Below are 57,671 nucleotides of genomic sequence, written 5' to 3' on the forward strand. Positions count from 1 at the left end.
TAACCCAACATCAACACATTCTTTGTTGTGGCATCTTGAATAATGGCAGGAATTAATTTCCCCTCTAGCTCCCCCCAAGAGGGAGAAATGATCTGAGTATTTTTTTTATTTGACATATTCTAATTCTTAATTTATTTTCCCCTTTGGGGTTAGGGGATTAAAGTCGTACCTCTATATCGTGTTTTTTTAATTCTTTTTTTAATTCCGGAATAGGTATTTCACCAAAATGAAACACACTTGCCGCTAAAGCAGCATCTGCTTTCCCTTCTTTAAAGGTATCGACAAAGTGTTGCACAGTACCGGCACCACCCGATGCTATTATTGGAATATTTAACAATTCCGACAGTTTAGCTAACGCTTCATTGGCAAATCCGTTTTTTGTGCCATCATGGTCCATAGAGGTAAATAAAATTTCACCTGCACCACGTTGCTCAACTTCTTTTGCCCATTCAAACAAATCGATTTCTGTTGGGATACTACCTCCAGCTAAATGCACTTTCCAATTGCCATCAATTTGTTTAGCATCAATGGCGACAACGACACATTGGCTACCGAATTTATTGGCAAGTTCGTTTACCAAGTCTGGACGCTTCACCGCCGATGAATTGATGGATACTTTGTCGGCACCACATTTTAATAAGGCATCTACATGTTCTACAGACGAAATGCCTCCACCAACTGTAAATGGAATATTGACTTGTTCTGCTACATGCATGACCATATCTAAAGTCGTTGCACGCGCTTCTAAGGTTGCTGAAATATCCAAAAACACCAATTCGTCTGCACCCACATTGGCATATTGCTTAGCAAGCTCTACAGGGTCGCCAGCATCGCGTAAATCGACAAAGTTCACACCTTTAACAGTGCGTCCGTTCTTAATATCTAAGCACGGTATAATTCGTTTTGTAAGCATCTTTTTTAAGTTAGAAGTTAAATATTAAAGGTTAGAAGTAAATTTTATTCTCAACTTTTTACTTCTACTATTTAATATTGTACTTATAATTTATACAAATTTTTCTAATTGCTTTAGTGTTATTCTATTTTCATAAATAGCCTTTCCTATAATAACACCTTCACAGCCTATGTCTTTTAAAATCGGCAATTCATCAATAGTTGAAAGACCTCCAGAGGCAATTAGTTTTATGGATTGTCCATTACTACTATTGGTACATTCAGAAATGATTTGCTTGTACAAATCTATTGAAGGCCCTTCAAGCATACCATCTTTTGAAATATCGGTACATATCACGTACTGGATACTTTTCTTTTGATATGCTTTTATAAATGGGATCACATCTTCCTTACTTTGTTCCATCCATCCACTTATAGACACTTTTCCGTTATCGCTATCGGCTCCTAAAATAATTTTAGCAGCGCCATATTTAGAAATCCACCCTTCAAATGTATGTGGGTCTTTAATGGCAATACTTCCACCAGTTATTTGTTTGGCACCAGAATTGAATGCAATATGTAAATCTTCATTGGTTTTTAAACCGCCACCAAAGTCAATTTTAAGATTGGTTTTTGATGAGATTTGCTCCAGTACTTTATAGTTTACAATGTGTTGTGCTTTGGCACCATCCAAATCGACTAAATGTAGATACTGAATTCCTGCATCTTCAAACATTTTAGCCACTTCAAGTGGGTTTTCATTATATACTTTTTTGGTATCGTAATCACCTTTGGTCAGTCTTACACATTTTCCGTCTATAATATCTATGGCTGGTATAATTCTCATGTATAATATTAAATATTAAAAGTTAAATATTAGAAGTTAGATTTTAAAAGTTAAAAATATTAAGCATATTGGCTATCAATTTATTAATATTAGAAGTTTGAAATGCAAAGTAATTGTACTTACTAACTTATTTATTACTATTTCTTTTTGCTGTATTAATAGAAGCGACTGTTATGGCTAATAACTCTCTTTCTTCTTTTTGAAGGTTTGAAATTTCCTCGGGATTACCTGAAAGAACTTCTTCAAAAATTTCCAACCAATATACACTCTCATCTACTTCTTCTTCAACTATTTTTAATTTATTTATAAAATCAGCTGTTGATTTGGCGCGTTGGGAAGCTCTATAATTTGCTCCTACAGAACTAGAACTTCTTATTAATTGATTGACAAAAGCATTATATTCTCTAGATTTAGGAACTTTAAAACAGAAATGCCAGCGGTCTATTCCAAATCGTTTTGTTCTTTCAATTAATTCGTTTTTCATTAAAAACTTTTAATATTTAATATCTAACTTTTAATATTTAATATCTAACTCCAAAAAGTTCTCCAATATTTTTTCTCCTGCTAAACTACTCTTTTCTGGGTGAAATTGTACGCCATAAAAGTTATTATGTCTTAGTGCAGAAGCATAATTAATCCCATAATCGGTTGTTGCAATGGTCTCCGCACAATGCTCGGCATAGTAACTATGTACCAAATACATGTACTCGTTTTCTTTGATGCCTTTAAACAATTCCGATTTCAAATCTTTAATAACATTCCAGCCCATTTGAGGTACTTTTACGTTATTATCGAAACGTTTTACTGTGGTTTTAAAAACACCCAAGCCTTTGGTATTCCCTTCTTCGGTAAATTCACAAAGCAATTGCATCCCTAAACAAATACCCAAAACGGGTTGTTTTAATTTTGGAATGAGTGTATCCAAACCTGTTTCTTTAAGCATGGCCATAGCAGAGCTCGCTTCGCCTACCCCTGGAAAAATAATTTTATCGGCTGCTAGGATTTCCTCTGGGCTATTTGATAAAACCGCATCAACACCCAAACGCTTAAAAGCAAATTGGATGCTTTTAATGTTTCCTGCGCCGTAATTTATAATAACTAATTTTCCTCCTCCAGCTCCTCCTAAGGAGGAGGGTTTAATTTCCGATATATTGTTGTCTTCTAATTTCATTACGATATAGTATCTCCTTCCCTTTGGGAAGGTTGGGATGGGATTATAACATGCCTTTTGTTGAAGGCAAAAACATCTTGTTTGAGTCTCTTTTTACCGCCATTTTCATGGCTTTTGCAAAGGCTTTAAAAATACCCTCTATTTTATGGTGTTCATTTACCCCTTCGGCCTTTATATTTAAATTACATTTAGCACCATCGGTAAAGGATTTAAATAAATGGTAAAACATTTCGGTAGGCATATCCCCTATTTTTTCACGTTTAAATTCAGCATCCCATTCCAACCAATTTCTACCACCAAAATCGACAGCTACCTGAGCCAAACAATCATCCATTGGTAAACAAAACCCATAGCGTTCTATACCCAATTTATTGCCTAATGCTTTGTGGAATAATTCCCCAAAGGCAATCATGGTATCTTCAATGGTGTGGTGTTCATCAACCTCTAAATCGCCATTTACTTTGATGGTTAAATCCATAGCACCATGACGACCAATTTGATCTAACATGTGGTCGAAAAACGATAAGCCGGTACTGATGTCGTTTTTACCAGATCCATCCAAATTTAACTTGATGTAGATTTGGGTTTCATTGGTATTACGGGTAATTTCAGCGACACGGTCTTCTAATTTCAAAAACTCATAGATTTCTTTCCAGTCGGTTGTTGTTAAAGCTATGACGTCTAAAATATCTTGTTTGGACGTTTCGATTTCGTCTGCACCTAAATTTGGATTTTCGGAAAGATAAATACCTTTAGCTCCTAGGTTTTTAGCCAGTTCCATATCGGTAATTCTATCACCTAATACAAACGAATTTTCTAAATCGTAGGCTTCTGAAAAATACTTTGTCAACAAACCGGTTCTAGGTTTACGGGTTGGCGCATTTTCATGTGGAAAGGTTTTGTCAATGTGAATGTCTGCAAACTCGACCCCTTCTTTGGCAAAGGCACTGATGATTTTATTCTGTGCTGGCCAAAACGTGTCTTCAGGAAAAGCATCCGTACCCAAACCATCTTGATTTGTAACCATCACCAATTCGTAATCTAGCTCATTTGCTATTTTAGCCATGTATTGAAACACTTTTGGATAAAACTCCAATTTTTCCAAACTGTCTAATTGGAAATCAATGGGTGGTTCCAAAACCAAAGTGCCGTCGCGGTCTATAAATAATACTTTTTTCATGCTTAATTTATTAAGCAACCCTGAATTTATTTCAGGGTCTAATTAATTTCTAAGGTTATTAAATTTGGATTTGATTTTTTTATCAAGTTCCATTTCCATTCTTTATGCCAATTCTTTAATTGACTTTCTCTTTTTTTAGCTTCCTTTTTATTGTCAAATGTTTCAAAATAAACTAAATCTGTTGCCTTGTACATTTTTGTAAATACAGCCCCAATTCCTTTTGAATGTTCAACTAATCTTCGTTTTAAGTTATCTGTATAACCAATATATAATACTGTTCTATTTTTATTTGATGTTATATAGCAATAATACATCAACATAATTTAAAAGTTCCTGAAACAAGTTCAGGATTTCGATATTGATAAAAGTGTTTTTATCAATATCTCATTCTCTTCAGGTGTTCCAACGGTTAATCGCAATGTGTTTTCACAACCTGCCTGTGTTGTTCTATTTCTAATTACAATACCTTTCTCAATAAGTTGATTGTAACGTTTATTGGCATCATCGACTTTTACCAATACAAAATTAGCATCTGATGGATATATTTTTGAAACATAACCGATAGACTTTAATTCTGAAATTAAAGCGCTGCGTTCTTTTAATATGTCGGCAATTTGATTGTTAGCCAAATCTTTGATACCTAATAATTCAATAGCTTTATTTTGTGTTAATGCATTGATGTTATAAGGAGGTTTTATAGTGTTTAAAACCGTAATGATTTCAGTTGAAGCATAACAAATCCCCAATCGAATACCTGCCATGGCATACGCTTTAGACAAGGTTTGCGTCACAATTAAATTAGGGAATTCATTTAATCTTGTCAACCAGCTGGTTTCGTTGGAAAAATCGATATAAGCCTCATCAATAACCACAATGCCTTTAAACTTACTAACCAATGCTTCAATGGCTTTTGAAGAAAAACTATTCCCCGAAGGATTGTTTGGTGAACATATAAATAGTAACTTGCTATTAGCATCCGCTGTATTTAAAACAGCGTCAACTTTTGGCTGAAAATCTGCATCTAAATTCACTTTTTTAATACCAATTGCATTCAAGTTTGCCAACACTTCATACATGCCATACGTAGGAGGTAAAATAATGACATTATCTTGATTGGGTTCACAAAAAGCCCTGTAAATCAAGTCTAGCACTTCATCACTACCATTTCCTAAAAGGATTTGCTTGGTTGAAATCCCTTTAATCCCAGATAAAACCGCCTTTAATTTTCCCTGCTGTGGGTCTGGGTAACGGTTTACACCATTCTCAAACGGATTTTCATTGGCATCTAAAAACACCATATCGTCGGTCACCCCTTGAAATTCATCACGTGCAGATGAATACGGTTTTAGTGCTTTTATAGTCGGACGTATTAAATCTTGTATGTTCATTTGTGTTCGTCATGCTGAATTTATTTCAGCATCTCATTATTTTAAATTGACGTGTAACTATTTTAAATCCTTTAATCGAATGGAAACGGCATTTTTATGTGCCTGTAAACCTTCTGCTTCTGCCATAAGTTCTATGGTTTCACCAATATTCAAAATACCTGCTTTCGATATCTTTTGAAAGGTCATGCTTTTGTAAAAACTATCTAAATTCACACCTGAATAGGCTTTCGAAAATCCGTTAGTAGGTAATGTATGGTTGGTTCCAGAAGCATAATCGCCTGCGCTTTCCGGTGTATAGTCGCCAATAAACACAGAGCCTGCGTTTTCAATGTTATCTACATAAAAATCTTCATTTTTTGTGCAGATAATAAAATGCTCTGGTCCGTACTCGTTTATTAATTCCAACGCCAAATCATCATTTTCTAAATAAATGAGTTTTGAATTTGCTATGGCTTTTTCAGCAATCGCTTTACGCGGAAGCACACGAAGCTGTTTTTCAATTTCCTCCGAAACTTTATTAATTAAAGCATTCGAAGTTGAAACCAAAATAACCTGGCTATCCGTACCATGTTCCGCTTGACTTAATAAATCGGATGCGATGTATGAAGCATTTGCGGATGCATCGGCAACCACCAACAATTCACTGGGACCTGCAGGCATATCGATAGCTACACCAAATTTGGTTGCTAATTGTTTTGCCACGGTTACAAACTGGTTACCGGGTCCGAATATTTTATACACCTGTGGTATGGTTTCCGTTCCAAAAGTTAATCCTGCAATGGCTTGGATACCTCCTACTTTTATAATTTTAGTAACCCCACAAAGTTGTGCTGCAAACAAAATTTCTGGTGCCAGTTCCCCTTGTTTATTTGGTGGCGAACAAAGCACAATTTCTTTACAACCTGCAATTTGAGCAGGAATTGCCAACATTAAAACTGTTGAAAATAAAGGTGCGGTACCGCCTGGAATATATAGTCCCACTTTTTGAATGGGGCGTTTTTCTTGCCAACATTTTACACCATGAGTGGTTTCAACTTCGACCCTGTTTGTTTTTTGTGCAGCATGAAAAGCTTCAATATTTTGTTTTGCCTTTTTTATGGCATTTTGAAGTGCTTCTGGCACATGGGCTATGGCTTTTTGAATGTCCTCTATGGTTACCAGATTTGATTCTAAAGCGATACCATCAAACTGTTGAGTGTATTTAGTAATGGCAGCATCGCCATTTAAACGAATAGCATCAAAAATTTGATTTACAACCGTTTCAATATCGCTAACGGTTTGAGTTGGTCTTTTTAATAGTTGGGACCATTCGCCTCTATTTGGGTTATTAATTGTTTGCATCTTTTTAATCTGTAAGCTATAAGCAAAAAAGCTTAAAGCCACTGTCATTGTTAATTGTTAACTTTTCTTTATTAATTGATTACAGTACCATTTTCTCAATAGGACAAACTAAAATACCTTGGGCACCTTTTGCTTTTAAATCGTCAATAACGTCCCAAAATTCGTTTTTGCTTATTACCGAGTGTATGGAACTCCAACCCGCTTCTGCCAAAGGCAATACCGTCGGGCTCTTCATGCCCGGTAACACATCAATGATATCTTGAACTTTATCATTTGGTGCATTAAGTAAAACGTATTTAGATTCCCTTCCTTTTAAAACCGATTTGATTCTGAATTGAATTTTATCTAAAATAGCTTGTTTTTCAGCATCTAAAATAGGCGAAACTGCTAAAACCGCTTCCGATTTTAAAATCATTTCAACCTCTTTCAAATTGTTTTTAAATAACGTACTTCCACTTGAAACAATATCAACAATGGCATCTGCCAACCCGATGTTGGGTGCTATTTCAACAGATCCGTTAATAATATGGAGGTTTGCTGTAATACCTTGTGCATCCAAATAATTTTGAACCGTATTTGGATAAGATGTTGCAATGCGTTTGCCATCTAAGTCTTTAATACTCGTATAATTCATTGTCTTTGGCACTGCAATACAAACGCGGCATGAAGAAAACCCCAGTTTTTCGGCTATATTAATACCACTACCTTTTTCTATCAACACATTTTCGCCAATAATAGCTGCATCAACAACACCATCTTTTAAATATTGGGGAATGTCGCCATTTCTTAGGTAGAAAACTTCAACAGGAAAATTTCTTGCCGATGCTTTTAATTGGTCAATGCCATTATCAATAGAAATACCTATATCCTTAAGTAGTTCCATAGATTCGTCGTGTAAACGACCTGATTTTTGTACTGCAATTCTTAATGTACTCATTTTCTTGTTTTTATGAGTTTGAAACAATCTAGTTGGACTTAAAATTAAAAACCCGCTTGATTGTCTCAAACGGGTTTATAAAAATATGTTGATTTTATTCAATACATCTTCACTTCGCTTGAGAGCAAATTTGAAAATGGTGATGATGTGATTGAATAAAGTTCATTTTTATGTTTTTATTTTTGCAAATATCTATAATTAAAGTTAATTATTCCAAAAAATAGTAATAAAACTTACCACTATTAAGTATTCCTTATTTATAGCGAATATTAATTATTTAATATTCAAAATATTCCAAAAAAAGTTGAATTATTTTGTTCAATTCTCTATTGGTTTCCTAAAATAATAGGTAAACCACTGTCACCAGAACCAATAACAATGACTTTGCTATTTGGCGATTCTGCTAATTTTATAGTGGCGTCTATACCTTTGTCTTGTAAAATTTTATCGGTTAACGAGGCACTTAAAATTCTGTTTGATTCTGCTTTACCTTCGGCCTCTATAATTACTTTTTCAGCTTCTTTAGCTGCGGTAACCAATCTAAACTCGTACTCTAAGGATTCTTGTTCTTGTTTTAATTTGCGCTCAATAGCGTCTTTAATTGTTTCAGGCAAAGTAACATCGCGCACTAAAAATTCATTGAGTTGTATATATTGCTTTTCTAGTATTTTTTTAGTTTCAACAAATATTTCATCTTGAATCGCATCACGTTTGCTAGAATATAATTGTTCGGGTGTATAGCGGCCAACAACACTACGAGCAGCACTTCTAATTGCTGGCTGGATAACACGTTGTAAATAATTTTCTCCTAAAGATTGATGAAGATTTCCTAGGTCATTATAAACAGGTTCATACCATGCAGACCCATCTATTTGAATTTCTAGCCCATTAGAAGATAGTACTTTCATTTTTTCAAAAAGTTCTTGCTGACGCACTTCATAAATAATAACTTTATTCCAAGGTGCTACAATATGAAACCCTTCTCCTAAAGGAGGTTCATCGGTTACGACACCATTATCAAACGTTTTATAAAGTACGCCTGCTTCTCCAGAACCTATAGTTACTGCAGATTTAGTTAGTAATACAATTAAAATGATTGCTCCAATAATTATAGGCAATGCGATTTTTGGTAATTTTTCCATTTTTATTTTTATTTAAATTAATCCGTTATATTTTCTTAAAAACCACTCTAGAGACAAACTTAAAGCGATTATGATGAGTAGATATTTCCAATCTATCAAAGGTAAGCTATTTTTATTGTTTTTTTGGATACTAACAAACCTCGTATCGTTTAAAAGGGTTTCTGCTAGGTTTTCCGCAGTGTTTACAAAAAAACTTTTGCCTTGACTGTTAGTAGCTAATTGTTGGAGTTTTGTTACATCGGCATTTAAAAATTGTTGCTCAACGTTGTATTCTAAAATTTTAAAGCTTCCCGACTTAGAGATGTTTTCTTTTGAAGCCTTTATTGTAAATTCATAATCGGATGCAGGCAAACTACTTAAATCTACTTGATAATTGGTATTGTTTAAAATAAGCGGAAAGGTTTTGGTTTCATTAGTAGCCACATTCTTCACAGTAATATGAAGTGTTTCACGCGTATCGAACACATAGTTTTTATCGAAAAACTCAGCTTTAATAATAACATTTGTATTGCCATTATAAAAGGATTCGTATGCAACATTCAATCTGTTTTTTTGTTTATTCGAAGCCGTATATTGAATAAGCTTCCCTACAAAATCATCAAAAGAATTAAACGATTTACTGTTTAGGTAACTTTGTGCACGCCATTGCCATATATTTTCACCAAACAAAACCGCTTCTCGCCTACCATTTGTTTCAAAAGTAGCAAGCAATGGCTCTTTTTTTGAAATGCCATGAATGGTTTTATTTAAAATAGTCTCAAAAGAAAGTGAAAATGATACAGCACCGTAATGCGTGTTTAGCGGAGGAAATGATTCAAAATCAATATCTTCAATAATAAATGGTGTGTAGTTTTTGTTTAATTCGGCTTGATAAGTTTCTGTTTGTTGTGTTATTTCGTGAGTAAACGTTTTATTGATTTTGTTTAGAAAATTTAAATCGGTTTTAGTGCCAATTACCGTGAATCTGTTTTTATTTTCTGAATTTAAAACTTCATATAGTTTGTTAAACTTATTATTTGGTTGGTATAAAATAACTAATTGAAAATCATTTATTTGATTTAAAACACTATTTGAATTTAAAAACGAAACCGAACGTTGTTCATTACTTTCAATACTCTTTTTTAAAGCGCCCAAATCGGGATGAATAAAATCGCTCACCAATGCAATTTTAGTCTTTTGGTCTATAACCTCAATGGCGAAATTTTTTAAATTATTGGTGGTGTTTTTTTCGTTTTTCAAAGGTTCCAACAACGCTTTGTATGCATGTACACCAACACTATTTGCTGGAAGTTTGAAGTTAATAACCTTAGAGTTATTCTGTTTTGTAAAGTTTACAATTTCAGAATATACTACGGAATTTCCACTTGTAACAATAAATTTAGAATTGATGGCAGTATCTCCATTATATACCAAAATAGTTTCGACTGGAAACTGATTTTTTAAATAGGCATACTTGTTTACGTTTAATTGCTGAATCTTTAAATCGGTATATCTAACTGTATCGCCTAAAATAACGGGATATATGTGTTGTTTGTAATTACTATAAGCAAATTCATAGCTGTTTCCGTAGGTTTGGTTGCCATCGGTAATTAAAATGGTTGGTGAAATTGTTTGCTTATAAATTTGGGACAGTTGGTTGAATGCAGCATCTATATTGGTTTGCTTTTCGTCGAATTCAATAACATTTGAAGCTCTTAACTTTTCACCAAACGTATAGGTTTCAATATGAAATTTATCGGTTAATCTTTTATCGGTTATCAATTTTTCAACTAAACTGTTGACATTCGCATCTTGTTTTAAATACTTTATGGAACTTGAATTATCGACAGCAATAACCAAATTAGGTTTTATGGTAGAAAGCGTTATTTGCTCGAACTTAGGATTGATAAGTAACAATAACACAGAGAAAATCGTAAGAAATCTTAAAAACAAAAAAAGCATGTTCCGTCTAGACATGCTTTTTTTATTGAATTTATACTGAAATCCTGCTATAAGCAAAGCAATAATTCCAGAAAATATGATGTATAATAGAGTTTCTGTTTGCATTTACGATTGACGATTTTTGTTTAGTACATGACAAAAATTGCAGAGTGTTACATTGAGCGCAGTCGAAATGCTATTAAAAACACTATTTCCAATGTCTTCGACTTTAGTTTATCTTGAGCGAAGCCGAAAGGCTCAGACTGACATCTGAATATATTTGATTTTTGTCAAGTACTAGAGATTTCTTGAATTACGATTTTAAATTCTAAAATCGTAATTCGTAAATCTTAATTAAGTTAACATGCCTCCGTCAACATGAAGCGTTTGTCCTGTAACATAGGCACTCATGTCACTTGCTAAAAACACACAAACATTGGCAACATCTTCCGGTGTACCACCGCGTTTTAATGGGATTCCTGCACGCCATCCTTTCACGATTTCCTCATCAAGTTTTGCTGTCATTTCGGTTTCAATAAAACCTGGAGCAACCACATTGCTTCTTATGTTTCTAGATCCTAATTCTAAGGCTACTGATTTTGAAAACCCGATAATGCCCGCTTTAGACGCTGCATAATTGGTTTGTCCTGCATTTCCTTTCACACCAACAACCGAACTCATGTTAATAATAGAGCCTTTACGCTGTTTTAGCATGGTTTTTTGTACTGCTTTGGTCATATTGAAAACCGATTTTAAGTTGACTTCAATAACAGTATCAAAATCTTCTTCGGTAATACGCATTAATAAGTTGTCTTTTGTAATACCAGCGTTGTTGACCAATACATCAATACTACCAAATTCAGCCACCACATCATCTGCTAATTTTTGAGCTTCATCAAAGCTAGCAGCATTGCTTTTATAGCCTTTAGCTTTTACACCTTGTGCTATTAATTCTTTTTCAAGTTCGTTAGCAGCCTCAACAGAACTACTATATGTAAACGCAATATTAGCGCCTTGGGCAGCAAATACTTGTGCAATACCCCTACCAATACCTCTACTGGCCCCTGTGATGATGGCTGTTTTTCCTTCTAATAATTTCATCTATAACTTATTTAATTTTTTAATAAACACTTATACAACATGTTATATAAATAGTTGGTTATTTCTTAAATTCAAATATAACAAATACATCTTGAACTCATCTTGACTTTTTCTGTTTCCTAAAAAATAAAAAGTCAAATGAGTTTATTGCAACAAATAAAAAACCTCACAAATTATTGCGAGGTTTTTTAAATATTTTAAAATATTTTAAGCTAAAACTTCAGCTGCTTTTTTACCTATTTCAGCAGGAGAATCTACAACGTGAATACCACAAGCTCTCATAATTTTCTTTTTTGCTTGTGCCGTATCGTCGCTTCCACCAACAATAGCACCGGCGTGCCCCATGGTACGTCCTGCAGGAGCTGTTTCACCAGCAATAAACCCTACAATTGGTTTTTTACTACCGCTCGCTTTGTACCAGTTTGCAGCATCTGCTTCTAACTGACCTCCTATTTCACCTATCATAACAACCACTTCTGTTTCTGGGTCGTTAATTAACAGCTCTACAGCTTCTTTAGTCGTCGTTCCGATTATTGGATCACCACCAATACCAATGGCCGTTGTAATCCCTAAACCTTGTTTTACAACTTGGTCTGCCGCTTCATAAGTTAACGTTCCAGATTTAGAAACGATACCTACTTTGCCTTTTTTGAAAACAAACCCCGGCATAATACCAACTTTGGCTTCACCTGGCGTGATAACTCCTGGACAGTTTGGCCCAATTAAGCGACACTCTTTATTTTTTATATAATTTGAAGCTGTTATCATGTCGGCAACTGGAATCCCTTCAGTAATAGTAATGATCACTTTAATACCTGCATCAGCAGCTTCCATAATAGCATCGGCAGCAAAAGCTGGTGGTACAAATATAATGCTTGTATCTGCCCCAACTTGTTCTACGGCATCTTTTACCGTATCAAACACAGGCTTATCTAAATGTGTTTGACCACCTTTTCCCGGTGTAACGCCGCCTACAACATTAGTTCCGTATTCAATCATTTGACTTGCATGAAACGTTCCTTCACTACCTGTAAAACCTTGAACTATTATTTTTGAATTTTTGTTTACTAAAACACTCATTTTTATTTTTTATTTTGAATAAAGCTGCGCAAAAATACTTTTTTTGCTTATACTTTTAGCAGCATTTTATATTTATTTTTTAGATTTTATAAACTGTAATATGTCGGGTATTTGTTTGATGTTTGCCATCTCTTTCATTTCTGCTCTAGCCTCTTGCGCTGGTGTTCCCCAATACGTTTTATTCCCCTCTAATGATTTACTTATACCCGTTTGCGCATGAACTACCGCTTTTTTGCCAATGGTTACACCACTTGTGCAGCCTACTTGCCCCCAAATAGTTACCTCGTCTTCTATTACAACACAACCAGCAATACCAACTTGTGACGCGATTAAACACTTTTTACCTATAACGGTATCGTGTCCGATTTGTATTTGATTGTCTAACTTAGAGCCTTCTTTTATGGTCGTGTCGCCTGTAACGCCTCTATCAATAGTACAATTAGCACCAATGTCCACATGGTCTTCAATGACTACACGTCCACAGGATTTTAATCGATCAAAACCTTCTGGTCTTTTTTTGTAATAAAAAGCATTGGCCCCTAAAACGGTTCCTGAATGGATGGTCACATGATTGCCAATAACAACATCATCGTAAATACTCACGTTGGAATGTATGGTGCACCCCTCTCCAATGACCACATGATGTCCAATAAAGCAATTAGGTTGTATGACTGAATTAGCCCCAATAATAGCAGAATCGGAAATATTGCTCGTAGCAATATTGAACGGTTTAAAATGATCGGTAAGTTTATTGAAATCCCTAAAAGGATCATCGCTAATTAATAACGCTTTGCCATCAGGACAATCAACTTCTTTATTAATTAAGACAATGGTAGCTGCAGAATTCAACGCTTTATCGTAATACTTGGGATGATCTACAAATACAATGTCACCTGGTTCTACAACATGGATTTCGTTCATTCCCAATACAGGGAAGTTATCGCTACCAACAAAACTGCAATCAATTAATTGAGCAATCTGTTTTAAAGTATATGAGTTTGGAAACTTCATTTGTTCGATTAGTCGTCTAGCCGTTGAGTTGTTTAAACAAATAAACGAATCAACAAATAAACTTCATTACTCTTTTACGCGTTCTTTGTAAGTTCCTTTTTCAGTTTCCACCTTAATTTTATCACCTTCGTTAATAAATAAAGGCACGTTAACAATAGCACCTGTTTCAACCGTTGCAGGTTTTGTAGCATTGGTAGCTGTATTACCTTTAATACCAGGTTCGGTAGCTGTCACTTCCAAAATAACACTTGCGGGCATTTCTACAGAAAGTGGCATATTGTCTTCTGCATTTATTATTACGGTAACTATCTCACCTTCTTTCATTAATCCCGGACTATCTAAAGCAGATTCTCGAAGTTGGATTTGTGTGTAATCCTCCGTATTCATAAAATGATAATATTCACCATCATTATATAAAAATTGAAACTTGTGGGTTTCAACACGTACATCCTCTAATTTATGTCCTGCAGAAAAGGTATTGTCCAACACTTTTCCATTGGTAACACTTTTCATTTTTGTTCTCACAAACGCAGGGCCCTTACCTGGTTTTACATGTAAAAACTCTATGATTTTATAGATGTCGTTATTATACCTAATACATAATCCGTTTCTAATATCACTTGTATTTGCCATTATATTGTTTGTTATTAATGTATGTTGTAAAGCCGTTTGTTGTTAAGTTGTTTAATTAAGTGGTAAGTTGATGAGTTGAAAACGGCTGAACAACTCTACGACAAACAACTTAACTTTTTAATTTGATTTAAAATATCCTTTCATAATACCACGTTGCGAGTCTTTTATAAATTGAAGGATTTCATCACGCTCTGGGGTTGCTTCCATTTCAGCCTCCATTATTTCGGTTGCTTGTGTATTGTTATAATTTTTTTGGTATAGAATTCTATATATATTCTGAATTTCCCTAATCTTTTCAGTTGAATAGCCACGTCGCCTTAACCCGACAGAATTTATACCAACATACGATAAAGGCTCTCTAGCAGCTTTAACAAAAGGCGGTACATCTTTACGAACCAAAGACCCACCAGTTACAAAGGCGTGATTTCCTATAGATACAAATTGGTGAACAGCTGTCATACCAGCTAAAACAACATAATCACCGATGGTTATATGTCCTGCAAGTGTGCTGTTATTAGAAAAAATACAGTTGTTGCCTACGATACAATCGTGTGCAATATGGCAATACGCCATAATCAAACAATTGTTGCCTATGACTGTTTTCATTCTATCTGCCGTACCTCTGTTAATAGTAACGCATTCTCTAATAGTTACATTATCTCCTATTTCTACAGTCGTTTCTTCGTCGTTATATTTTAAGTCTTGCGGAATAGCAGAAATGACTGAACCTGGGAAAATACTGCAATTTTTACCTATGCGAGCACCTTCCATAATGGTAACATTGCTACCTATCCATGTCCCTTCACCTATAGTCACGTTGCTGTATATAGTTGTGAAAGGCTCTATTACAACATTTTTTGCAATTTTAGCACCAGGATGCACGTAAGCGAGTGGTTGATTCATTTATTGGTTTTTATTTTTAATAAATAAAAAATAGATTTAATTATTTTACTTTAGATATTTGGGCCATGAGCTCTGCTTCAGCACAAAGCTTACCATTCGCGTATGCATAACCCTGCATATGGCAAATACCACGACGAATAGGTGTTATTAACGAACATTTAAAAATTAAAGTATCGCCCGGTACTACTTTTTGTTTGAACTTAACATTGTCCATTTTCATGAAAAACGTCAGATAATTTTCTGGATCTGGAACGGTATTTAAAACTAAAATACCGCCTGTTTGTGCCATAGCTTCTACAATTAAAACACCTGGCATTACAGGAGCCCCAGGAAAATGACCAGCGAAAAAGGATTCGTTCATGGTCACATTTTTTTGAGCGATGACATAATTATCCGTAAGTTCAAAAACCTTATCAATTAATAAAAAAGGTTGGCGGTGTGGCAACATAGCCATAATTTGATTGACATCCATTAAAGGCGTTTGGTTCAAATCGATATTTGGCACATTATTACGACGGTCGTTTTTTATAAGTTTTGAAAGTTTTTTGGCAAATTGTGTGTTTACAAAATGCCCAGGTTTATTGGCTATCACTTTACCCCGTATTCTGGTGCCTATAAGTGCTAGATCTCCTAAAACATCCAAAAGCTTATGTCTTGCCGCTTCGTTTGGTTGATGCAACGTAAGATTGTCTAATATACCATTTGGTTTTACGGCAATGGTGTCTTTTTTAAAGGCTACTTTAAGCTTTTCCATGATTTCGGTTGACAACGGTTTATCAACATAAACGATGGCATTATTTAAATCTCCTCCTTTAATCAATCCATTTTCAAGAAGCATTTCAATTTCGTGCAAAAAGCTAAAGGTACGTGCATTGGAAATTTCATCTTTAAAATCTGAAAGCTGGTTTAGGGTTGCGTTTTGGGTACCCAAAACTTTTGTGCCAAAATCTACCATAGTAGTAATTTGGTATTCTTTTGAAGGCATTACTAATATTTCGCTGCCTGATTCTTCATCAGTATATGAAACAATATCAGTTATTACGTATTCTTCCCTAAAAGCATCAAGTTCTATAACTTCGGCATTTTCTATAGCTTCAACAAAAAATTTGGACGACCCATCCATTATTGGAGGTTCGGAAGCATTAAGCTCTACAATAGCATTATCAATATCTAAACCAACCAAAGCCGCCAATACATGCTCAGAAGTTTGTATGATGACCCCATTTTTTTCTAAGCACGTACCACGTTGTGTATTTGTAACATAATTGGCATCTGCTTCAATAAGAGGCATCCCTTCTAAATCAACACGTTTAAAAGCTAATCCTGTGTTGGCTTCCGCAGGTTTAAAGGTTAATGTTACATTTTTTCCTGTATGTAAACCAACACCTGTTAAAGAAACTTCTTTCTTTATGGTTTTTTGTTTTATTTCAGTAGTTACTATTCCCATTTATTTTTCTCTAAATCATTAATATTTCTAACAATCTTAGGTAAGTTCTTAAAGTGAACGTACGATTTATTATAGTCAGCTAATGCAAGTGCTGGAGAGCCTTGAAGCACTTCGTTATCTTTTACGTTTCTCGCAATGCCAGATTGCGCTTGGATTTTCACATTATTACCAATAATGACATGCCCAGCGATACCCACTTGACCCCCAATTTGGCAGTTACTACCAATTTTAGTGGAGCCAGCAATACCGGATTGTGCTGCAATTACGGTGTTTTTGCCAACTTCAACATTGTGTGCAATTTGAATATGATTATCTAATTTGGCACCTTCGCGAATAATCGTTGAACCAATAGTAGCTCTATCAATAGTTGTTACAGCACCTATATCCACATAATCTTCAATAACTACATTTCCTGTTTGTGGGATTTTGTTGTAGCCTCCATTTTCATTTGGTGCAAAGCCAAAACCATCTGATCCAATAATAACACCGGAATTTATAACACAAGTATGACCTATAATGGTTTCTGAGTAAATTTTTGCTCCAGAAAAAATGATGGTGTTATCGCCAATAACCACATTTTCTCCAATATATGTATTTGGAAATATCTTAACATGATTCCCTATTTTAACATGATCACTTATATATGAAAATGCCCCAATATAAACAGCGTCGCCATAATTGGCAGACTCTGAAATATAGGAAGGTTGTTCAATGCCCACTTTACTAAGCTTTATAGAATTGTAATACTCAAGAATCTTAGAAAAGGCTAAATACGCATCATCAACTTTTATTAGGGTTGTATTCAGGACGCTTTCAGGAACAAAGGTTTTGTTTACTATAGTAATTGAAGCCTTGGTATTATATATATGGGGGGTGTATTTCGGGTTTGCCAAAAACGTTAAAGAACCCTCAAAACCTTCTTCAATTTTAGAAAGTTTTGATACTTCAGCATTTGGATTTCCAACAACATCACCATCTAAAATCCCTGCTATTTGTTGTGCTGTAAATTTCACACTTTAAAGTTTATTGTATTATTAGAGACTGTCTAAGTTTTATCCTTTGGTTCTTTTATGCATCTTCTTCCGCCATATTTCAGCTATTTTTCGGTCCGTAACGATAGCTATGAACCACAAAATACCTTCGCCTGACGAAAAAATACATTATAAAACATTTCAAAAACAAAATTTAGACAGGCTCTTAGTTTTGTTTGGCAAAAATAGGAAAAATGTACTAAACTTTTTCAATTGGCCTTCTTATTGTTAACGACTGAATTACAATTGCTTAAAATACAAATTAAATAATTGTTAATAAATTCAATTAGCTATTACCTCTTTTGGGTAGCATATATAGTACTTCGTTACGGGTTTTGACAAAGCCTTTAAATTAAGCTGATCGGACGCTTTAACAATATCTTCAACCTTACCTGATTTATGCAATATATTGATGCCTTTATGGTTATTTTGATATGCCTGATTTGAAATGCTGCCCGTAAACACAAAATATGTGGCTTCATCTTCTGTAATACCATATTTTGAAACCAACTTATCCAGATGCTTTTGTAACTCTTTTTCTTTTACAGGTTTCTTTTTTAACTTAATGGTCAGCAAATTTCTATTGATTATCATTTCACATAAGTGACTCAACACAAAATCGGAATCAAATTGCCAATGTTTCATGGCAGAAATAATATCAAAGTCATCCAATTGGGAAAAAATAGCGAGCGTATTTTTATTAAAATCATCCATGGAAATTTTGTTTTCCAAAAAATATAATAAGGGTTTGCTTGCTTCCAATCTATGGTGATTATTGTGTAGCTCTTTAGCGCGTTGTAACACGCGAATCAATAATTGCTCGGCAGCCAATCCTGTTTTATGTAAATATACCTGCCAATACATAAAACGTCTGGCTATAAGGAATTTCTCTACACTGTAAATACCTTTCTCTTCCACCACCAATTCATCATTCACTACATGAAGCATCGTTATGAGGCGTTCGCTATTCACATTGCCTTCTGCAACACCTGTATAAAAACTATCACGTTTTAAATAATCGGCCCTATCCATGTCAAACTGCCCAGAAATAAGTTGACACATAAACTTTCTGGGGTATTCACCTTTAAAAATTTTAATGGCAAGCGTTAAACTTCCGTTAAATTCTTCATTTAAACGTTCCATAAAAAGCAGGGAAATTTGCTCATGGGATACGGTTTCAACAATGCTATGTTCCATGGCGTGGGAGAAAGGTCCGTGGCCAATATCGTGCAATAAAATAGCGGCATACAAACCCGTTTCTTCTTCGTTGGAAATTGCAACTCCCTTAAAACGAAGCACATTAACGGTTCTTTGCATTAAATACACACAGCCAATGGCATGATGAAACCGGGTATGATGTGCCCCTGGATATACTAAGTAAGACATCCCCATTTGCGTAATTCTTCTTAGACGCTGAAAATATTTATGTTGTATTAAATCGAAAATAAGGGAATTTGGAATCGTAATAAATCCGTAAATTGGGTCGTTTAATATTTTAAGTTTGTTCAAACTTTAAAAGTTAAGGTTTAATAGACACAAATATAACTATATACCTTATATATTAAAACATATAGAAGACTATACTAAGAACAAATTGAAATTAATACTTATTAAAACATATAAATGAATACAATAAAAATACTTTGGGTAGATGATGAAATTGATTTATTGAAACCACATATATTATTCTTGCAACAACGCAACTATGCCGTTACGACCTGTAAAAGTGGTACGGAGGCTATTGAAACCCTTGAAAGCGAAAATTTTGATATTGTTTTTTTAGATGAAAATATGCCGGGGCTTACAGGTCTTGAAACTTTAAACGAAATAAAGGAGAAACAAGACAACCTGCCTGTTGTAATGATCACAAAAAGTGAGGAAGAGTATATTATGGAAGAAGCTATTGGCAATAAAATAGCCGATTACCTTATTAAACCCGTAAATCCAAACCAGATTCTTTTAAGCATCAAGAAGAATTTAGACCACTCAAGACTTGTTTCAGAGAAAACAACATCGAACTACCAACAAGAGTTTAGAAAAATAGCGATGGATTTAACCATGGTTAATTCTTATGAAGAATGGGTAAGTCTTTACCAAAGATTGATTTATTGGGAACTCCAACTTGAAAATATTGAAGATGCAGGCATGTTTGAGATTTTGGAATCCCAAAAAAATGAAGCAAACATTCATTTTGGTAAGTATATTGAGAAAAACTATGCGAAATGGTTTCAGCAAAATACCGAAGCGCCCATTATGTCACATACTCTTTTTAAAGAAAAAGTGGTGCCAGAGCTAAGTAAAGACCAGCCTACTCTATTGGTAGTGGTTGATAATTTAAGATACGACCAGTGGAAAGTTTTTGAACCCATCATAAACAACCATTACAAAAAGGAAAAAGAAGAAGCCTTTTTTAGCATTTTACCAACGGCAACGCAATATGCTAGAAATGCTATTTTCTCAGGATTAATGCCTAGTGAGATGGAAAAACTTTTTCCTCAATATTGGAAAAATGATACCGATGAAGGGGGGAAAAATTTACATGAAGAAGATTTTCTAAAAACACAAACAAAGCGCCTAGGATTAAATCATTTAACTTATGAGTTTCATAAAATAACCAATTTAAAATCAGGGAAAAAATTGGTTGAAAACTTTAAAACCTTAAAAAATAACGATTTAACCGTTATCGTCTATAACTTTGTAGATATGCTTTCACACTCGAAAACCGAAATGGAAGTCGTAAAGGAATTAGCATCTAACGATAAAGCATACCGTTCGTTAACGCTAAGTTGGTTTAAAAACTCGCCTTTATTAGAAATGATTCAACAAGCGCAACAGTTAGGTTTTAAGTTGATATTGACTACAGACCATGGCACTATCAACGTAAAAAACCCTTCAAAAGTTATTGGAGATAGGGATACCAGTTTAAACCTGCGTTACAAAACCGGTCGGAGTCTAACCTACGAAAGTAAAGACGTTTTGGTTTTTAAAGACCCAAAAGACGTTCATTTACCTTCTATAAACATGAGCAGCTCTTATATTTTTGCAAAAAGCGACCTGTTTTTTGCCTATCCTAACAACTATAATCACTATGTAAGTTACTTTAGAAACACCTATCAACACGGTGGTGTTTCCTTGGAAGAAATGATCATTCCATTTGCTGTATTCAACCCAAGATAATCCATGTAATACCAAAAACACCGATAAAATACACTTTTTATTAGTTTTTATTGGTTTTTATTTGTAATATTGCTAACAAAATTATGTGAAGTTGGAAATAGATTATCAACTAATTGATTTAGATACTGTTGTAAAACAGCTATTAAAAAAATTAAAAACCAAAACCATCTTGTTATATGGTGATATGGGTGTTGGAAAAACGACTTTAATTAAAAATATAGTAAAAGAATTAGGTAGTCATGATGATGTTAGTAGTCCAACATTTTCTATTGTTAATGAATATGAATTAAAAAATGATAAGATTTTTCATTTTGATTTGTATCGAATTAAAAATTTAGAAGAAGCCTATAATTTTGGTATTGAAGATTATTTAGATTCCGATCATTGGATTTTAATAGAATGGCCAGATGTGGTAAAACCTATTTTAAACAATGATTTTGACATGATATATTTAGAGTTAAGCTCTGAAAATAGTAGAAAATTAACCGTAAAGAATTAACTAAAAAACCAAGCAGAAAGCCATAAACAATCCAGTTAAAAAACAAAAAACATATTGAATGTTATGCTATTACGGGAAACCCACAGCACAAAATTCAAAAAAACCTGTTTTTAACATTTTTTTAACATTTTAACACATGCTTCAGATTAGTCTTTATTTAAATTTGGGTAATTAATTAATTAAATCCCTTATAAAATGAAAACTAAAAAGTATTTAATCGCCATGGCGATTTTCGGAGGCATGTTGTTTACTGTTTATACAGCTAACGCGTACAACTTAGATGGAGCAACAACAGCAAAAATCGAGAAAAACAGAATCAAAGTCGAAGGAGGGGGGCAATAAAGGTAATCTTGTTTTAGGAAGTATTACTGCTACTTTAATAGCAATTACACCTTACTTGTACAGTTTGTACGAAAGTGTTCCAGATATTAAAGTTTGGGACACTTTTTTTGGCACATATACTAGTGTATACTATGAAAGTCTGTTAGTTTTGGCTTGGACTTTAACGGGCAAAATTATTCCATTGTTTTTAATCTTTATTTGGTTTTTTACTTGTAGGCATTGGTGGTATCACTCTATACTTGTTCCTATTGCGATGTATATATACCAAATAATAATTGTTTTAAATGACGATTTAGCATTCGCAGACGATAATCAAATATTTTATTTAATTCCCGTCATGGCAATTGTTATTCCTTCTATATATTTAATTAGAGCTCAAATTTTCAATAAAATTAATGATGCAGACAAATCTTTAGAGGAATTAGAAGATGAGTTCAAAATATCGCCAAAAAACTTCTGGCAAAAAATTAAACAGTATTTTTAATAGTTTTTGGCATTTAATCGGTCGCGCTCTTCTAAATCAATTTGTTTTTGATTGTCTTTGAGATGGGAGTTTCCAAATTTATAATTAAATCCTAAAGTAAATAATCGGTTTTCCAATCTCGACATTAAAAAAATATCTTGGTTTGAATATTTGGTTGTTGTATTAAAATTTTGATTATTAAATACATCAATATAGCCAATGCTTATGGAAGCTTTGTTGGTCCATAATGTTTTTCTTAGGTTTAAATCAAGTCCATGTCTGCTACTAACATTTTTTGGACCATCCACAATTGGTGATATATATAAATAAGCCATATCTAAGGTTAAACTTTTATCTTTTAATAATGTAAAGTAATTCACCAAATTGCCATATAAAGACCATTTGTCTATTTTTGTCAGTTCGTTACCACTTTCTAATGCGAAAAACTGATTTTCATAATAAAAAATAGAAGCTAATACAGATATATTCCATCTATTAGCCAATCTTGTATAAGTTGTAAAGTCCAACCCATATGAAATACTTGTATTAATATTTGTATTGACATATTTTAAAATATTTTCATCGTTATCTTGAAATGTTATTTCTAAAGTGGGATCATTTTCATACCTGTAATAAAGCTCAAAAGTATAATCTTTGTTAAACGTATAACCCAAAGTAAAAACGTCGTCTATTTGAGGCTTCAAATTGGGGTCTCCGGTTAAATAGCTATTATCATTAAAAAAATATTTAAAAGGATTTAACTCACTATATCTTGGGCGGTAAATCCGTTTGTTGTAATTAAAATAAATATTATTATGCTCATTTAATCTATGCAATAGATAGAATGACGGAAAAAGCTTTACATAATCTTTATGGTTTATGATCTTGGTAGATACGGAATTTCCTGTAATATCTGTGTATTCAATACGAACGCCCGATTTTAAACTCCAATTTCCCCAATCTTTTGAGTAACTGCTGTAAGCCGCATAATTAACTTCTTCATACAGGAAGGTATCGGAATTCTGCAAATCCACTACTTTTTCACCATTTTCAAAAATATATTGGGTTAAGATACTTTCAGAATCTATATTGGAAATCTTGGCGCCAGCTTCAAATTGAGCTGAGTTATTAATGGGTAGCTCATAATCTAATTGTCCTGTATATAATTTTATTTTTTGACTGGAAAATGTTTGAAAGTTATTGTTTCTAAACGCCACAGGGTCATTTGGTAAAAAATAACCTGTTTTCACATCCTGAAAACTCGAAAAATCATAATTGGTGTGGTGCATACTAACTACTAGTTTTTCACCCTCTTTCTTGAATTTATGAACATAATCTACCGTAAAAGCCAAATTGATAGTTTCGTCCACCAATCTGTTTATGGTGTTAAAAGTGGAGTCTAAAACATGGCTTGCATTATAAACTTCTGTCAAAGAATTTACAAATGTCTTTGTATGTTCTCTTGGAGCCAGCAATAGCATTGTTGAGAACCCTAAGCTATTGTTATCATTAAATTCATAATCAATAGTAGTATTTATATTGTGATTGGATGTTTCCCGCGTTCTTTTAAAATCGGTTTCCCAACGGGATGTGTTTTGGTCGTTTTCTATAAAGTTAATAAACTCACTATTATGTCTATAATCCTTTCGTGGGCTATTACTATAATTTATATAGGTATTTAGTTTTTCTGTTTTAAAAAAATGACTGGTGCCAAAGGCGTATTTGGGATATTCGCTACCCTGTTTGTAATTCCCAAAAACACTACCATTATAACCTGCTATAATATTTTTACTGGTTATTATATTCAGTACCGCCCCTCCTTCAGCCTCATACTTTGCAGGTGGGTTTGTAATGACTTCAATAGATTTTATATTATTGGCTGATGTGCCTTCTAAAAGTTGTTGTACTTCATTGGGTGATAGATGCACTTTTCTGTCGTTTATGTATATGACTGGTGTAGATTGTTTTATAGTAATAGTCCCATCATGCACTAAGACACCTGGGGTATGCTTTAAAACATCCAATACGTTATTATTGGAAAGTGTTGAATTCTCGACGTTAAAAACCAATCGATCTACCATCCGTTTAACGGTTGGTCTTTTGGCGACCACCGTAACACCATCCAGCGTCTGGATTTTTTCCTTAAGAATGATAACACCTAAATCCAGGGTTTTATCAATATTGAACGTGCTTTTACTTTCCTCAAAACCTAAATAACTTATTACTATAGTGTAATTATTAAGCTTTAAATTTTTAAATTGAAAAACACCCTCTTCATTGGTTGTTGTACCTTCAATAAAAGTGACATTATCTGCGCTATATAAAACAACATTCGAAAACGGAACAGGTAAATTGCTTTCATCTACAACACGACCTGTTAAAATAAAACCTTGAGTAAAGACTAATAAAGGCGAGAGATATAGGAAACAGGTGAATAAACTTTTAGGCATATATTTGTATCTGTTTGCAAAGGTATAAATTTATACTAATCAACAGTAAATCCCGTTAGTTTTTAAGCTTTTTCGTTTAAATACAACAATTTAATCTAAATAATTCCCCGAAAGGCTCTGCCTCGGGGTGTCCAATTCACCTCTCCTTTGGAGGAGAGGTCAGAACTGCCTTTTCGGGCAGTTCTGGGTGAGGTAAAATACAAAATTTCGGTTTTTGACCCTGAGGTCAAAATGAAACAGGCGAAATACCTCTATGCTCTGCCGAGGATAGTCTGTTTCAAGAAATTTTTTATTTAAATACATAAATAATCGTCTTATAAAGTCTAAAATAATTATTTTTGAATTGTGTCAATGCAATAAAAAATTTATTTGTAATTTGATTATTTTTAAACTAAATAACCATGGCAAAACAATTGTCTCCTTTTACGAAACAACAACTCTTACCACAAGAAGAAACCCTTGAGATATTTAAACGTAAGGGAGAATTATTTATAGGAATTCCAAAAGAAACGGCTTTTCAGGAAAAACGTGTTTGTTTAACCCCAGATGCTGTTTATGCCATTGTTAATAATGGGCATAGAGTGTTATTGGAATCTGGTGCTGGCGATGGGGCTAACTTTAGCGATAAGGACTATAGTGAGGCTGGTGCCGAAATCACCAACGACACCGCAAAGGTTTTTGCTTGTCCTATGATACTTAAAGTAGAACCGCCAAGTCTAGAGCAAATAAAACTTATCAATCCGCAAACCATTTTAATTTCTGCACTTCAGATTAAAACCCAATCAAAAAACTATTTTGAAGCTTTAGCTTCTAAACGTATTACAGCTATGGCGTTTGAGTTTATTAGAGATTCAGATGGCACCTATCCTGCTGTAAAATCTTTAAGCGAAATTGCTGGTACGGCATCGGTGCTCATTGCCGCCGAATTATTATCAGACACCAAAGGAGGCAATGGCTTAATGTTTGGAAACATTAGTGGCGTACCACCATTGGAAGTGGTTATTTTAGGCGCAGGAACCGTTGGTGAGTTTGCATCAAGAAGCGCTATTGGTTTGGGTGCCAATGTAAAAATATTCGATAATTCCATTACCAAATTAAGACGGATTCAAACCCATCTTGGAAGACCGCTCTTTACTTCCACCACGCAACCAAAAAACTTAACTAAAGCTTTAAAACGCTGCGATGTGGTTATAGGTGCCGTAAGAGGAAATAACAGATCGCCTATTGTCGTTTCTGAAGCCATGGTGCAATCTATGAAAAAAGGAGCTATTATAATCGATGTGAGTATCGATACCGGTGGCTGTTTTGAAACCAGTGAGGTAACAACCCATAAACAGCCAACCTTTGAAAAACATGGTGTGATTCATTATTGTGTGCCAAACATTCCTGCCAGATATTCGCGTACAGCCTCAGTATCAATCAGTAATATTTTTACACCTTACCTATTAAAGATTGCTGAAGACGGTGGTTTGGAAAATTCCCTTCGATTTGATAGAGGTTTAAAAAATGGGTTGTATTTTTACCACGGAATTTTAACTAGTAAATCTGTTGGTGAATGGTTTGGTTTAAATTACAGCGATATTAATTTGATTATTTTTTAAACAAATCATCCCAAAGACTTCTATTATTTTTCAGTACATAACAAAATCAAAATATATTCAAATGTCAGCCTGAGCCTTTCGGCTGTGCCAAGATAAACTAAAGTCGGATACATTGGAAAGATTGTTTTTATTTTGTCATGAACTTAAATTATTTTAAATGAAGCATCCATGCTAAGAACACCTTTCAAACACAGGATCATGATTATGGGTGTACCATCTGACCATTAAAAAAAGTAACATAAGATAGATGAAATTAATTCAGCGTATTGGCTATTATCTAGGAGGTTTTTCACTAGGTTTAATCATATTAGCATTCTTTTTAAACGGTAAAAAAACATCGTGTAGCTACGGACCCGATGCACGCGTATTAAAAAATATTCGGTTAAAAAAAATTGAGTATTTGGACAATACGCAATCTCAATTGTATAACAATAACTTAGATTCTGTTGCAGTGAATTATGTGTTAAGAAAAGGAAACATTAACTTTTCCGAAAGCAATGCTAGACAGAAACCCTGTGGTATTTATATAGTGGAAGGTGATTATAAAGAAAAGGACATAATATTAACCGTTGAAAACTGCGATAGCATTGCCACCATAACAAATTTAAGAATAGCCAATTAATGATAGCTAAACGTTGTTTTGATGTGATATGCGCTATTATTGGTTTAATGATACTGGCTCCTTTTTTATTACTCATTTCCATACTTATTAAATTAGATTCCAAAGGTCCTATTCTATTTATACAAGGACGCGTTGGAAAAAACAATACAGACTTTAATATTTATAAGTTTCGAACCATGCGTATGCAATCGGAAACCAAAGGATTGCTGACTTTAGGAAACCGCGATTCCAGAATCACCAAAATAGGCTATGTGTTGCGCCGCTATAAAATTGACGAATTCCCACAGCTCATAAATATTCTAAAAGGAGACATGAGTTTTGTAGGACCCCGACCAGAACTTCGCTATTATGTGAATTTTTACAATGAAGACGATATGGAAATTTTTGCGGTTCGTCCAGGTATAACGGGACTTGCCTCATTAAAATACAGAAACGAGGTAGAACTTTTAAAAGCTGCCGAAAACCCTGAAGAGTTCTTTATAAATACCATCATTCCAGATAAATTAAAATTCAATAAAGAGTATATCAAAAAAAGAAACTTCTTCTTCGATTTAAAACTCATCTTCATAACCATCATCAAAGTGGTGGCAAAATAGCCATTAGTCATTAGACAATAGACAATAGTAAATAGCCAATAACAACCCCAATGTCAGTCTGAGCCTGTCGAAGACCTAAGCATACGACAGCTAATTGTTAATGGAGAACAACAAATCCACGAATCAACAAATTTCCACTTGTATAAACGCTTTATTATTCCTACTTTAGAACAGTGCTTTAGTCCGTGCAGCAACACGTAACCCAATGCAAAACACATGACCCAAGATACCTATAACCATATAAAACAGTTAATAGAGGATTCCGGGATCATTCATTCAAACGGAAGCTCTAAGAAAGTATTTCAAAGTTTTGATTTTTCTGAAGAAACCATTTTAATTACTGGAGCTGCGGGATCAATTGGTAGCGGACTTGCTGAACATATTTTAGCATGTGATTACAAAAAACTGATTCTTATTGATATTGCAGAATCTGCACTTTATAACTTAATCAAAGCATTTGAAAATGAAGATTTAACAAAGATTGAGTGTTTGCCTTTAAGCATAAATGATGTTGAGTCCGTTGAATTTCTTTTCGAAACCTATAAGCCTACACTCATTTTTCATGCAGCTGCTTATAAGCATGTACCTTTAATGGAAGCGCATCCGTATGAAGCTGTTAAAACAAATCTTTTTGCTACTAAGTTACTGGCAGATTTAGCTATTAAATATCATGCTAAAAAATTCATCTTTATATCTACCGATAAAGCCGTAAACCCAATCAGTGTCATGGGGATTACCAAATACATTGCGGAGAATTATATCATGCAGCATGCTCAAAAAAGCGACACACAATTTATAATTACACGCTTTGGAAATATTATTGGGTCTAACGGATCGGTGCTACCGGTTTTTAAAAAACAAATAGATCATGGTTTGCCCTTGACAATAACCAGTAAAACCATAGCCCGCTATTTTATAGACAAACATAAAGCCTGCCATCTAATTTTAAAAATAGCCACTTTTAATAAATCCGAAGGCAGTGTGTTTACTTTTAATATGGGCAAACCTATCAAATTAATTGATTTGGCCAATTGCTTTATTGACCTATACGCAAGTAAGCATGAAAAAATAGCCATTAAAATAACAGGATTACGCCCTGGCGAAAAGCATACCGAAGACCTGATTTCTAAAAATGAAACCTTAGTAGCTACTGACCATAAAGACATTTTATTGGTAAAACAGAATAAAGAAATCCCATTTAAAAACACCAATTGGGATAGCTTACTAAATATAACCCCTTACCTATCCCCACAAGAAATAAAGCAATTGCTATTAAGCTATATATAATTGAGGACTGTTCGAGGAGCACACAGCGTATCGGTAATCAAAAATCCAAGGCTAAAGGTTCATTATAGATTAAAAAACTAAAGAACAACTTAACAACCAATCTAAAAATCCAAAAATCTAAGCAGTCTAAAAAGTCCAACTACCAACTCCCCTTTCACGCTTCGCGCTTCACGAAATCCCACGTCGCTTCTTCTCTTTAGCTAAAAGTGCTAATTCCCTACCTGTTTGCCCAGCTACTGATGTGTTTTCCTCCGCACGACGTATTAAATAGGGCATCACGTTTTTTACGGGACCAAACGGCACATACTTAGCCACATTATATCCTTTATCTGCCAGATTAAAGCTGATGTGATCGCTCATACCATACAGCTGTCCAAACCAAACCCTAGGGTCATTATTCTTAATGCCCTTTTCAGCCATCAAATCCATAAGCAAATAGGAACTGACCTCATTATGCGTTCCTGCGAATAAAGACATATAGTTTAAATGATCCAACATATAGTTTAAACCAGCATTAAAATTCTCGTCTGTAGCAGCTTTGCTTTTGCAAATTGGAGATTCATAACCCATTTCTTCAGCCCGCTCGTTTTCTTTTTCCATGTAGGCGCCACGTACTAATTTATATCCAAGATAATAATGACCTTTCTTCGCTTTTTCATGCTCACTCCTTAAAAATGCCAACCTATCGTGCCTGTACATTTGTAAAGTGTTAAAAACAATCGGCTTTTCTGTATTGTACTTTTCCATCATTTGGGTTACCAATGCATCGGCTGCATCTTGTATCCAACTTTCTTCTGCATCAATTAATACGGCGACATTGTTGGCTTTTGCTTTTTTGCAAACCACATCAAACCGCGCTACCACCTTATGCCATTCCTCCTGTTCTTTGTCTGTTAAGGGAGCTCCTTTACTTATTTTTTCATATAAATAAAAGCGGCCAAAACCCGATGGCTTAAAAACCGCTATGGGAATGGCTTTAATTTCTTTACAGAACTCAATAATTTTAAGGGTAACATCCCGGGCATAATCAAACTCCTTTTCACTTTCTTTTGCTTCAACCGAAAAGTCCAATACAGAGCTCACGCCTTTTTCATACATTTTATTGATAACTGGCAAGCAATCTTCTTCATTGACGCCCCCGCAAAAATGATCAAATACCGTCGAACGAAGCAATCCCTCAATAGGTAAATGCACTTTTAAGGCAAAATTTGTAACTGCTGTACCTATTCGAACCAAAGGCTCTATTGAAATCATTTTGAACAAAAAATAGGCGCGTTCTAATTCAGAATCACTTTTTAAAGCAAAAGCAATTTCGGTATTATCAAAAATAGGGGGACTTTTTTGCATTATATTCAAAATTTGCTGCAAATATAATCAACCACAAGTTATTATTTTATATAAAATCTCCTTAATTTCGTGGTTTCAAAAAAAATAACTATTTCATGGATTCTATAGCAACAAACAAGTGTACTATTCATTTTAATAATATTTGTTATTCGGCTCTAAACAAACACCTTAACACTCGTAATTTTTCTAAAATTTTTATTTTAGTAGACGAAAACACACATCAATTTTGTTTACCCTATTTTTTAGAAAAGCTAGAAACTAAGGTTACCATAGAAATTATTGAAATAGAATCTGGCGAAATAAACAAAACCATTGATACCTGTGTTGGCGTTTGGAACTCACTTTCAGAACTGGATGCCGACCGAAAAAGCTTGCTAATAAACATTGGCGGTGGTGTTATCACCGATTTAGGTGGTTTTGTTGCCTGCACTTTTAAACGTGGCATTGCTTACATTAATGTACCCACGACCCTATTGTCTATGGTTGATGCTTCTGTTGGGGGAAAAACCGGAGTTGATTTAGGGCATTTAAAAAACCAGATTGGCGTTATAAGCAATCCCGATTTAGTCCTTATAGATACCCATTTTTTAAGTACGTTACCACAAAACCAAATGCGTTCTGGCCTAGCAGAAATGCTAAAACACGGACTAATTAGTGATGAAAACTATTGGAATAAATTTCAAGACCTGGCGAAGCTATCATTAGCCGATTTAGATGAATTGATTTATGAATCCGTAATGATTAAAAAGAATGTTGTTGAAATCGACCCTTTTGAAAACAACCTACGGAAAACTTTAAATTTTGGACACACGCTTGGTCATGCCATTGAATCTTACTTTTTAAGCAATCCTAACAAAACCACTTTGCTACATGGAGAAGCCATTATCGTGGGAATGATTTTAGCAGCCTACATTTCTACCGAATTAGCAGGATTCCCAAAACAAGTGGCGCACAATATTAAAAGCCTATTTGTTGACTATTATGGAAAAGTAGCTATCGATGATTCAGAATATGCTACCATCATTGAATTGCTTAAATACGACAAAAAAAACAACCACGGGAATATCAACTTTGTGTTATTGGAAAACATTGGAAAACCAAGAATAGACTGTTTGGTAGATGACAATATTATAATAGATGCCTTTGAGTTTTATGCCTCTTAACCAAAGTCGCCAAATGTCTTTTTGGTTTAGTACAAGACAAAAACCCAAATTTATCCCGATGTCAATCTGAGCTTGTCAAAGCATTTTTTTACCCCCTTTTGGCTCTGGTTTATAAATCTGTATGTGCGATAAAAATATACGTGAAGTCTGGTGTCACCAATAAGCCCAATAAAAGGAGTTAGTGATGATGCATTGGTCTTAGAGGTATTATACTTTTTTTAACTGTATTTTCATCAATACTCACTGGAGTAAGGTTGATACCTGCAGAAGGAAAATGCCATGTTTGCAGTCATTACTAGGACTAGGCATACTACTTTTTTCATGAGATTTGTATTAGTTGTTGGTTACCCCTCTAGGGCAAACGCACACTTTTTTTTCCATGAATTTGCTTCGCCTGTTCGCTGTCGCTCGGGTCACGAATTAACACAAATCTGTATCTGCCAGCAGGTGAATTTTAAAGATTTTCAAAAATAAACGACACTAATTTTTCGTTTTTAGCGAATTTGTATAATATTAAAAGATCTCAATTAGTGTAGATTGGTGTAATTAGTCAGGGCAAACCCATGCTTTTATTTGAGAAATAAAATAATTTATTGAAACGAACTATCCTCGAGGCAGAGCCATAGAGGTATTTCGCTCGTTTCATTTTGACCTTAGGGTCAAAAATCGAAATTATGTTATTTAGATTCCCGTTTTATTCATTATTTAATATTTTTATAATAATGAATTCATGAATCTTACGATTTCACGGGAATGACAATTTCAACGGAAACCCCCGACGCAGAGCGTCGAGGAATTCTTTTCGATTAATCAGCCACGAATACACAAATAAAACTTAGTGTTATGTGATAATAATATTTGTTTTACCAAAAAATAGAAAAATTTGTGAATTCGTGGCTTTCCTTTCTATTAAAGTATGAGTCTGCCCTGGTTACCCTTCACGTTCCTTTAATAATTTTTTAATCTTCTTAGAAGGTTTTATCTGGTTGTCGGCAACAGCACAATAATCTACCAACAGTTTTTCTGCGTGGTTATAGATGTCCCCATTAGGCAATGCCTCGCCAGTATGTTCTAGCACTACTTTAGACAGGGCTGCCATATAAAGTCCAAATAACTCATCACTTCCTTTGGTTAACTCCGTTGCGCTTGCTCCAATAGCGAACGTATAATCTGGTGTGCCCATCATCCAGTTTAAAATGTATTTTATGGCGCTTAATCGGTCTAATTCAGCGGCATTAGCAGGATGGCTAAACAAATAATTGGCACATAAGAGCACCTGGCTTTCGCCGGTTTTATAGCTTTCCGGGGTTTTAAATTCATAACTAGCTAATTCACTAAAGTTTTGTGCCAAAGAGCAAGCCAGAACCATACTGGCAACAAGAGTAAGGATGATGTTTTTCATGGTTAGTTGGTTTCGATGTTTGAATACATTAAAAGACTTCTAGGAGTCCCAGTATCAAATATCGAAATAAAAAGTGAGAGTTTATTATAACAAACCCATATTTTGTAAAAAAAGTGACTGTTTTTTGATTTGTATTTTCTTAAAAAGAGGTGGTGCTTTGCTCCTATTTTTGGATTGGAGTTTTGTGGGAGCCCCTATATAGCGGTTATATTTTTATGTAAAACACAACCCTGTTATTCTTTCGTTGAAACTAGTAACATTCTAATATCTTATTGGTTTATGAGTTGACAAACCTTGAACCTGAAAATTAAAGTTATGAGTACAAAAAAACAGAACCCAGCCCCATATCACCTTTCACACCAAATCGCAAATCAAAAATCGTTAATCGTAAATCAATTAACAGTTCCCCTGTCAGACTGAGCTTGTCGAAGTCCTGTGGTGTGTTGTTTATAAGCTCATGAGTTTATTCATTCATTGGTTTATGAACCAAACCACAAACCTTGAACCCAGAACCCAAGTATAGCACAACAATATAGTTTTTATAATACTCTAAATATTATCTAATTGGCAGATTTTAGAAATTCTTCAATTTTGTTAATATCATGTTCGGTTAAATTTGCCCGTACCCTCATGTGTAAACTTATCGTACTCCAATCCGTATCATTATAATCTGCGGGCGATGGCGCCAAATGGCATCTATTACAGGCTTCTCCCCATAATTGAGCACCAGATTTTTCAATATTAAATTCCTCTCCAACAGTTGTTGCACTCGTATATTTATGCTTTGTTGAAGAACAACCTATTATGAATCCTCCCGCTATAAATAACATTAAGCCAGTTATGATTATTTTATGTATTGCTTTCATGATTTTTGTTTTTTATATGTTTATTAAAAACCAATAGCCCAGTGTATAAAGAAGCCATTAGATTTACCTCCTCCACCATGACCACCAACACGGTCTGTTGTTTGGTATGCCATTTTTATAAGAGATCTCCAAGTCAACCAATAATTTAAACCAAAAGCATATTGATCTGACTGTTCTTCCCATTCGGCTCCTTCTGGCGCATTGAAATTTGAATACCTACCAACAAACTCCATTTTTTTTAGAAAATCACTTTCTGCCATGGTAGGACGGTAACTCAGTTGCGCATAAAATGAGTTACTTTCATTTTTAAAAGTATATTCCTCTTCATCGCCATCTTCATGCATCTCAATATACATGGCATCATCAATTTTGGAATTATTGTATTGTCCTTTGACATCAACAAACCCGCCAACAGCTGCTATTTGTTTTACGAAGGAAAAATCAATGGCATATAGGAATGCTCCAACATCTTCATACATGGAATCTGTTTCGCCAACACCATTTGTTGAGTATGCTGAAAAACCAAGCTCAGTAGAGGAATCGGCAAAAGGAAGTATCCCTAAACGCCCACCAAATGCTTTACTGGTATTATTGTCTTCATAATTTTGAAACAAAAGCATACCTGCTTCCTCTGGCTCGTCACTACCATCTTTTAACCGTGGACCGTTGGTTGAATAAACCGAGTAATTTAAAGATGCTCCTCCAAGATTAAAAGCACCTCGAAGTTCCACACCAATGCCAGAAGCGGGCGCAATGCCATCATGTCCGAAACCTAAAGGTCTTGTAGGGAGTCTGTTAATCCAAGCAGGATGGAACCGTTCCATAAATGTACCAAAAGGAAGAAGAAATTTACCAGCTCGAACCGTCATGTTTTTGTTTAAAACATACATAATATCCGCATATTCCAAACCTATTTCAAGATCGTTATGCTCAAGCTCAAATTCAAGTTCTGCTTCAAACATAAGCCTGTCTGAATGTTTGAATAAGAAAATAGGAGAAAATGCAGATCCAACGTATGAGGATTCTTTTTCACCTTCGGTATCCATAAAGTTTAATCCCGTATGACCATAACCTCTGACCATAAATTGGGTTTTACTTGGTTTGTCTGGTTGAGATTTTGATGCACTATCAATCTCAAAGTCATTGTACGTTTGCCCATAAGAAATATGACCAAAACCAATGATTAGAATTAATGCGATTATCGTTTTCATTATTTAAGTGTTCTTATATAGTTAATAATTTCCCAGCGTTTTTTTTCTGGGATTGACGTTTTGTAGCCTGCCATTGGGGATCTTCCTTCAGTAATTTTCCAAAAAATAGCTCCATCTGTTTGAGATTGAACTGCTTCGCTAGTTAAATCTGTTGGTCTTGGAATTAAACCGGTTCCTCCCATACCATCTCCTTTTCCTTTTGGTCCGTGACATACAAAGCACAACACCTTGTAAAGTTTTTTACCGGATGCTACTGAATTAATATCCCCTTTTAAAGGGTTGGTAATTTTGTCTGCATATTTTGGAGCAACCCATTTATCTTGAATGGGTTTATTGAAGCTTACAGCAAGGAATAACAGCGGTATAAATAGTATAGCACTTATGTAAATGTTATAAGGTTTCATTTTGTTTAAATTTTTATTACTTATAATCAAACTAATTATAAGTGATTACAATTAAATTTTAATGTTAAGGCTATAGGAAGATTATATTAGAATAATCAAATAACAAAAATCAAATCAATAGCGATTCGTGTAAAATGGTGATATTCCTAATAAGTAAAGGAGGTCTGTAATCATTAATCGAACTCGTTCTTTCTTTTAATTCAAGGAATGCATTAATATAAGAGAAGTGGGTTTCAACAAAATTAATTGGGTTACTGCTAAAATTATTGTTGAAAGATTTTTTTAAATCATTATGCCCTATTTTAAATAATTTGTCTTTATGACAACAAGATTCAGATAAATCCTTGCAATTGTCCGTTCCGCTTTTTTGAGATTTAACACAGCATGTTTCGGCTTGTTCAAAAATTCCAATATCAATTAATTTATCACGACAATAATGCAAGTCTACTGAAAAAGAAGCAGTAGAAAATAGCACGATGAATGACATGCCAATTGATAATATTTTATTGTAAATGGTATTCACAATATTGCTTTTTGTTATTAATAAGCGAAAATTAAAGAACGAATTGATAAACAATGTAAAATTTATATATGACTAAAAAAATGACATTTGTCATGTTTATATTTATATCATATTTATTATCAGTATGTTGTCAAGAACACGTTAATTATCTAATGTAATTCTTATCGAAATCATTCTACACTTATTATGCTTCCCTCCCATGCTTCGACTACGCTTTGTACAAGTTAATTGTATAAAAAGTGTTTACTCGCTCCTCGCGTTTTACTTATTGTTTATTTGTTTATGAGTTGACAAACCTTGAACTTGAAAATTAAAGTTATGAGTTAAAAGTTAAGAGTTATGAGTTATGAGTTGAGAAATTAAAATATTTGCTATCTTTCTGCTTATAAAATCTAGTAAAATGAATACATCCTCGTTATGAAAAAAATTATTACTACACCAAATGCCCCTGCTCCTATTGGTCCTTATAATCAAGCTATTTTAAGCGGAAACACCTTATATACTTCTGGCCAAATTGCCATCAATCCAGAAACTAACGAATTGGTTTTAAATGATATTGAAGCGGAAACAAAGCAAGTCATGCATAACTTAAAAGCTGTTTTAGAAGCCGCTAACATGACGTTTGAACATGTTATAAAATCGTCGATTTTCATCAGTAATATGGATGATTTTGCTCAAATAAATGCCGTATATGGAAGTTTTTTTGATGAAGCCAATGCGCCAGCACGCGAAACCGTTCAAGTAGCTCGATTACCAAAAAATGTAAATGTGGAAATTAGTGTCATTGCCGTAAAGTAATTGAAGATATTTAAAACGATATCATTACAAAACCTTAGTTCGGTTGATAAACATACCCTATAACTTTTAATAGTTTAACCGTGTAATCGTTGAATTGTGTATCACAAACTTCATCAATACATCAAACTCTGAACTTTGAACTCTGAATTTTGAACTTCATTAAAATTTATGCCGAACTCAGGTTAAATTATTACGAAACATTCTTTTTCGAATATTTTATTAATAACTCTTTTAGTTTTGAGACCTCAAGTGGCTTTGCTAAAAAATCATCTATTCCGGCAAGCTTTGCATTGGCTATATCTGCTTCAAAAGCACTTGCAGATACCGCTATAATGGGTGTATTATATCTTGAATACTTCTCTGTTTCCTTTATGGCTTTGGTAGCTTCATAACCATCCATGTCTGGCATATAAATATCCATAAAAATCATATCGAAATTTAAAATTTTATATAATTCAACAGCCTCTAAACCGTTTTTTACAAACGTGCAATCGGCACCTTGTTGTTCTAATAAAAATTTAATTACTTTTTGATTCATCCTGTTATCCTCAGCAACCAAAACATTAAATTTTTCTAACAAAATAGGTTCTTGGATATCTTCTTCTTTTTTTATTCCCAATGTTTTTTTAAGCTGTAAACTAAAATAAAAGGTAGTGCCTTCATTTTCCTTGCTTTCTAATTTTAACTCTCCACCCATTAATTTTACAAGTTGATGCGAAATAGCTAGACCAATACCGCCGCCTCTATAATCTCTTCCTTGTGAAATACTAAATGCTTTAGAATCATTAAAAATTTGCTTAACTTCTTCAGGACGTAGCCCAATACCCGTGTCTTTTATATAAAATGTTACGATTTGACCATCCTCTATACTAATAGTTTGGTCTACAATAATTGAAATTTTTCCTGAGTTTGTAAACTTAATGGCATTATTAATCAAATTTATTAGTACTTGTTGTATACGCAAAGAATCTCCTAAAAGAGAAAATTTACGCTTCTCGTCTATTAAAAATTTATAATCAAACTGTAGGCCTTTTTCCCAAGCTTGGTATTCAAATACTTTAAAAAGATGTGATAAATCGGTCTTTAAATCGAGTGCCAGTAAATTGAGTTTTACATCACCTTTGTCTACAGCTTCATTATCTGTAACCATGTTTACAAGCTGTAATAAATGCTTTGAAGAATATTCGGCAATTTCAACTTGTGCCTTTTGGTCGGCATCTAAGTGTGTGCCTTTTAACATATTAAGCATACCCAACACCGTACTAAGTGGTGTACGAATTTCATAGCTCATATTAGCTATATAAACCGATTTGAAATCGACAAGCTTATTGGCTTCATCAAGACTGGATTGTAATTCCTTAATTCTGGTATTTAAATTCGCAAGCCTTATTTCGTTCCTTAATTGATTTTTAAAAAAGTATTGCAGTACAAAAATCTGAGCAATTGCAAATCCAAATAAAAACAAAACCAGCATATTGTTACTTATTCTCTGTTCAAGAAAAAAGTATACTAACAATAGGACAACAGCTATTGAAACAAAAATAATTATAGATAATATTTTCTTTGTTTTAATAGATTTTAGAAACTGTAAAGGAAATCTCATTTACTTCGCATACATTTTTAACAAACTTATTATTATTCTATGTATTAACAAAAGTAATATAGGTATTACCTCAATGAAGTGGTATAAACTTTTTCTAATTGGCTAAAAAATCGCCCTTTTTTGTCCACTCTATGTCTTTTTTTCCTTCCGTAGCGATGCTATGCAATTCAAAAGAAGAATTCGATTGAGTAAAATTGCCATTGCGCTGGCTGGCCCGTTCGCTAAAATAACCCACTGGGTTATTTTTTCACGCTCCGTCCTGCTTCAATCGAAAAAGTTTAAACCACTTCAATATATTATTTTGTTTTTTTTAACTTTATAACATTATAAAGATAATAAAGATATACTTTTATAAACGACCTTAATCCCAAATATACATGCGCATAGAATACGATATAAAATTAGGCTTTAAAGATGTTATGATACGGCCAAAACGTTCTACCCTTAAAAGTAGAGCCGAAGTTAGTTTAGAACGTGAGTTTAAGTTTTTACACAGTCCGTTTTCTTGGACAGGAATCCCTATAATGGCAGCAAATATGGATACCGTTGGTACTTTTGAAATGGCTAAAGCACTATCAAAAAAACAATTATTCACTGCCATACATAAACATTATTCCACTACCGATTGGAACGTATTTGCATCAAATTTACCACAGGGCATAGAAAATTATATCGCTGTAAGTACCGGTGTGAGTAAGCATGACTCTGAAAAATTAGCTTCCATATTTAAATTCAACCCATATTTAAAATTTATTTGTATAGATGTTGCCAATGGCTATTCTGAATATTTTGCCAATTTTGTAAAGCAAACTAGAGACCAATATCCTGATAAAATTATTATTGCAGGGAATGTTGTTACTGGAGAAATGGTTGAAGAATTATTGCTCTCAGGTGCCGATATCGTTAAAGTTGGTATTGGCCCTGGTTCTGTTTGCACAACCCGTGTAAAAACAGGGGTTGGCTACCCACAACTTTCGGCAATTATAGAATGTGCAGATGCTGCTCATGGTTTGGGTGGACAAATAATTAGTGATGGTGGTTGTTCCATACCTGGCGATATTGCCAAAGCTTTTGGTGCAGGTGCCGATTTCGTTATGCTGGGCGGCATGCTTTCTGGCCATACCGAAAGTGGTGGCGAAATTATTGAAAAAGAAGGGAAACCCTATAGGAAATTTTATGGCATGAGCTCATCAACAGCCATGGAAAAGCATGTAGGCGGTGTTGCTGAATATAGAGCCAGCGAAGGTAAAATGGTTGAAGTCCCTTTTAAAGGCGATGTTGAAAATACTTTACAAGATATTTTAGGCGGACTTAGAAGCACGTGTACTTACGTAGGTGCACAACGCTTAAAAGAACTTACAAAACGTACTACTTTTATTCGCGTAAATGAACAAGAAAATAGAGTTTATGAAGATTAAGTATTCAATGTCCTATTAAAGATTCAAGACCGTTTTGCTAAAAGACAATAGAAAATAGACAAGAGACGAGTGAAAATAGACAAATTGAATCAGTATCCATTAAGTGTGTAAACTGAAATTATCGAGATATTTTTTTTGCACCAACCCCGTAACAAGTAACTTTTTACCTAGGGTCGAACATGCTTATTTTTTATTTGTATCTACTTTTGTCACAATTCGTATCCACTTTTTATCACTGTTAAAATCAACTTAAATCGTCCATTAGGCTTAATACGACTTGCTCTATGAGCAGGTATAAGTATACCATCTCCTGTTTTAAGTGTAGATGCCTTGCCGTCAATTTCAATAATTGCGCTGCCATCAATAATTTGTGCATATGTGTCGAAAGGAGAAACCTTCTCATTAAGTCCTTCACCGCTTGCAAATGATAGCGCATTTATTGACCCTGTTGTCTTTTTCATTATAGACTTACTAACAACAGCATTATGCTCATATTCTATTAACTCAACGATAATATGGGAATTGCCTTTTTCAATTTCTCCATCTTTGTTTGGCAATTTTTCTAGTTCTTTAGTATCCATGATTTATAATTTTTAATGGTGAACTTCTTTGTGTAACACAAATTAGGGCTATTATTTGACCATATAGTTACATAATTAAGAGAAAAAGTTACATCATTTTGTATATCAACTGCCAGATTTGGTTGCATCAAATTTTCATTTTTTGAAGTTTCCCTTTCGTCTTAGCTCAAGATAAACTAAAGTCGAAATCACATAACGTGAGCAAAAAGTGTGATTCCTCATTCTTCGGAATGACAAAACAGAATCTGTTTTCCCTTAACTTAATAACATTGTGCTCGCGCGAGCAGAGGCTTTATTTGTCGGTTTCATTATATCTATCTCCACGAGTTGTAGGTTCAGAAATCACAATAAACTCTAAATTTTCTGATTGGTCATTTCGAATTCTGTGTTTTGTTCTTGGTGGAATATGAATTCCGTTTCCCTTTTCAATTTCAACTATTTCATTTTCAATTTCAAAAGTCGCTTTTCCGCTTAATATTCTAAAAAATTGTTGTGATAAGTTATGGTAGTGTTTTGTCTCTTGAGTTTTCGGAGGCATTAATTCCTCTATCACACTTAAACTTTGAGATTTCACTAAGTGCCAACCACTACAATTATCTCCCCATATATAATGTTCGCTATTCTCTTTCGATTTTTTCATTTTATTTTTTATTTGCAGTGTTTTTTCAAATCATACACAACATTGAATATAAATACATTGTCTATATCCAAATTATATATTTACGAATATAATAAATATTCCCCGCTACCACGAGCGTCACACCCGTGGCGTCAAAAATTAGTTTTTAAAGATTCCCGCCTTACTGAAACAAGTTCAGCACAAGCCGCAGGAATTTAACCCAACCAGCCTTCCCTATCCAAACTTCTATATTGAATGGCTTCACTAATGTGCGCCCCATTTACGCTTTCAACACCTTCTAAATCGGCAATGGTTCTTGAAACTTTCAGGATTCTGTCATAGGCGCGTGCCGATAAATTCAATCGTTCCATAGCGGTTTTTAATAACTGCTTGGAGGCATCGTCCAACACACAATATTTTCTGATTTGTTTGGTGCTCATCTGCGCATTGTAATGTACTAGATCACTTTCTTTAAAACGGTCGGTTTGAAGCTCCCTAGCTTTAGTAACTCGCTTTCTAATGTCTACCGAGGTTTCTCCTTTTCTGTCTTCCGATAGTTTTTCAAAAGGCACGGGCGTTACTTCAATATGTATATCAATGCGATCCAACAAGGGACCTGAAATTTTACTTAAATAGCGTTGCATTTCGGCAGGACTAGACGTTACTGGTGCGTTCGGATCGTTAAAATAACCTCCAGGACTGGGGTTCATACTTGCCACTAACATAAATGATGATGGATAGGTCACTGTAAACTTCGCACGCGAAATAGTCACTTCCCTATCTTCTAATGGCTGACGCAAGACTTCTAAAACATCCCGCTTAAATTCGGGCAATTCATCTAAAAACAACACACCATTATGTGATAACGAAATCTCTCCCGGTTGTGGAAAGCTACCACCACCAACAAGCGCAACGTTTGTGAAAGTTAAATATGTGTGGGTATAATATAGCTTAGTGTTTATAAGGGATTGGGGGAAATGTTAATGTTTAAATTAAGATATAATTTTTGATAACCAACAATGATATAATAGCAAAGATTATAGGAAATAATATATCTAAAATAATTAAAAATAAATTGAAAATTGATTCTGTTGATTTATGAAATGTTGAAATTCGGTTTAGCTTTTTAATGACGCTCTTTAATTTAATTTGATATAAACGAGTGGGGTTATTAAAATAAAAATTATCGTTAGCTTGAATAATATCGCTAGACTCATCTAATATTTTGTTAATTTCTTCTTTAATTTCTTTTTCAGATTTCCCTCCATTAGTTATTTTAATTATTTCTCCATTTATTTTACTAAAATCCGTTAAATATGATTTTGTTTTCCTAATTAAATATTCTTTAAAATGTTCGTTATATCCTCTAATTATAAAAGCTATTAAAAGAAATATTATTGTAAAAAATAACAAGTTAGGAATAATGTCTTGATTGTTTTTATCAAAGCTTAAACCAAATAATTCAAAATCTCCAGTTGAATTATTAATTAAAGTTTTAAATATAATTCCAGTTAGTGAAAATATTAATAATGATTTCCTTACTTTTTTAAAATCATCAAATTCTATTTTATCAATTGTACTCATATTTAAAAAAAGTATTTAGTTCATCATAATGAACTGGATTTAATATATCTATTTATTTGAATCTATATGTTTATAAGGTATTGGGGAAAATATTAAAGTTTTATAAAAATTACTGCTAAAGCAAATAAAGCTAAAACAATTGGAAATATAATATCTAAAACCATAACCGAATAGTATGTGAAATTAGCTTTTAATTTAACCTTTTCATCAAAATCTTTTAAAAGTCTTTTTCTAGCTAATTCTTCTTCACTATTGAATTTAAAATTATATTGGGATATTCTTTCGTTTGAAATTATCTTTATTGTTTTTTCATATTCCTTTTTAAATGTATCGTTATTATATCTAATAATTAAAGCAATAGTGAAAAATATAATCAAGTAACCAATATAATTTGGCAAAAACGTTGCATCACCAATAGGTAATGAAAAACCTAAAAAATCAATAGTAGTATCTTCTTTTGAATACTTTACTAATTTGGCTAAAAATATACCAATTACTGATGCAACCAATAATGATTTCCTAAGTTTCTTAACATCATCAAATTCTAATTCTAAACTCATTTTAAAATAATGTATTTAATTATTTTCGTTAATATTATTCTGAGTCTTGTGATTTTGGTTTCCCAAAATTATACGTTATTCCAAAGAAATGACCGAATTTAAATTTATCAACTATCGGAGGGTTTCCTGCATTTCCTAAATCATACTGAGTTTCATTATCTGCAATAAAATTATCCTGCAAAACACTAACACGTCCCATTGACAAGCCTGTATGAAAAATAAACCTTTCCTTTTTACCTACAATAAAGCCTAAACCAGTTAACAATTGAAATTTTTGATTACTTGTAAATAAAGCTCCAACATTCAATGAAGGTCTTAACCAAGACCCACCCCTTAGAGATACGTTAACCATTGCTCCAAAACCGAAATCATAATTACCATTATCTTGTCTTAAAATTGTTTTCTTTCCATTTGGCATTCCCGTATCATCTAAAGCATTTGTTAAAATATATGTATTATCAAAAATAGAACTTATAAATGCACCACCACTAAAATCAACTTTAACACCACCTCTTATCCACAATTTATATACATAAGGCTTTTCAACAACTGAAGTATTAATATTTGTTCTTTGTAAAGTAATTTCAACATAATCAATGTTATCACCATTTACATCAATTGGATACAAATAAATGGATGTATTAACACTCATTAATAATTCTAATTTCTCATCACAATCTTTTAGTAGTTGATTTATTTTTTTTTGATTATCAATAGTTAAAGTAGATGGTGTAGTTAGGTTTTCAATTTGATTATCTAAATAATAATCTTTATTTAAAGCATCTTCAAATGAATTTTTAAATTCTTTTCTTTCTTTGTCAAATTGGTCAAAATCTAATTCGTCCTTATGAGCTAAACTTTTAATATAACCATTTAACGTTACTTTTAAATCATTGACCTCAATAAGAAGTTTATTTTGTTCAGTATTAATTTCATCATTTGTAGCTAATACTTTTTTTTCATCAATACTATCAATAGAACCTACATTTTTATCAATTTCAATTCCTCTACTACTAAAAGGAATAAGGTTTTCATCAAAAAATAAATTAACTAGATTATAATTCAAAACATACCTATACTTAAAAGGGTTACCATTTATCAATTTAACTTGAATTGGGCTTTTGTTTGTAAAAACTAATTTATTTTTTTTACTACTATTTTGAACGCTCTTTATATCCGGTTGACCTAAATCTATAGTAAACACTGTTGTTTTAATTCCAGTAGAATCTTCTGTTCCACATTTCGATTTTGGTTTAGCTCCTCCGTCTTGTGCTTCCAAAGTTGTATTGAAAACAAAAATTAATAGAAAAATAAAAAAAAGTAAATGTTTCATAACTTGTTGGGTTGGTTAGTAAATTATATAAGGCAATATAGAAAAAAAACTTACAATATTAAATTAAAATTCATACATTTCATCTTGTAAGCTTCCCCAGATTAGAACTGTTTAATTGTCTAAAATTTCTATAAAGTTATTGTTTTCAATTGTAATGGGGTTAACCCCGCTCCCGCGAACGTCACGCTCGTGGCGTCAAAGATTGGTTTTTATCTTAATTAAAAAGAGCATCTACCCTAAGTTCTACTAAGCAGAGTCGTTTTTTTAAAATCTAAACAGATCTTCTTCTCAATCTTTCATCCCTTTTCGCTTTATCTTTTGCCTCTTTTTTAAAAATATATCAACCTCTTTCATACTTATTTCTCTTCTCAGAGTAAAAGGATGAAAAATATTAATCAAACTCGAAATACTCAGAAACACAATTAGTGATTGAACAAAAACACTCTCATTGATTAGTTTTTGTAATACATTATCAAACCATATATTAATAAAATAATATGATGTTGCAATTAAACCACTAATAGATATAAGAATAAAATTCACCTTAATACTTTTAATCCAATCAATAGTTTTCAAAATTTGAATTTTACAACCATAAAGTATATTGTAAATCTTAATCATCAAACGATTAAATTTGTTAATTTTTAAAGTTGTAAAATATCCCTGTTGATTAACTTCACCTAGTTCAGACGTTCCTTTACTATTATTCTTATCGTATTTATATGCATTAGCACTTATGTCAACATTAGTTTTATCTTTACGATTTTGATAATTAAACCTACATTTTACCCATTTATTATTAACTTTTATTCTTACATCATCCCCCAATATATATTGTGGTAATTTAACTTCAATATCTCTACTATCACACCAATAAGTTTTTACATAATCCACTTTATAGCCACCGATTTTTAATTTCATAACAAAAAATTTATTAATTAAAAAGATTCCCGCCTTACTGAAACAAGTTCAGCACAAGCCGCGGGAATTAACCCAACCAGCCTTCCCTATCCAAACTTCTATATTGAATGGCTTCACTAATGTGCGACCCATTTACGCTTTCAACACCTTCTAAATCGGCAATGGTTCTTGAAACTTTTAGGATTCTGTCATAGGCACGTGCCGATAAATTCAATCGTTCCATAGCGGTTTTTAATAACTGCTTGGAGGCTTCGTCCAACACACAATGTTTTCTGATTTGTTTGGTGCTCATCTGCGCATTGTAATGTACTAGATCACTTTCTTTAAAACGGTCGGTTTGAAGCTCCCTAGCTTTAGTAACTCGCTTTCTAATATCTACCGAGGTTTCTCCTTTTCTGTCTTCCGATAGTTTTTCAAAAGGTACGGGCGTTACTTCAATATGAATATCAATGCGATCCAACAAAGGACCTGAAATTTTACTTAAATAGCGTTGCATTTCGGCAGGACTAGACGTTACTGGTGCATTCGGGTCGTTAAAATAGCCCCCGGGACTGGGATTCATGCTTGCCACCAACATAAATGATGATGGATAGGTCACTGTAAACTTCGCACGCGAAATAGTCACTTCCCTATCTTCTAATGGCTGACGCAAGACTTCTAAAACATCCCGCTTAAATTCGGGCAATTCATCTAAAAACAACACACCATTATGTGATAACGAAATCTCTCCCGGTTGTGGAAAGCTACCACCGCCAACAAGCGCAACGTTTGATATGGTGTGGTGCGGACTCCGAAATGGCCGTTGTGCCATAAGACCTGTGTCTTTTACACGCCCAACAACCGAATGAATTTTTGTGGTTTCCAGCGCTTCATGGAGCGTCATCGGTGGTAAAATACTTGGCAAGCGTTTTGCCAACATGGTTTTTCCTGCACCTGGAGGCCCAATTAAAATAATATTATGTCCACCAGCTGCTGCAATTTCCATACAGCGCTTGATACCTTCTTGCCCCCTAACATCGGAGAAATCGTGTTCTGGAAAATCTAAATTTTTCTCAAACTCTTCTCGGGTATTTACAATGGTTTGTTCTAAGGGTTCTCCTTTATTAAAATAGTTAATAACCTGCTCAATATTTTCAATACCGTAAACCTCTAGATTATCGACAATGGCAGCCTCTTTTGCATTCTGACTTGGCAAAATAAATCCTTTAAAACCTTCTTCTCGTGCTTTTACCGCAATGGGCAATGCGCCTTTTATGGGCTGTAAAGTACCGTCAAGCGACAATTCGCCCATAATAATATAACGGTCTAAATTTTCGGCTTGAATTTGATTGGAAGACGCTAAAATGCCTATTGCCAAAGTTAAATCGTAGGCTGAACCTTCTTTTCGTAAATCGGCAGGCGACATGTTAATGATAATCTTTTTACCGGGAATCCTGTATCCATTATTTTGAAGTGCCGCTGCAATACGGTAGTTACTCTCTTTAATAGCGTTATCTGGTAAGCCAACTAAATGATATCCAATACCTGTATCGGTATTCACTTCAACGGTGATGGTCGTGGCTTCTACACCAAAAACGGCACTTCCAAAAACTTTTTTAAGCATATAAATTATTTAGTGCTTAAATGTAAGAAATGTAATCTTTTAATTGACGTATTTATTGAAAAAAATAATTCTTTGGACAAAAAATGACTGATCTTCGATTCAATGGAAAAAAGTTTAAACCACTTCATAAACTAAATGGCAACAAATTGATATTCAAATGTCTGTTTGCATTTCTGTTTTAAATAAATAAAATTCTTAAAACGAATAATCTCCGGCAGAGCCATAGGAGTATTTTACTCGTTTCATTTTGTCCTAAAAGTACAAAAAACCGAAAATTTATTTATGACACCTCACCCAAAACTGTCTGACAGTTTTGACCTCTCCTCAAAGAGAGTTAGAATCGGACACGAATAAAGTGAACCCTCGGGGCAAGCCCCGAGGGATCCTTTAGATTAAAGGAATTCTAGAATATTATAAAAGATATTTAAGACGTTTCCATTGATTATAATGCATAAACAATTGAAAATTAATACCATTGAAAACTATTGTGAAAACTAATTTTCAATTTTCACCATAGACATTTTACCATTATAAGGAGTGTTACCTTTTGATTTCATGGCATATCTAGCACTCTCAATGCCATCAAATTTATCATAATAAATATAATATTTATTGGTAGCTACATCGTAAAAGAAGTTAATGTTGTTTTGTCCCGCCGCTACAGCTTTTGTTAAAAACTCATCTCTTTTAGCTACATCACTATGCACAGCAATTACAAGGTAATAGCCACTTTCTACATTTCTAACATCCTTAATAATTTGAATATTATCGCTCTGTTCTTCTCCAAAATCGAAATCCGACTCCTTAAGTGGTACCTCACTTACTTCTGTAATTTGTTTTATTAGTTTCAGTGCTGCTCGGTCTTTGTTATATCGATCTTGTTCATTATCATATGCAGCACGTTTTATACGTCGTTTACGCTCTATTTCGGTCGCTATTTTAATACTTTCCAATTCCGATACTAAAGTTTCTTTTGAACGTTTCGCTTTCGTTTGGGCTTCTTTTAGTATTAAAATTTCATTTAGATAAATCATGTTTATTGCATCTTCTTCATTAGGAACATTTTTAAGTCTTTCTTTATACAGATTTTCTAATTCTTTGATTTTTATGTCTTGGGATTTTATAACATCATCAATCTGAACTTTTAAAGATTCTAAAGCAGCATTTTCAGCTGATACGCTTTTAAAAGGTTTAGGCTCGGTATAAATACCTTGTTCACTTAAATCATTTTCTTGTTTTAAATCTCGAAGATCTTTTTTCCTACTAACTACGGTTTCGTTCAATTTGATTATTAATTCGGTTTGTTCGATTTTAGAATCTGAAGCTAATTTTGTTAAATTTTGCATAGCTATACCAGTGGCATCTTTTGGAACTGAGATTAAAGCAGCGTCTAATTCTTCTTGTTTAATCCTAGCTTCTTCTTCGGCTTTGGCTTTAGCTTCCTGGGCTTGTTTAACCTTAGCTGCTTCATCTGCTTTAGCTTTGGCTTCCTGGGCTAGTTTAACTCTAGCTGCTTCTTCGGCTTTGGCTTTGGCTTCTTGGGCTAGTTTAACCCTAGCTGTCTCTTCTGCCTTGGCTTTGGCTTCTTGTGCTTGTTTAATCCTAGCTGCTTCTTCGGCTTTGGCTTTAGCTTCCTGGGCTTGTTTAACTCTAGCTGCTTCTTCGGCTTTGGCTTTAGCTTCCTGGGCTAGTTTAACCTTAGCTGCTTCATCTGCCTTGGCTTTGGCTTCTTGGGCTAGTTTAACTCTAGCTGCTTCTTCGGCTTTGGCTTTAGCTTCCTGTGCTTGTTTAACCTTAGCTGCTTCATCGGCTTTGGCTTTGGCTTCTTGGGCTAGTTTAACTCTAGCTGCTTCTTCGGCTTTGACTTTAGCTTCCTGAGCTAGTTTAACCCTAGATGCTTCTTCGGCTTTGGCTTGAGCTTCCTGTGCTTGTTTAACCTTAGCTGCTTCATCTGCCTTGGCTTTAGCTTCTTGGGCTAGTTTAACTCTAGCTGCTTCTTCGGCTTTGGCTTTGACTTCTTGGGCTAGTTTAATCCTAGCTGCTTCTTCGGCTTTAGCTTGAGTTTCCTGAGCTAGTTTAATTCTAGCTGCCTCTTCTGCTTTGGCTTTGACTTCTTGGACTAGTTTAATTCTAGCTGCCTCTTCTGCTTTGGCTTTGACTTCTTGGACTAGTTTAATCCTAGCTGCTTCTTCTGCCTTGGCTTTGGCTTCTTGGGCTAGTTTAACCCTAGCTTCTTCTTCGGCTTTGGCTTGCGAATCGGTGTCTTGTTTAGATTCTTCAATCAATTTAAGTCGGGCAGCTTTTTTCTCTTCTAATTTGGCCAGCGCCTCTGCCCTAGCCTGTGCTTTGGCTTCTGCAATGGCTTTTCTATCTACTTTACCTCCTGTTGTCGTATTACGTTTTGCTAAAGCGTTTCTTGATTTTTTTACTGGAGAAATTAATGCGCCTTCATCATCGTCATCACTATAATTGTAGCGTTCCCGTTTAGCGAATTTATATGCCAAAGTAACTTCGTGTGAATTTCCAAAAGTGGACATGTCACCCATTTCCTTTTCATAATTATACTCTATGGCAATTTGACTGGTTATATTAAGTCCAATTCCTGCGGATAATCCATATAAAGTATTATAACCCGCTTGCCCCCAAATACCTTTCGCTGTTGTTAGCATCATAATTCCTGAAAGGACGGTTTGGTCTTTTTTGAATTCCGACCGCACTAAACTTGAAAATTTGCTACTATCAAAAAAACCACGACTATCTACATAGCCCGTGTACATTACATGTGCTTGAACGCTTTGCTCAGGGTTTTCTTCGATAATTTGAGATGTTTTGAAATTATAGGAAACAAGATTGTTTAGAGACACGCCAAAATCAAAAAAAGCAGTACCATAGTTTATACCTGGATTGATCGTACCAAGCATGTTTGAAGGTACATTTTCTAACGAAGGGTCTGAGAAATTTGTAATAACATTACCTTCATTAATACCACTTTTATAAAAACCCAAATTCAAACCAAAAGTTAAATTATTATCTCTATCTAAAACAACATTATAGGCATAATTTAACACACCTCCAAAAGTAGTTAACACGCCATAATTTTGTTGAAACAAGCCAATACTAGCTCCTGAATTTTCAGCAAACCTTCCTGAATAACTAAACAGATACGTTTGAGGTGCATTATCAAACTGAACCCATTGGCGTTTGTTAGTAAAACTAAGGTATTTATTTTGTTCCCTTACAAAACTAAATGTTGGATTTATGGCATATTTGTTAAACTTTAAAGAGTTTCTAACAGGCAACGCAAAAGCAACAACACCGTCTTCTTGCGTATGAAGCGTTTGTGATAAACACAAAAAAATTAATATATATAGTAGATGTTTTAGCATATTATTTTACAACCGTTATAGAGCCTTTTTTAGTTTTGTTGGTCGCTGTTGTAATTATGTAGTAGTAAACAGGGTTTACAGCATTGAAGTCTATTTGGTTTTCTGGCCAATTGTTTTGATAATTATTGGTTTGAAGCATCACTTTTCCTTGAGAACTTAATATGACCACCTGTGTATTGGTGCCTGCCACATATGCTTGAGGAATTACCCAAGTGTCGTTATAACCATCATTATTCGGACTAATTAAATTAGGGATGGCTTCCACGTCGGGAAATGGTTCAGATATTGAAAAATGGTGTTCTGTTGTCGCCATACAGCCATCTGTTTGTGTAACGGCTACTTTATAATTACCAGACTTAGAGGCTTCATAACTATTACTGGTGGCTGTTGGTATAATCGTTTCATTAAAATACCATTCAAATTCTGGATTGCTTGCATTGGTTGTTACAGTAACAACTAAGGTGCCGTCTGTTCCTAAAGTGTTAAATTCCGGTACCTCCGGAACATTTATGTTACTTGTAAATCCGCTATTATCTAGATCTATTGTTGCGGTTGTCGTACAATTGCCCAAATTAACAGATACAGTATAAGCTCCAGCCTCATTAGTTACATACGTTTGATTGGTTGCTCCTTGTATTTCGGCACCATCTTTGAACCATTTATAACTATTCCCATTAATAGTACTTAATGTTGTAGCACCTTCACTTGAGCAATACGGATTTCCTAAACTAGAAGTAATTGTTGAAGTTCCACCTGAAGTTGCTTCACTGATTGTGACACGATTTGAATAGGACTCTGATGTACAGGTGCCATAATTTGTTTTGGCAAAATAAGTTCCTGGAGTATTTACAGATAATGTTTCTCCTGAGGCTACAAATATCGATGTTGTTGGATTAGCTTCATTAACTTTATACCAATTAAAGGTTAACGATGGGTATTTTAAAGGTGAATCATTGTCACCAGTCCCAGGATTGTCGATAGTTAATAAATAGCTTCCTCCGGCACAATAAGCACCTGTCGAAATTAAATTATTAATAGTAAATGGGGTATCCTGTAATTTATAATATGCCGCAAAAGCATCTGAACCCGTACTGGTTGCTGCCGGAGCAGTGCTTTTAATTCTAATTTTATAAGCTTCTCCTGCTGTGGTAGTTGGCAAAGAAAAACTTAAAGTTGCCGGTGAAGTTGTTACGGCTCCTTGAGTTGATGTATAAATAACAGTAGCATTTGTAAAACTACCGGTATTATCTGAAAGCTCTATGATAAACTGGTTGGTGCCTCCTAAGGACGTATCTGGCGAGAAAGTAAAGGTTGTATTATAGGTATTAAATGATGTGCTCGCACAAGCTTGGCTAAAGCCCAAACTGGGTTTACCAATTACTATTTGCGCATTAACAGTTCTTTCAGTTAAAAAAAATACAAAAAAAACAAGAATGTTTATAAAAGTAAAGTTCTTCATGCTATATTGTTTTCTTTTGTGAATAAAGCTTCTAAAAAATTTTATCATCCTAATAACCTTGGCTGAAAAAGAATTTTTTAAATTATCCAAAGCAACAAGAAAATAAAGAACTAATGTTTTATCAACTTCATTATAATTTAGTTAATAACTCAATCTTTAATTCCTAAATCTTCTTTGGCATAAACAGCATCTTTTGACGCTATTATTTTATTAATACGCAATCTAAAGTCTGGTCGTTTTTCATTTGAAAAATCAATAAAGGTTTCGGCATTATTACTTTTAGAATACACATTAAAAAAAGCGCTGTTACCATACCAATTTTCTAAATCTTCGTTATTAGAATCGTTTTCAACAAAAATATTTCCTTTACAATTATTGAAATACATATTGGCAAACTTGATTTTTTCTAAACTTTCTTGATTGATATTAATGGTACTTTCTAATATGACTGCTGGATTAAAGCCAGAAATAACACTTTTATTCATATCTAACTTAGCGTTCTGACCTATATAAACAGCTTCTTTAACCAAGCCTTTTTCTATATCCGATTTTAAATTTTCGCTATCATTTAAAAATGTTAAATTATTTGCATTTACTAAGGTTCCTTTTTTAGCAAAATCTACTTCTTCCCTATTATTATAAGACGCCACTTGTAAACATCTGGCAGCGGTACTGCTAGATACATAAGGAGATCTAATAGCTAAAGAATTATCCATTTTACATTGCACCCCATAATTAAATTTAAAATCGTTACTGTTCGATCTATATGATACTAATTTATTTAAACAAATATCACCGCCCCATGCTTCAAAAGAGTTACCTGCCGAATAGCTAACCATGATATTTTCTAAAATGGTTTTATTTCCAACACAAGCCAATAACAAACCATTAAAGTAATCATCGTTTTTAATTCTTTTTCCTGCAAATTCGATTCTAACATATCTTAAAATCCCCGAATTACCTTCTACATTTTCGCCTCCATAATTGGTACTACTGTATGAAGATTGAGGTAAATCACTATAAAAAGATGCTACCGAGCCATTGCCGAATTTATTTGTTGGAGCATCTCCTAAAATAATTAATCCACCCCAATCGCCTGATCGTTTAATACCTCTATTAGAAGTAAAAATAATAGGGTCTGTTTCAAGACCATCTGCAATAATTTTTGCTCCTTTAGTAATTGTTAATGATGCCTTTGAAGAAAAATCACCTATAATGACCGTTCCTGGTTCTATAGTAAGCGTTGCATTGTTAGTAACAAAAACACTTCCTAACAACATGTAGGTTTCTCTTTTAAGTAATTTTGTATCTTTATCAATGTTTCCCGCCAATATTTGCGTAGGTTCGTCGTACTGTTTTTGGCTAGGTTTAAACTCTGTCCAGTTGTACAACCAATTATTGGATCCTATAATTCCTTTTTCCTGTTGAGCATAGACATTTCCTAATATAAGAAGAAATATTAATGTTATTTGAGTGAGGTTTTTCATAGTTGTATTTTTTTATTATAAAAACTAAATAAGATTTTTCGACGAATTATGGGTCAAATCTATAAAATATTCCACGAAATACCAAATATTTCGTTGAAATACACAAAATAAATAAATTTGTCTTTAAATAAAATCGATGAAATGCACATATTATAGACTAAAAACATTTTATTAAAAAAATATCTGTGTTGTTATATTAAAAATAATTGCGTTGAATTTTTTGCTATACTATAAAAAAGCGAATCTTAGAAACCAAGATTCACTTTGTGTTTGGGTATTAATTTATTAGTTCTTTTGGGTAATTTAGATAGTTGTCTTGAAATTTTAATGATAGGCACTATACTCATGCAACGATTTCATAATTTCCTCATAGAATATAATAGCAGAAATTAATTTGTTGGTATCTGAATACGGCAAGATTTTTTTATGAAATTCTGTAGTAGCCTCCATATAATCATCTGTAGATTCAAACTGACTATCTAATATTTTTCTATTATCGTTATCATTTGGAATCCCTAAAGTACTCATTGTAACACCTGGCTTTGTTGCAAAGGCAATATAAGGTAATGTTTTTATTAAAACTTCTATGCGTTCTATATAAAGGGATAACAACTCACCTTTTTGCATACGTTCTAATTCTTCCTTTTTATGATACTTCTTTATAGCTACTTTTTCACTAATAATACTTTTTGGTTCATTCTTTTTCTGGGCAAAGCTTACTCCTGCCATTAAAAATAAAACTACACTAAATAGAATAATTTTTGTTTTCATATCTATGATTTAGGGATTAAAAAACAAATCTATGTAATTAATCGTTAAAAACAAGCGTTTTATCGAATTTTTTTATTGTGTTTTTTACATTTTATGATTTTTATTAATACAGTATAGTTAGTTTTAAGATGTAATTAATTGTGCTAATGATTGAATTTATTAGCATAATTTAGTTTTGAAGTAAAATATGGTACTTACTTAAATATTATAAACATACGTTTCATTAGTGTCCGATTAAAGAGTCAAGACCACTTTAAAAGAAAATAGAATATAGACTAAAGAATATAGACTAAATGGCAACAAATTGATATACAAATGTCTATTTGTGTGTCTGTTTTAATAATTACTAGATAAGTAACTAATTATTACAAAACACAAGCCCACAAATCAGTAATCTCTTAAAAAACCATTATCACCGTGTTTGCAGTGAATTACAAAAGTTTTATCGGACATCAATTAAAACAAAACATATTTCTATTTATAAAGTATAGAGACAAATAGACATTGAAAATACCAAAAAAAAATCTCAATTATAAATTAAGGATATTCTACTGAAATAGTATCGTTTATATTTTAATTTTCCTTAACCGTAAAGCATTAGCAATAACGGATACAGAGCTAAAGCTCATTGCTAATGCTGCGATCATGGGTGATAATAACAATCCAAAAACCGGATATAAAACACCCGCAGCAATAGGTACACCAAAAACATTGTAAACAAATGCGAAAAACAGGTTTTGCTTAATATTTCTAACAACGCCATGACTTAGCTTTTTAGCTTTAACAATGCCTTGCAAATCTCCTTTTACAAGCGTAATGGAAGCACTCTCGATAGCTACATCTGTTCCAGTTCCCATCGCTACACCAACATCCGATTGTGCTAATGCAGGTGCATCATTAATGCCGTCGCCTGCCATAGCGACTACTTTTCCTTGTTCTTGAAGTGATTTAATTTCGTTTAACTTATCCTCTGGAAGACATTCTGCTTTATAGTGTTTTAAATTTAACTGCTCTGCAACTGCTTTAGCAGTATTTTTATTATCTCCAGTGAGCATGATCACTTCAACGCCCAAATGCTGAAGTTCTTTAATGGCTTTTTTACTGGTTGATTTAATAGCATCAAAAATGGTTACATAGCCAACGGCCTCATCAGCAACCGCAATATATGAAACTGTCTTTCCTTGTTCTTGTTCGTTCACTACTTTATTAGCTAAATCTTCTGGGATAGAAATCGATAATTGCTCTAAAAGTTTTGCATTCCCTAATGCTATTTTTTTCATTCCAACGCTTCCTACAACGCCTTTTCCAGCAACGGCTTCAAAATCATCTACTTTAATAATTGAAACATGATTCAATTTACCATAATTCACAACAGCTTCTGCCAAAGGATGCTCACTATACTGATTTAATGACGTTATAAACTGAACTAAAGTTTCTTCTTTTAGCTCACTTGTGGAAATGACTTTTTCAACAGATGGCTTTCCTTCTGTAATGGTTCCCGTTTTATCTACAATTAGCGTATTCACTTTATTCATTTTCTCTAAAGCTTCCGCATTTTTTATCAATACTCCAGATTGTGCACCTCTGCCAACACCAACCATTACAGACATAGGTGTTGCCAAGCCTAATGCACATGGACATGCAATGATTAATACGGCTATGGCATTTACAAGTGCGAATACATAAGCTGGTTCTGGACCATAAATGGTCCAAGCTGCAAACGTGATTACCGAAACCCCGATAACAATGGGCACAAAGTATTTAGAAATTTTATCCGCTAACTTTTGAATAGGTGCTTTAGACCGACTTGCAGCATTCACCATATGAATGATTTGGGAAAGCAAAGTTTCCGAACCCACTTTTTCAGCTTTCATAATGAATGATTTTGTCCCATTAATCGTTCCCGAAGTTACGCTATCATTTACCTCCTTATCAACGGGAATTGGCTCCCCTGTAATCATCGATTCATCTATGCTACTACTGCCTTCTACAATACTACCATCTACTGGGATTTTTTCTCCAGGTTTTACACGTAGTAAATTACCTTGCTGAATTTTATCAATGGCTATGACTTTATCTTTACCGTCTTCAACTAAAGTCGCTGTTGACGGAACTAATTTTAACAATTCCTTAATGGCACCGCTTGTTTGACTATGCGCTCTGGCTTCCAATAATTGCCCCAACAACACGAGGGTTAAAATGACTGTTGCCGCTTCAAAATAAACAAATACGTTTCCATCTGCAGTTTTAAATTCATCTGGAAATGCATTAGAGAACAATAAGGCAAATACACTAAAGACCCATGCAATACCAGATCCAATCCCTATGAGCGTAAACATATTGAGGTTCCAAGTGACAATAGATTTGTAAGCCCGTTCAAAAAACATCCAAGTAGCATAAAACACCACCGGAATTGACAATGCAAATTGAATCCAGTTCCAATATTTTTGCTCTAAAAGGTCATATAAAGGATTATGATCTAACATTTCGGACATGGCTAATAGAAAAATAGGAACTGTAAATGCTACAGCAATCCAGAACTTTTTCAATAACCTTTTATAGATTTTGTTTTCTTCAGAAGTGTCTGCTTCCATAGGTACTAAATCCATTCCGCAAATAGGGCAAGAACCTGGTTCGTCTTTTACAATTTCAGGGTGCATAGGACAAGTATAGCCTCCCCCTAGCCCCCTCCCAAGGAGGGGGGATTGCTCCTGTACCAAGTCCATTCCACAAACAGGACAATCTCCAGCTTTATCATAGGTCTTATCCCCTTCACAATGCATGGGACAATAAAAAGTTCCCGTACCTTTTCCTTTAGGTTTTTCTTCTTTTATCTGTTCTTTATGTTGATGGTCTCCTAAATTATGGATAGTATATCTAGCTCCATCACTTTTTAAAGCTTCTTGAAATGTTTCAATGGGAATATGAGTCTCCATTTCTATAATGGCTTCTGCTTTTTCTAAATTGACCGTTGCATTTAAAACACCTTTAACTTTTGAAAGTGTTTCTTCCACGTGACTACGGCAACCCATGCAAGTCATTCCGTGTATATGATATGTGTGTGTCATCTGCTTATTTTTATTGTTTTTTGACTGTCAGATGGAACACCCTGAATAACCATCCTCATATGTATGAATACTATTATAAAGGGTGTTTCATGGCATTAAGATTTTAATTTATATTCAAATTTACCATCTAAAGCTAAACGTGATGTACACAATTTTGGAAAAAATTTATATAATTTGGTTTAACGTTTTTCTATCCCAGTTTTGTAATTATATTGTCAATAATAAAATTCATTCTTTCAACTGGTGATAATACTGGTACAAAAACTGTTGGGCATGGTAGCGATTCATATACTTTGATGATTAAGTTATGAATTCTGGTTTGCTCTTCTATATCTTCACGTCTTGCATAATCATTTACCAGTGGAAGTCTATCTAGAATGAATATTTTTTTGTAGCAAAACAACTCCATAGCATCAAGCAACTTCTTATCGTATTCTAAATTTAAAAACTGATAATAGGCCATTGCATCGGGTATTGCTCTATCAAGAAATACCGTATCTTGAG

General features: G+C 33.8%; 52 protein-coding genes (2 of these 52 running past the window's edge). 10 read left to right on the forward strand and 42 right to left on the reverse strand.

What is annotated here, in order from left to right:
* From hisIE to ACGLWY_RS06645, 20 genes are all read right to left on the reverse strand, one after another.
* Positions 1-116, reverse strand: the 5' portion of a protein-coding gene (gene hisIE, locus ACGLWY_RS06550; protein ID WP_396618875.1) for a bifunctional phosphoribosyl-AMP cyclohydrolase/phosphoribosyl-ATP diphosphatase HisIE. Its footprint begins 511 nt before the window's first position; the window shows 116 of its 627 coding nt (coding positions 1-116); the start codon lies at positions 114-116; its stop codon lies off the left edge, out of view.
* A gap of 41 nt (positions 117-157) precedes the next feature.
* On the reverse strand, positions 158-913 hold the full coding sequence (hisF, locus tag ACGLWY_RS06555) for an imidazole glycerol phosphate synthase subunit HisF (RefSeq protein ID WP_396618876.1): 756 nt from the start codon (positions 911-913) through the stop codon (positions 158-160).
* 90 nt (positions 914-1,003) lie between these two features.
* A complete protein-coding gene (gene hisA / locus ACGLWY_RS06560; protein ID WP_396618877.1) occupies positions 1,004-1,738 on the reverse strand; it encodes a 1-(5-phosphoribosyl)-5-[(5-phosphoribosylamino)methylideneamino]imidazole-4-carboxamide isomerase in 735 nt (244 codons plus the stop codon).
* Between the two features lie 127 nt (positions 1,739-1,865).
* Complete coding sequence (locus ACGLWY_RS06565; RefSeq protein ID WP_396618878.1) at positions 1,866-2,222, reverse strand: four helix bundle protein; 357 nt, start codon at positions 2,220-2,222, stop codon at positions 1,866-1,868.
* A gap of 30 nt (positions 2,223-2,252) precedes the next feature.
* Positions 2,253-2,909, reverse strand: a complete 657-nt coding sequence (gene hisH / locus ACGLWY_RS06570; RefSeq protein WP_396618879.1) for an imidazole glycerol phosphate synthase subunit HisH — start codon at positions 2,907-2,909, stop codon at positions 2,253-2,255.
* A 43-nt stretch (positions 2,910-2,952) separates the two neighbouring features.
* Positions 2,953-4,089: a bifunctional histidinol-phosphatase/imidazoleglycerol-phosphate dehydratase HisB gene (gene hisB, locus ACGLWY_RS06575; RefSeq protein WP_396618880.1), complete on the reverse strand. Its 1,137-nt coding sequence runs from the start codon at positions 4,087-4,089 to the stop codon at positions 2,953-2,955.
* Between the two features lie 38 nt (positions 4,090-4,127).
* Positions 4,128-4,403 carry a GIY-YIG nuclease family protein gene (locus ACGLWY_RS06580; protein ID WP_396618881.1) on the reverse strand — a complete coding sequence of 92 codons (276 nt, stop codon included), beginning with the start codon at positions 4,401-4,403 and terminating at the stop codon, positions 4,128-4,130.
* A 30-nt stretch (positions 4,404-4,433) separates the two neighbouring features.
* Entirely contained in the window at positions 4,434-5,477 is a 1,044-nt protein-coding gene (gene hisC, locus ACGLWY_RS06585) for a histidinol-phosphate transaminase (protein WP_396618882.1), read from the reverse strand.
* 57 nt (positions 5,478-5,534) lie between these two features.
* Positions 5,535-6,818 carry a histidinol dehydrogenase gene (gene hisD / locus ACGLWY_RS06590; RefSeq protein ID WP_396618883.1) on the reverse strand — a complete coding sequence of 428 codons (1,284 nt, stop codon included), beginning with the start codon at positions 6,816-6,818 and terminating at the stop codon, positions 5,535-5,537.
* 79 nt (positions 6,819-6,897) lie between these two features.
* The gene (hisG, locus tag ACGLWY_RS06595; RefSeq protein ID WP_117177503.1) at positions 6,898-7,755 is read right to left on the reverse strand and encodes an ATP phosphoribosyltransferase; all 858 of its coding nucleotides are present in this window, start codon (positions 7,753-7,755) and stop codon (positions 6,898-6,900) included.
* A 326-nt stretch (positions 7,756-8,081) separates the two neighbouring features.
* Positions 8,082-8,897, reverse strand: a complete 816-nt coding sequence (locus ACGLWY_RS06600; protein ID WP_396618884.1) for a prohibitin family protein — start codon at positions 8,895-8,897, stop codon at positions 8,082-8,084.
* Positions 8,898-8,909: 12 nt separating this feature from the next.
* Positions 8,910-10,943, reverse strand: coding sequence for a VWA domain-containing protein (locus ACGLWY_RS06605; protein ID WP_396618885.1), 2,034 nt, complete (start codon positions 10,941-10,943; stop codon positions 8,910-8,912).
* 228 nt (positions 10,944-11,171) lie between these two features.
* Positions 11,172-11,918 (reverse strand): 3-oxoacyl-[acyl-carrier-protein] reductase, encoded by a 747-nt coding sequence (gene fabG / locus ACGLWY_RS06610; RefSeq protein WP_396618886.1) that lies wholly within the window; start codon positions 11,916-11,918, stop codon positions 11,172-11,174.
* A 207-nt stretch (positions 11,919-12,125) separates the two neighbouring features.
* The gene (gene sucD, locus ACGLWY_RS06615) at positions 12,126-12,998 is read right to left on the reverse strand and encodes a succinate--CoA ligase subunit alpha (protein WP_396618887.1); all 873 of its coding nucleotides are present in this window, start codon (positions 12,996-12,998) and stop codon (positions 12,126-12,128) included.
* A 72-nt stretch (positions 12,999-13,070) separates the two neighbouring features.
* Positions 13,071-14,009 carry a UDP-3-O-(3-hydroxymyristoyl)glucosamine N-acyltransferase gene (locus ACGLWY_RS06620; RefSeq protein ID WP_396618888.1) on the reverse strand — a complete coding sequence of 313 codons (939 nt, stop codon included), beginning with the start codon at positions 14,007-14,009 and terminating at the stop codon, positions 13,071-13,073.
* 66 nt (positions 14,010-14,075) lie between these two features.
* On the reverse strand, positions 14,076-14,642 hold the full coding sequence (efp, locus tag ACGLWY_RS06625; protein ID WP_396618889.1) for an elongation factor P: 567 nt from the start codon (positions 14,640-14,642) through the stop codon (positions 14,076-14,078).
* Positions 14,643-14,759: 117 nt separating this feature from the next.
* Positions 14,760-15,545 carry an acyl-ACP--UDP-N-acetylglucosamine O-acyltransferase gene (gene lpxA / locus ACGLWY_RS06630; RefSeq protein WP_396618890.1) on the reverse strand — a complete coding sequence of 262 codons (786 nt, stop codon included), beginning with the start codon at positions 15,543-15,545 and terminating at the stop codon, positions 14,760-14,762.
* Positions 15,546-15,585: 40 nt separating this feature from the next.
* The gene (locus tag ACGLWY_RS06635; protein ID WP_396618891.1) at positions 15,586-16,992 is read right to left on the reverse strand and encodes a bifunctional UDP-3-O-[3-hydroxymyristoyl] N-acetylglucosamine deacetylase/3-hydroxyacyl-ACP dehydratase; all 1,407 of its coding nucleotides are present in this window, start codon (positions 16,990-16,992) and stop codon (positions 15,586-15,588) included.
* Entirely contained in the window at positions 16,983-18,005 is a 1,023-nt protein-coding gene (gene lpxD / locus ACGLWY_RS06640; RefSeq protein ID WP_396618892.1) for a UDP-3-O-(3-hydroxymyristoyl)glucosamine N-acyltransferase, read from the reverse strand. The genes ACGLWY_RS06635 and lpxD overlap by 10 nt, the downstream gene beginning before the upstream one ends.
* Before the next feature lie 300 nt (positions 18,006-18,305).
* The gene (locus ACGLWY_RS06645) at positions 18,306-19,532 is read right to left on the reverse strand and encodes an HD domain-containing protein (protein ID WP_396618893.1); all 1,227 of its coding nucleotides are present in this window, start codon (positions 19,530-19,532) and stop codon (positions 18,306-18,308) included.
* A 114-nt stretch (positions 19,533-19,646) separates the two neighbouring features.
* On the opposite strand from ACGLWY_RS06645, the gene ACGLWY_RS06650 reads away from it, so the two are divergent.
* The 3 genes from ACGLWY_RS06650 to ACGLWY_RS06660 all read left to right on the forward strand — a co-directional run bounded on the left by ACGLWY_RS06650 (position 19,647) and on the right by ACGLWY_RS06660 (position 22,525).
* A complete protein-coding gene (locus ACGLWY_RS06650) occupies positions 19,647-21,200 on the forward strand; it encodes a PglZ domain-containing protein (protein ID WP_396618894.1) in 1,554 nt (517 codons plus the stop codon).
* Between the two features lie 85 nt (positions 21,201-21,285).
* Complete coding sequence (gene tsaE / locus ACGLWY_RS06655) at positions 21,286-21,699, forward strand: tRNA (adenosine(37)-N6)-threonylcarbamoyltransferase complex ATPase subunit type 1 TsaE (protein WP_396618895.1); 414 nt, start codon at positions 21,286-21,288, stop codon at positions 21,697-21,699.
* A 280-nt stretch (positions 21,700-21,979) separates the two neighbouring features.
* Positions 21,980-22,525, forward strand: a complete 546-nt coding sequence (locus tag ACGLWY_RS06660) for a hypothetical protein (protein WP_396618896.1) — start codon at positions 21,980-21,982, stop codon at positions 22,523-22,525.
* Here ACGLWY_RS06660 and ACGLWY_RS06665 read toward each other — a convergent pair.
* Positions 22,522-24,954 (reverse strand): TonB-dependent receptor domain-containing protein, encoded by a 2,433-nt coding sequence (locus tag ACGLWY_RS06665; protein WP_396618897.1) that lies wholly within the window; start codon positions 24,952-24,954, stop codon positions 22,522-22,524. The genes ACGLWY_RS06660 and ACGLWY_RS06665 overlap by 4 nt on opposite strands.
* Before the next feature lie 401 nt (positions 24,955-25,355).
* Between ACGLWY_RS06665 and ACGLWY_RS06670 the strand changes: the two genes are divergently transcribed.
* The 4 genes from ACGLWY_RS06670 (at position 25,356) to ACGLWY_RS06685 (ending at position 29,060) form a co-directional block, all read left to right on the forward strand.
* The gene (locus ACGLWY_RS06670; RefSeq protein ID WP_396618898.1) at positions 25,356-26,555 is read left to right on the forward strand and encodes an alanine dehydrogenase; all 1,200 of its coding nucleotides are present in this window, start codon (positions 25,356-25,358) and stop codon (positions 26,553-26,555) included.
* A 247-nt stretch (positions 26,556-26,802) separates the two neighbouring features.
* The gene (locus tag ACGLWY_RS06675; RefSeq protein ID WP_396618899.1) at positions 26,803-27,177 is read left to right on the forward strand and encodes a hypothetical protein; all 375 of its coding nucleotides are present in this window, start codon (positions 26,803-26,805) and stop codon (positions 27,175-27,177) included.
* The gene (locus ACGLWY_RS06680; RefSeq protein WP_396618900.1) at positions 27,177-27,773 is read left to right on the forward strand and encodes a sugar transferase; all 597 of its coding nucleotides are present in this window, start codon (positions 27,177-27,179) and stop codon (positions 27,771-27,773) included. Before ACGLWY_RS06675 ends, ACGLWY_RS06680 begins: the two co-directional genes overlap by 1 nt.
* Before the next feature lie 216 nt (positions 27,774-27,989).
* The gene (locus tag ACGLWY_RS06685) at positions 27,990-29,060 is read left to right on the forward strand and encodes a polysaccharide biosynthesis protein (RefSeq protein WP_396618901.1); all 1,071 of its coding nucleotides are present in this window, start codon (positions 27,990-27,992) and stop codon (positions 29,058-29,060) included.
* 168 nt (positions 29,061-29,228) lie between these two features.
* On the opposite strand, the gene ACGLWY_RS06690 is transcribed toward ACGLWY_RS06685, so the two are convergent.
* The gene (locus ACGLWY_RS06690) at positions 29,229-30,407 is read right to left on the reverse strand and encodes a proline dehydrogenase family protein (protein WP_396618902.1); all 1,179 of its coding nucleotides are present in this window, start codon (positions 30,405-30,407) and stop codon (positions 29,229-29,231) included.
* Between the two features lie 95 nt (positions 30,408-30,502).
* On the opposite strand from ACGLWY_RS06690, the gene aroB reads away from it, so the two are divergent.
* Positions 30,503-31,570 carry a 3-dehydroquinate synthase gene (aroB, locus tag ACGLWY_RS06695; RefSeq protein WP_396618903.1) on the forward strand — a complete coding sequence of 356 codons (1,068 nt, stop codon included), beginning with the start codon at positions 30,503-30,505 and terminating at the stop codon, positions 31,568-31,570.
* Between the two features lie 931 nt (positions 31,571-32,501).
* Here the strand turns inward: aroB and ACGLWY_RS06700 are convergent.
* From ACGLWY_RS06700 to ACGLWY_RS06720, 5 genes are all read right to left on the reverse strand, one after another.
* Complete coding sequence (locus tag ACGLWY_RS06700) at positions 32,502-32,972, reverse strand: hypothetical protein (RefSeq protein WP_396618904.1); 471 nt, start codon at positions 32,970-32,972, stop codon at positions 32,502-32,504.
* 560 nt (positions 32,973-33,532) lie between these two features.
* The gene (locus tag ACGLWY_RS06705; protein ID WP_396618905.1) at positions 33,533-33,838 is read right to left on the reverse strand and encodes a hypothetical protein; all 306 of its coding nucleotides are present in this window, start codon (positions 33,836-33,838) and stop codon (positions 33,533-33,535) included.
* A 23-nt stretch (positions 33,839-33,861) separates the two neighbouring features.
* Positions 33,862-35,049 carry a hypothetical protein gene (locus ACGLWY_RS06710; RefSeq protein ID WP_396618906.1) on the reverse strand — a complete coding sequence of 396 codons (1,188 nt, stop codon included), beginning with the start codon at positions 35,047-35,049 and terminating at the stop codon, positions 33,862-33,864.
* Positions 35,049-35,453, reverse strand: coding sequence for a c-type cytochrome (locus tag ACGLWY_RS06715; RefSeq protein WP_396618907.1), 405 nt, complete (start codon positions 35,451-35,453; stop codon positions 35,049-35,051). Before ACGLWY_RS06715 ends, ACGLWY_RS06710 begins: the two co-directional genes overlap by 1 nt.
* A 109-nt stretch (positions 35,454-35,562) precedes the next feature.
* Positions 35,563-35,976, reverse strand: a complete 414-nt coding sequence (locus tag ACGLWY_RS06720) for an HYC_CC_PP family protein (protein WP_396618908.1) — start codon at positions 35,974-35,976, stop codon at positions 35,563-35,565.
* Positions 35,977-36,393: 417 nt separating this feature from the next.
* Here ACGLWY_RS06720 and ACGLWY_RS06725 point away from each other — a divergent pair, with 417 nt between their 5' ends.
* On the forward strand, positions 36,394-36,774 hold the full coding sequence (locus tag ACGLWY_RS06725) for a RidA family protein (RefSeq protein ID WP_396618909.1): 381 nt from the start codon (positions 36,394-36,396) through the stop codon (positions 36,772-36,774).
* Between the two features lie 190 nt (positions 36,775-36,964).
* On the opposite strand, the gene ACGLWY_RS06730 is transcribed toward ACGLWY_RS06725, so the two are convergent.
* On the reverse strand, positions 36,965-38,377 hold the full coding sequence (locus tag ACGLWY_RS06730; protein ID WP_396618910.1) for an ATP-binding protein: 1,413 nt from the start codon (positions 38,375-38,377) through the stop codon (positions 36,965-36,967).
* A gap of 377 nt (positions 38,378-38,754) precedes the next feature.
* On the opposite strand from ACGLWY_RS06730, the gene ACGLWY_RS06735 reads away from it, so the two are divergent.
* Entirely contained in the window at positions 38,755-39,795 is a 1,041-nt protein-coding gene (locus ACGLWY_RS06735) for a GMP reductase (protein WP_396618911.1), read from the forward strand.
* A gap of 209 nt (positions 39,796-40,004) precedes the next feature.
* Here the strand turns inward: ACGLWY_RS06735 and ACGLWY_RS06740 are convergent, their stop codons facing one another.
* From ACGLWY_RS06740 to ACGLWY_RS06805, 14 genes are all read right to left on the reverse strand, one after another.
* Entirely contained in the window at positions 40,005-40,376 is a 372-nt protein-coding gene (locus ACGLWY_RS06740) for a cupin (RefSeq protein ID WP_396618912.1), read from the reverse strand.
* A 292-nt stretch (positions 40,377-40,668) separates the two neighbouring features.
* Positions 40,669-41,016, reverse strand: a complete 348-nt coding sequence (locus ACGLWY_RS06745) for a cupin domain-containing protein (RefSeq protein WP_100614913.1) — start codon at positions 41,014-41,016, stop codon at positions 40,669-40,671.
* A 194-nt stretch (positions 41,017-41,210) separates the two neighbouring features.
* Positions 41,211-41,957 (reverse strand): YifB family Mg chelatase-like AAA ATPase, encoded by a 747-nt coding sequence (locus tag ACGLWY_RS06750; protein WP_396619266.1) that lies wholly within the window; start codon positions 41,955-41,957, stop codon positions 41,211-41,213.
* A 25-nt stretch (positions 41,958-41,982) separates the two neighbouring features.
* Positions 41,983-42,579, reverse strand: coding sequence for a hypothetical protein (locus ACGLWY_RS06755; protein ID WP_396618913.1), 597 nt, complete (start codon positions 42,577-42,579; stop codon positions 41,983-41,985).
* A 92-nt stretch (positions 42,580-42,671) separates the two neighbouring features.
* The gene (locus tag ACGLWY_RS06760; protein WP_396618914.1) at positions 42,672-43,139 is read right to left on the reverse strand and encodes a hypothetical protein; all 468 of its coding nucleotides are present in this window, start codon (positions 43,137-43,139) and stop codon (positions 42,672-42,674) included.
* A gap of 34 nt (positions 43,140-43,173) precedes the next feature.
* Positions 43,174-44,472 (reverse strand): hypothetical protein, encoded by a 1,299-nt coding sequence (locus tag ACGLWY_RS06765; protein WP_396618915.1) that lies wholly within the window; start codon positions 44,470-44,472, stop codon positions 43,174-43,176.
* 288 nt (positions 44,473-44,760) lie between these two features.
* Positions 44,761-45,393: a hypothetical protein gene (locus tag ACGLWY_RS06770; RefSeq protein WP_396618916.1), complete on the reverse strand. Its 633-nt coding sequence runs from the start codon at positions 45,391-45,393 to the stop codon at positions 44,761-44,763.
* Positions 45,394-45,460: 67 nt separating this feature from the next.
* Complete coding sequence (locus ACGLWY_RS06775) at positions 45,461-46,996, reverse strand: YifB family Mg chelatase-like AAA ATPase (protein WP_396618917.1); 1,536 nt, start codon at positions 46,994-46,996, stop codon at positions 45,461-45,463.
* A gap of 494 nt (positions 46,997-47,490) precedes the next feature.
* Positions 47,491-50,382, reverse strand: a complete 2,892-nt coding sequence (locus tag ACGLWY_RS06780) for a PorP/SprF family type IX secretion system membrane protein (RefSeq protein WP_396618918.1) — start codon at positions 50,380-50,382, stop codon at positions 47,491-47,493.
* Between the two features lies 1 nt (position 50,383).
* Complete coding sequence (locus ACGLWY_RS06785; RefSeq protein WP_396618919.1) at positions 50,384-51,841, reverse strand: gliding motility-associated C-terminal domain-containing protein; 1,458 nt, start codon at positions 51,839-51,841, stop codon at positions 50,384-50,386.
* Positions 51,842-51,990: 149 nt separating this feature from the next.
* Entirely contained in the window at positions 51,991-53,328 is a 1,338-nt protein-coding gene (locus ACGLWY_RS06790; protein ID WP_396618920.1) for a hypothetical protein, read from the reverse strand.
* A gap of 324 nt (positions 53,329-53,652) precedes the next feature.
* Positions 53,653-54,099, reverse strand: a complete 447-nt coding sequence (locus ACGLWY_RS06795; RefSeq protein ID WP_396618921.1) for a hypothetical protein — start codon at positions 54,097-54,099, stop codon at positions 53,653-53,655.
* 566 nt (positions 54,100-54,665) lie between these two features.
* Positions 54,666-57,167, reverse strand: a complete 2,502-nt coding sequence (locus ACGLWY_RS06800; RefSeq protein ID WP_396618922.1) for a heavy metal translocating P-type ATPase — start codon at positions 57,165-57,167, stop codon at positions 54,666-54,668.
* Positions 57,168-57,357: 190 nt separating this feature from the next.
* A protein-coding gene (locus tag ACGLWY_RS06805; protein WP_396618923.1) for an AAA family ATPase crosses the window boundary here: on the reverse strand, positions 57,358-57,671 show its 3' portion. 247 nt of this gene lie beyond the right edge of the window; 314 of the gene's 561 nt are visible here — the last part of the coding sequence; its start codon lies beyond the right edge, outside the window; the stop codon is at positions 57,358-57,360.

This window comes from Mariniflexile sp. HMF6888, from assembly GCF_044335535.1.
Taxonomy (GTDB): Bacteria; Bacteroidota; Bacteroidia; order Flavobacteriales; family Flavobacteriaceae; genus Mariniflexile.

Coding starts and splice junctions, on each gene's coding strand:
- hisF (WP_396618876.1), bottom strand. CDS start 913: ATGCTTACAAAACGAATTATACCGTGCTTAGATATTAAGAACGGACGC.
- hisA (WP_396618877.1), bottom strand. CDS start 1,738: ATGAGAATTATACCAGCCATAGATATTATAGACGGAAAATGTGTAAGA.
- ACGLWY_RS06565 (WP_396618878.1), bottom strand. CDS start 2,222: ATGAAAAACGAATTAATTGAAAGAACAAAACGATTTGGAATAGACCGC.
- hisH (WP_396618879.1), bottom strand. CDS start 2,909: ATGAAATTAGAAGACAACAATATATCGGAAATTAAACCCTCCTCCTTA.
- hisB (WP_396618880.1), bottom strand. CDS start 4,089: ATGAAAAAAGTATTATTTATAGACCGCGACGGCACTTTGGTTTTGGAA.
- ACGLWY_RS06580 (WP_396618881.1), bottom strand. CDS start 4,403: ATGTATTATTGCTATATAACATCAAATAAAAATAGAACAGTATTATAT.
- hisC (WP_396618882.1), bottom strand. CDS start 5,477: ATGAACATACAAGATTTAATACGTCCGACTATAAAAGCACTAAAACCG.
- hisD (WP_396618883.1), bottom strand. CDS start 6,818: ATGCAAACAATTAATAACCCAAATAGAGGCGAATGGTCCCAACTATTA.
- hisG (WP_117177503.1), bottom strand. CDS start 7,755: ATGAGTACATTAAGAATTGCAGTACAAAAATCAGGTCGTTTACACGAC.
- ACGLWY_RS06600 (WP_396618884.1), bottom strand. CDS start 8,897: ATGGAAAAATTACCAAAAATCGCATTGCCTATAATTATTGGAGCAATC.
- ACGLWY_RS06605 (WP_396618885.1), bottom strand. CDS start 10,943: ATGCAAACAGAAACTCTATTATACATCATATTTTCTGGAATTATTGCT.
- fabG (WP_396618886.1), bottom strand. CDS start 11,918: ATGAAATTATTAGAAGGAAAAACAGCCATCATCACAGGGGCCAGTAGA.
- sucD (WP_396618887.1), bottom strand. CDS start 12,998: ATGAGTGTTTTAGTAAACAAAAATTCAAAAATAATAGTTCAAGGTTTT.
- ACGLWY_RS06620 (WP_396618888.1), bottom strand. CDS start 14,009: ATGAAGTTTCCAAACTCATATACTTTAAAACAGATTGCTCAATTAATT.
- efp (WP_396618889.1), bottom strand. CDS start 14,642: ATGGCAAATACAAGTGATATTAGAAACGGATTATGTATTAGGTATAAT.
- lpxA (WP_396618890.1), bottom strand. CDS start 15,545: ATGAATCAACCACTCGCTTACGTGCATCCTGGTGCTAAAATTGCAAAA.
- ACGLWY_RS06635 (WP_396618891.1), bottom strand. CDS start 16,992: ATGGGAATAGTAACTACTGAAATAAAACAAAAAACCATAAAGAAAGAA.
- ACGLWY_RS06650 (WP_396618894.1), top strand. CDS start 19,647: ATGAATACAATAAAAATACTTTGGGTAGATGATGAAATTGATTTATTG.
- ACGLWY_RS06660 (WP_396618896.1), top strand. CDS start 21,980: ATGGAGCAACAACAGCAAAAATCGAGAAAAACAGAATCAAAGTCGAAG.
- ACGLWY_RS06665 (WP_396618897.1), bottom strand. CDS start 24,954: ATGCCTAAAAGTTTATTCACCTGTTTCCTATATCTCTCGCCTTTATTA.
- ACGLWY_RS06670 (WP_396618898.1), top strand. CDS start 25,356: ATGGCAAAACAATTGTCTCCTTTTACGAAACAACAACTCTTACCACAA.
- ACGLWY_RS06675 (WP_396618899.1), top strand. CDS start 26,803: ATGAAATTAATTCAGCGTATTGGCTATTATCTAGGAGGTTTTTCACTA.
- ACGLWY_RS06680 (WP_396618900.1), top strand. CDS start 27,177: ATGATAGCTAAACGTTGTTTTGATGTGATATGCGCTATTATTGGTTTA.
- ACGLWY_RS06685 (WP_396618901.1), top strand. CDS start 27,990: ATGACCCAAGATACCTATAACCATATAAAACAGTTAATAGAGGATTCC.
- ACGLWY_RS06690 (WP_396618902.1), bottom strand. CDS start 30,407: ATGCAAAAAAGTCCCCCTATTTTTGATAATACCGAAATTGCTTTTGCT.
- aroB (WP_396618903.1), top strand. CDS start 30,503: ATGGATTCTATAGCAACAAACAAGTGTACTATTCATTTTAATAATATT.
- ACGLWY_RS06700 (WP_396618904.1), bottom strand. CDS start 32,972: ATGAAAAACATCATCCTTACTCTTGTTGCCAGTATGGTTCTGGCTTGC.
- ACGLWY_RS06705 (WP_396618905.1), bottom strand. CDS start 33,838: ATGAAAGCAATACATAAAATAATCATAACTGGCTTAATGTTATTTATA.
- ACGLWY_RS06710 (WP_396618906.1), bottom strand. CDS start 35,049: ATGAAAACGATAATCGCATTAATTCTAATCATTGGTTTTGGTCATATT.
- ACGLWY_RS06715 (WP_396618907.1), bottom strand. CDS start 35,453: ATGAAACCTTATAACATTTACATAAGTGCTATACTATTTATACCGCTG.
- ACGLWY_RS06725 (WP_396618909.1), top strand. CDS start 36,394: ATGAAAAAAATTATTACTACACCAAATGCCCCTGCTCCTATTGGTCCT.
- ACGLWY_RS06730 (WP_396618910.1), bottom strand. CDS start 38,377: ATGAGATTTCCTTTACAGTTTCTAAAATCTATTAAAACAAAGAAAATA.
- ACGLWY_RS06735 (WP_396618911.1), top strand. CDS start 38,755: ATGCGCATAGAATACGATATAAAATTAGGCTTTAAAGATGTTATGATA.
- ACGLWY_RS06740 (WP_396618912.1), bottom strand. CDS start 40,376: ATGGATACTAAAGAACTAGAAAAATTGCCAAACAAAGATGGAGAAATT.
- ACGLWY_RS06745 (WP_100614913.1), bottom strand. CDS start 41,016: ATGAAAAAATCGAAAGAGAATAGCGAACATTATATATGGGGAGATAAT.
- ACGLWY_RS06755 (WP_396618913.1), bottom strand. CDS start 42,579: ATGAGTACAATTGATAAAATAGAATTTGATGATTTTAAAAAAGTAAGG.
- ACGLWY_RS06760 (WP_396618914.1), bottom strand. CDS start 43,139: ATGAGTTTAGAATTAGAATTTGATGATGTTAAGAAACTTAGGAAATCA.
- ACGLWY_RS06765 (WP_396618915.1), bottom strand. CDS start 44,472: ATGAAACATTTACTTTTTTTTATTTTTCTATTAATTTTTGTTTTCAAT.
- ACGLWY_RS06770 (WP_396618916.1), bottom strand. CDS start 45,393: ATGAAATTAAAAATCGGTGGCTATAAAGTGGATTATGTAAAAACTTAT.
- ACGLWY_RS06775 (WP_396618917.1), bottom strand. CDS start 46,996: ATGCTTAAAAAAGTTTTTGGAAGTGCCGTTTTTGGTGTAGAAGCCACG.
- ACGLWY_RS06780 (WP_396618918.1), bottom strand. CDS start 50,382: ATGCTAAAACATCTACTATATATATTAATTTTTTTGTGTTTATCACAA.
- ACGLWY_RS06785 (WP_396618919.1), bottom strand. CDS start 51,841: ATGAAGAACTTTACTTTTATAAACATTCTTGTTTTTTTTGTATTTTTT.
- ACGLWY_RS06790 (WP_396618920.1), bottom strand. CDS start 53,328: ATGAAAAACCTCACTCAAATAACATTAATATTTCTTCTTATATTAGGA.
- ACGLWY_RS06795 (WP_396618921.1), bottom strand. CDS start 54,099: ATGAAAACAAAAATTATTCTATTTAGTGTAGTTTTATTTTTAATGGCA.
- ACGLWY_RS06800 (WP_396618922.1), bottom strand. CDS start 57,167: ATGACACACACATATCATATACACGGAATGACTTGCATGGGTTGCCGT.